Below are 56,770 nucleotides of genomic sequence, written 5' to 3' on the forward strand. Positions count from 1 at the left end.
CCGGCGGCTCCCCGGTGCCCGGTCTCCACTCCCCCTTCTGGGCACCCGACGCCGAAGCCGTGGTAGCAACCGCGTCCGAGGCGCTGGCCACCCTCGCGATGGACATCATGAAGCCGGCGGGGTGATTTTCCGCTCTCCCGCGCGCGAGGGCTTCGTGATGCCCTTGCCGAATCTCTGCGCCCCCGCTAAGGGCGCGCATTCCTGACCAGGGCAGGCCCATAGGGGTATAGCTCAGTTGGTAGAGCATCGGTCTCCAAAACCGAGGGTCGCGGGTTCAAGTCCTGCTGCCCCTGCCAGCCTTGCAAGGGAAAGGCTTGGCCGCTAGACAGCGGCGCATTCGCAAAATGGCGAACCACCGGCCGCACCCACTTTCGCTTGAAACAGCGGGGAGGGGCGGGCGGAGATTTGCCTTTTTGCCGAGACACTGGTTTTCGTCGGGGCACGACGCCCCATATGGCAATGCGAGGTCGGACCGGACAGGCCGGTTCCCGCGCACAGCCGCAAAGGAAGAAGTGATGGCAAAGACCACTCCGGGCGAATTCGTCCGTCAGGTCCGGGCAGAGGCGAACAAGATCGTCTGGCCGACCACGCGGGAAACCACGGTCACCGCGATCATGGTGCTGATCATGACCGCGATCCTCGCGACATTCTTCCTCGGCATCGACGGGCTGTTCCGCTTCGTCGTCAACTGGTTGCTGTCCCTCGCGGGCTGACAAGAACAGGAAACACAACAGACCATGGCGCGCTGGTACATCATTCACGCTTATTCGGGCTTCGAGAACAAGGTGAAGGACGCGATCCTCGCCGAGGCCGAGCGCATGGGCCTTGCCCAGCTGGTCGAGAATATCGAGGTCCCGACCGAAACGGTGGCCGAGGTCAAGCGCGGCAAGAAGGTGCAGACCGAGCGGACTTCGATGGCCGGGTATGTGCTGGCCAAGCTGACCATGACCGACGATGTCTATCACCTGATCCGCAACACCCCCAAGGTCACCGGCTTCCTGGGTGTCGCCGGCAAGCCGCAGGCGATCCGCGAATCGGAAGCGCTGCGCATGCTCAACATCAAGGATGAGGCCGCCGCCCGTCCCAAGAGCGAAATCCGCATCGATTACGACATCGGCGATCAGGTCAAGCTGCTCGACGGCCCCTTCGCCAGCTTCACCGGCATCGTCGAAGGGCTCGATTTCGAAAAGAACCGCGTCAAGGTCGGCGTCTCGATCTTCGGCCGCGCCACCCCGGTCGACATCGAATTCGACAAGGTGCAGGTGGTCAAGTGAGCTCGGGCGATCAGGCCTAAGCGCTTCGCTCGTACATCCCCAACCGTCATTGCGAGCGCAGCGAAGCAATCCAGAGCTGGCGTTAACCGCCCTGGATTGCTTCGCTGCGCTCGCAATGACGAGATGACGGGGAAAGCCCGTGCGCCTTGCATTCCTTGCACCTCCCCGCTATGCGGCCCGCTTCATCCGGCCTTGGCAGGATGATTCCGCGCGGGAGGATGGCTTCGGCCTTCCGTTCGACCGCTTAACTTGAGGCCGCGGATCGGCTCCGCTGCCGACAGAGAGAAAAGGAGGCCTTTCATGGCCAAGAAGATTACCGGCTATATCAAGCTGCAGGTGCCCGCCGGCGCCGCCAACCCGTCTCCGCCGATCGGCCCTGCGCTGGGTCAGCGCGGCGTCAACATCATGGAATTCTGCAAGGCGTTCAACGCCGCGACCGGTGAGCTCGAAAAGGGCATGCCGATCCCGACCGTGATCACCGTCTATGCCGATCGCAGCTTCTCGTTCGAGACCAAGACCCCGCCTGCCACCTTCCTGATCAAGAAGGCCGCCGGATTGAAGTCGGGCTCCAAGGAGCCGGGCAAGACCGTTGCCGGCAAGATCAAGCGTTCGCAGCTGGCGGAAATCGCCGAAGCGAAGATGAAGGATCTCAACGCCAACTCGATCGAGCAGGCGACCAAGATCATCGAAGGCAGCGCCCGCTCGATGGGCCTCGAAGTGGTGGAGGGCTGAGACCATGGCCAAGCAGACCAAGAAGGCAAAGGCACTCGCTAGCCAGTTCGACCGTGACAAGCTCTATGGCGTCACCGAAGCCATCGACGCGCTGAAGGGCGCGGCGTCGAAGAAGATGGACGAAACCATCGAGATCGCCATGAACCTCGGTGTCGATCCGCGTCATGCCGACCAGATGGTGCGCGGCGTCGTCACCCTGCCCGCCGGTACCGGCAAGGACGTCAAGGTTGCCGTGTTCGCGCGCGGCGACAAGGCTGAAGCCGCGCTCGCCGCTGGCGCCGACAAGGTCGGTGCCGAAGACCTGCTGGAAGACATGCAGGCCGGCAACCTGGATTATGGCCGCGTCATCGCGACGCCGGACATGATGGGCATCGTCGGCCGCCTCGGCAAGGTGCTCGGCCCCAAGGGCCTGATGCCGAACCCCAAGCTCGGCACTGTCACCCCCAATGTCGCTGAAGCGGTCAAGGCAGCCAAGGGCGGCCAGATCGAATTCCGCGTCGAAAAGGCCGGCATCATCCACGCTGGGCTCGGCAAGTCGAGCTTCGCCACCGACGCGCTGAAGCAGAATTTCGACGCCTTCGTCGACGCCATCGTCAAGGCCAAGCCGACCGGCGCCAAGGGCAAATATGTCCGCAAGATCAGCCTGAGCTCGACCATGGGCCCGGGCCTGAAGGTCGACACCGCCGAAGTCGCCGGCGTCGCCTGATCCCGCACGTCGGCTTGCCGACGGGAAAGCGAGAAAAGGCGCACGTCGGCTTGCCGACGGGAACGCGCAAAGAAAAAGGCCGGGGAGCAATCCCCGGCCTTTTTCTTTGCCCCTCTCCCGCAAGCAGGAGAGGGGGTACTTTCTTTAGAAATCCACCTTGGCCGAAACCGTGAAGCTGCGCCCGCGCGGGTCGGCGACACGGGGTTCCCACGAGCTGCCGGCGCCGGTGTTGCTGTCATAGGTGATGGCAAAGGGCGGATCGGTGTCGAACACGTTGCGGACGCCGAAGGTCAGCGAATAATTGTCGTTAACCCGGTAGCCGAGCGAGAAATTGTAGATGATGTAATCGTCGACGCGGATCACATCGTTCGGCGGATTGACCGTGCCGTTGGCGACACCCGGCAGCTGCTGATTGCGATAGCCGTCACGGTAGATTTGCGTGAAGGACAGCGACAGCACATCATTGTTCCAGGTGATACTGGCGTTGTGTTTCCAGCGCAGGCCGAGATCGCCGGCGAAGGTGAAGTTGCCGATCAGGCTGGGCCCATAGGGCGCGGCCGGCAGCAGCCGCTCCTTCTTCTGCACCAGATAGGTGCCGTCCATCGAGAAGCCGAGCTGGCCGCCCCACAGCGGCGCATTGGCGCGCATCGCGAATTCGATCCCCTGCGTGCGCCGCGAACCGATGTTGGCGGTCCTCAAGTCCAGCAGCGTGATGATGCCGTTGGTGCGGATCAGCCGCTCGGGGAAGAATTGCGCATTGTCGAGCAGCTGGCGGATGGTCAGCGTGCCGATGGTGTCATCGACCGCAATCGACCAGAAATCGACGCTGGCGCTGAAATGCGACGAAGGCTCGAACACCACCCCGACGCTATACTGGTCGGATGTTTCCGGGCCGAGGTTGAGATTGCCGCCATTGAGCGTCTCCGGCGTGATCGCCGCGCAGCCCGGGATCGCAGGATTGACCGTGCCCTGCGGGCAGGTGGTGGGGTCGACCAGATTGTTGCCCGGGTTGGGCGACTGGGTGACGCCGTTGAAGATCTGGTTGAACGCCGGAACGCGGAAGCCGGTGTTGTAGGATCCGCGGAAGCGCAGCCATTCGAACGGAGAGAATAGCGCCGACACTTTCGGGTTCCATGTGGTTCCGAAGCCGGTGTAATCGTCGACGCGGCCGGCCACGGTCACTTCGAAAATGTCGAAGATCGGCAGCAGCACTTCGGCATAGGCCGCGAGCACGCGGCGGCGGCGGTTGTCGAGCGCGTTCACATTGTCGAACGGCGCGTTGAAGATGTCGGGCTGCCCCAGCACTGCTGCGTCCGAGCCGTTGAAGCTGTAGGTTTCGCGCCGATAGTCGACGCCCAGCGCGACCTGGATGTCCCCGCCCGGCAGCGCGAACAGCGATCCGGACACCGAGGCGTCGGCCTGGGTCAGCTCATACTGCCCGCCGTAAAGGATGGTCCCTTCCGCCGACACCGCCGCCAGCCCGTCGAGCGCGGCCTGCGTCTGGGTCAGCGAGAAGGGGTTGAGGATGCCGCTGTTGAGCAGGCCGACGATGCCCGGCGCACTCGCCCCCGGCGCGGTTGGCGCGCGCGGGTCGATGCCACCCGAGACTGCGCCGGCGACGCCGGATGCCGTCGCCGATGCCGCCGAGGGGAAGATGCCGCGGAAATGGTAGCCGCTGCCCAGCACCGACTGCGATTCGCTGCGCGCATAGGAACCGCCGACGCGATAGTCCCAGCCGCCGAACAGCGGGCCTTCCGCCCCGATCGCGGCGCGGAAGGTGGTGGTGTTGGTGTTGAACTCGCGCGGGCCGCACACGGTGCAGCGCCAGCGATAGGCAATCGGCCGGCCATAGTTGGCCGCCACCGCCGGGAACACCGCGACGATGCGGTTGTAGATGTCGTTGTAGGTCGCCGCCGTCGTCGGATTGAGCGGATAGGCCAGCGGCAGGGTGGTGTTGTTGGCCGAATATTGGTTGTTCGAGAAGCGCTTGGCCGAATCGGCGTCCGATCCGGTGACTTCGGCGAACAGTTGATGCTCGCCCAGCTGCACGGTGCCGCGCGCATAATAGGTCAGCGTGTCGAGCGGCTGCTGCAGCGTCGCCGCGCGGCCGGTGTCCCAGGCGCAGGCAAAGGCTGCCGACGGGATCGCCCACAGCTGCTCGTTATAGGCGAGGCCGCCGTCGACCGAGTCGCACCCTGCCCCGCCCGGCAGGTCGAGCACGTTGATGCCGCCGGTGGCGCGGATGGTAGTGCCGGGCAGCACCAGCCCGTTCAGCACTGTCCCGCCGGTGGTTCCGCCGAGCAGCGTGCCGTTGGGCGAGAAAATGCCGTTGGGGTTGATCGGGAACAATGTCGCGATCGGCGTGCCGCGGGTGTCGATGGACAGGCCGCGGTCGGGTTGGTTGCCGTTGACGAAATCGCGCTGGTCGCCGCGCAGCGCATTGGCCCAGCGATAGGCGACCGCGCCCATGATGTTGAAGCCCTGCTCGTCGAGGTCGCCATAGCCGGCGATGGCGGACAGGCGGTAGATGCTGGCATCGCCTTCATCGGTGATGTCGGTGAAACCTTCCGCGCCGATGCCCTGATAATCGGTGCGGGTGATATAGTTGATCACCCCGCCGATCGCATCGGTGCCATAGATGGCGGAGGCGCCGTCCTTGAGCACTTCGATCCGCTCGATCGCGCTGAACGGGATCTGGTTGACGTCGACAGCGGATCCCTGCAGCCCGTGCGCGGCAACGCGGCGGCCGTTGAGCAGCACCAGCGTCGATGCCGACCCCTGCCCGCGCAGGTTGGCGGCGGACAGGCCGTTGGTGCCGCGCTGCGCGCCGCTGGTGACGTCCGAGTTGGACGCCAGATTGTCCGCGCCATTGCCGTTGGTCGACAGATAGCTGATGAACTGTTCGGGGCTGGAGATGCCCTCGCGCGCCAGCTCCTCGGTCGAAATGATCTGCAGCGGCAGCTGGCTGTCGTTGGGGTCGCGGCGGATGCGGCTGCCGGTAACCAGAATGTCGGCGCCATCGTCCTGCGTCTCGGCCGATTGCGGCAGCGTGGCGTTGCTGTCCTGCGCCATGGCGGCGCCCGACCAGCTGGCAACGACCGCACAAGCGGCGGCGCCCAGCATCAGCGCGCGGCGCGGAGAGACGGTAATGTGCATGGACTGCCCCCTTGTTTCTATCCGTCACCCCAGACGGCCAAGCGCGTAATAAACGACAATAACGCGCCGTTGAAAAGAGGAAGTTGTTGCCGCCGACGGCTGCGCCACAGTTCTTGCGGCAAGGCGGATGGCCACCGGCACGCGCATAAAAAAGCCGCCGCTTCCCGGATGGCAGGGGAAGCGGCGGCGTTATCGGCCGGGCGGCAAGAGGGGGATCGCCCGGCCAGTAGCGTGTGCGCTCAGGCAGCCGATGCGTTGCACCGTTCCAGAGCGGCGGCGTCGAGCGCTTCGCCATTGGCGACGAAGGCGCTGACGGCGCCGACTTCACGCACCAGGCGGGCGCACATCACGCCAGGGCGGCTGGTGCCGCGCGGCGCGGTGCAATCGGTACCTGCGCAATTCCACACCACGCCGCCCGCGATGGCGCGGGTGGCCTCGGTCGGCGCGGCGAGGGTGGCGCTGTAGAAGCCGCCCGAACGCGGCTGCGCGTCGGCAGCGGCACCGCTCAGCAGGCTGGTGGCGATGAGCAGAGCGGCGGCAAAGGAACCGAGGCGCTCGGCGGGGGAGAGACGAAGTGCGTTCATGGGGGGAGAGCCCTTTCTTCTGGATGTGCCCGCTATCGTTCGTGCCGTGCGGGATGCAGCTTATTTGCACTAATGTAGGTTGCGAATCAAGATGCAATTGATAAGTTTTGCTTCGCAACCTGTTTAGCAGAAAGCCATTGTGGTTTTGCTGCAACCGGGTGCATGATGGCAGGATGACCATGGACACATTGCGCGAACCCCTGAACGACGGCGAATGCGGCCTTCCGTCCGCGCTCGACGTGATGGGCGAACGCTGGTCGTTCATGATCCTGCGCGGCGCGCTCAACGGTCTCCATCATTTCGAGGAGTATCAGACCGAACTCGGCATCGCCCGCAACATCCTCTCCAACCGCCTGCAGCGGCTGGTGGCGCACGGCATCCTCGAACGGCGGGTGATGGAGTGCGATCGGCGCAAGATTTTCTACTGCCTCACCGAAAAGGGCACCGATCTGCTGCCGACGATGGTGGCGCTGCGCCAGTGGGGGGAGAAATGGGGATCGGGCGTGCCCTCCACCCCAGTGCTGGTCGATGAGCGCGACCTGCAGCCGATCCGGCCTGTCGCCATCCAGGCGCACGACGGGCGCACCCTGGGCAAGCATGACCTGCGCTGGATGCACGCGCATGAAGTCCGGCCGATCGGCGAGGCGACGCCGGCGCGCGCGCCCGCCACGGCGGTGCGCAGCGACAGCCGCACCCTCGCCCCGGCGGCGCACGGCTGAACCGCCGCATGCGCTTCACCGCGCCGACCCCTTCGGCCAAGCCGCAACCCTTTTTCGATGACAAGGCCCGCGCCTTCTGGACGCTGCAGACGCTGGGCTGGGTGGCCTGGTACATTTTGCGCGGCGTGTCCGGCATCGCCAACGGCCTCGAGCTGCTCTACCTCGCGCAACTGCTGATTTCCGGCATCGCCGGCTTCTCGCTGACGCTGGTGCTCGCCGTGCTCTACCGCACCTTGATGCAGCAGCGGCCGCTGGTGTTGTGGCCGCTGGCGGTCCTGTCGGTGCTGGTCGCGACCATCATCCACTCCTTTTTCGATGCCTCGATGGTGTCGCTGCTGCCGCGCAATGCCGATCAGGCGTTTTCCACCCTGCTGCTTGCGCCGCTGTATCTCAACGCGGTCACGCTTTCCGCTTGGTCGGCGCTCTATTTCGCCATCAACTATTATCTCAGGGTCGAACAGCAGGCCGATCAGCTCAAGACGCTGGAGGGGCAGGCGACCGCCAGCACGCTCGCCATGCTGCGCTACCAGATCAACCCGCACTTCCTGTTTAACACGTTGAACAGCATCTCGACATTGGTGCTGCTGAAACAGACCGAACAGGCCAACGCCATGCTGTCGCGCCTGTCGGCCTTCCTGCGCTACACTTTGGTGAACGAGCCGACCGCCGAGGTGACGCTGGCGCAGGAAGTCGACACGCTCAAACTCTATCTCGACATCGAGAAGATGCGCTTCGAGGAGCGGCTGCGGGTGCGGTTCGATGTCGACCCGCGGGTATCGGAAGCGCGCCTGCCCTCGCTGCTGCTGCAACCGCTCATCGAAAACGCCATCAAATATGCCGTGACCCCGTCGGAGGAGGGCGCGGACATCATTCTCACCGCGCACCTCGTCGGCGAAAATGTCCGTATCGTCGTGTCCGACTCCGGCGGTGGCTTGAATCCGGACATGAGTGTCCCCACCACATCGACAAGCGTCGGCCTGAACAATATCCGGGATCGGCTGACGCAAGCCTATGGTGACCGCCACCGCTTCGACGCACGCAGCGCCTCCGGCGGCGGTTTCACCGTTACCATCGTCATCCCCTTCTCTCCAGGCAGGCGCGATGCCGATGCCCCGGAGGAAGCAGCGAAAGCGCGCATGACTGCATGACCATCCGTACCATTCTCGTCGATGATGAGAGCCTGGCGATCCAGGGCCTGACCCTGCGCCTCGAACCCTTCGGCGATGTCGAGATTGTCGACACCGCCCAGAATGGCCGCGAAGCCATTCGCAAGATCAAGACCCACAAGCCCGACCTCGTCTTCCTCGACATCCAGATGCCGGGGTTCGACGGTTTTTCCGTCGTGCAGGGGCTGATGGACGTGGAACCGCCGCTGTTCATCTTCGTCACCGCCTATGCCGACCATGCGATCAAGGCGTTCGAGGCGCAGGCAGTCGACTATCTGCTGAAGCCGGTCGAGCCGCAGCGGCTCGCCGACGCGCTCGACCGGGTGCGCCGCCGCCTTGCCGAAAAGAAGGGCAGCGAGGAGGCCGAACGGCTCAAGGAGGTGCTCGCCGAGGTCGCGCCGGATGCCGCCGAGCAGGTGGCGGGCGATGACACCCCTGACATGCACAGCGCCAGCCGCTTCGAAAAGCTGATCAACATCAAGGATCGCGGGCAGATTTTCCGCGTCGATGTCGACACCATCGAACGCATCGATGCCGCCGGCGACTATATGTGCATCTACACTGCGGACAATTCGCTGATCCTGCGTGAAACCATGAAGGATCTCGAAAAGCGGCTCGATCCGCGCGTCTTCCAGCGCGTGCACCGCTCGACCATCGTCAATCTGGGGCTGGTCCGGCAGGTCAAGCCGCACACCAATGGCGAATGTTTCCTGGTGCTCGATTCGGGTGCGCAGGTGAAGGTCAGCCGGTCCTACCGCGACGTGGTGGCGCGCTTCGTTCATTAGAGAGAGCGTGTCATGGTCGATTACGCCACCCCCAACCTGCCGTCCCGCGATTTTGCGGCGAGCGAGGCCTTCTACGCCGCGCTCGGCTTCGAAACCGCCTATCGCTCCGCCGAATGGATGATTTTGGAGCGCGGCGCACTGACCGTCGAATTCTTCTCCTATCCGGATCTCGATCCCGCCAGCAGTTCGTTCAGTTGCTGCTTCCGGCTCGACGATCTCGACAGCTTCTGTGCAATCGTGCTGGCCGCCGGCGTGCCCGACACGCGCACCGGCTGGCCACGGCTGCACCCTGCCCGGCGGGAGGCGTGGGGCGGGCGCGTGGCCTATCTGATTGACCCTGACGGCACCCTGGTCCGTCTGGTGGAGAATTGACGGCCATCGCGCAGCGGATACGCGGCTGGGCGCAGCGGCTGCGCCGTGACGCCCTCGCCCTGTGGATCGCCGCGCGCAGCCCGGAAACGCCACTGGCGGCACGGCTGATCGCGCTGCTGGTCACCGCTTACGCCTTCAGTCCCATCGATCTCATTCCCGACTTCATCCCTATCCTCGGCCTGCTCGACGATCTGCTGCTGGTACCGCTCGGCCTCGCGCTTGCCATCCGGCTGATCCCTCCGCCGTTGATGGCGCGCTACCGGGCGGAGGCGGACGCCCTGGCCCATCGCCCGGCAAGCCGGGCTGCGGCGGCGCTGGTCATATTCGTCTGGCTGGCGCTGTTCGCCTGGCTGGCGTGGGAGCTGACCGCGATCGATTAGGTCGTAAACCCATAAAATGCACGTTCGAGGCGGCAAAATGGCGGAGCCGAAGGCCAGCGCAGCTGAACATATCGGGTTCAGGCGGCCGCCGCGGGTGGTGGTTCCACCTGCAAGGCCGCGTGGGCCCGAGATCGAAGCCATTTCGCCGCCCCGAAGGGGTTCGACCCATTTTGTCCATGGCTGCATCGGCAAAGCTTGAAATATCGACATATTCCTGCGCCTTGCCTCTTTGCCCTGAACAAAATGGCCTCGAACCTCGAACGCGCATTTTATGAGTTTACGACCTAGTCCCCCGGGGCTGAACTCCGCAGCACCGCCACCGTCGCCCCGCACGTGATGCGGGGCTTGGCTTGTTTGACAACGCCGCCAGACAAAGCCTTGCCCCGTGTCAGGCACGCGGCGAGGCGTGGGGGTGGGGTAACGCAGAGAACGTCGCTTCTGATCAAGCCCAGCCAGGCCAGACCACGGCACAAGACGACGCCGCTCAGCGCCGCCCTGCAAAGAAGGCGCGCAGCAGCTCCGCCGATTCGGCGGCCATGATGCCGCCATAGACCTCCGGGCGGTGATGCAGCGTCGGGTGGGAGAACAGGCGTGGCCCATGCTCGACCGCACCGCCCTTGGCATCGTCGGCGGCATAATAGAGTCGGGCGATACGCGCATGGGCTATCGCGCCCGCGCACATCGCGCACGGCTCCAGCGTCACCCACAGGTCGCAGCCGGTCAGCCGCTCGTCGCCCAGCGCCGCTGCGGCGGCGCGAATCGCCTGGATCTCCGCATGTGCGGTGGGGTCATGGCGGCGACGCGGCGCATTGGCGCCCTCGCCGATGATTCGCCCGTCCTTGACCACGACCGCGCCGACAGGCACTTCCCCGTCCGCAGCCGCCGCCCGGGCCAGCGCGAATGCGCGCGCCATATGCGGTGAGGGCGGAAATGCGGTCATGCCGGCCTCCCTATCGCAGTGCGCCGCGCTTGACGAATCCCTCTGCGCCCGCTAGGCGCGCAGCCTTTCCCGCACCGATACCAAGGGTTTTGAAGTCATGTCGCGCGTTTGCGAACTTACCGGCAAGGGTCGCCAGGTCGGCCACAATGTGTCCCACGCCAACAACAAGACCAAGCGCACGTTCTTGCCGAACCTGCACAACGTCACGTTGATCTCGGACACCATGGGCCAGTCCTACCGTCTGCGCGTGTCGACGCACGGCCTGCGCTCGGTCGAGCATAATGGCGGCCTCGACAACTGGCTGCTCAAGACCAAGGACGATCTGCTGAGCGTCAAGGCGCGTCGCCTGAAGCGCGATATCGCCAAGAAGCAGGCCACCGCCGCCTGATCGGTCCCGGCACCCCGCGGTGCCGGTCAACCCTCCCGAACGGCCCGCTCGCGTTCGACCGCGAGGCGGGCCTTTCGCTTGTCCGGGCCATGGCCTGACGCGGCAGGCGCTTACGGTCGCTCGTCAGGCTGCCACAACAGCCGCAGCAGCAGCGTGCGCTGCCAGCCGACGCGATTGTCGTCCGATACCATCCAGATGCCGATCCGCCCGTCGGGCAGCGGCTGCGGCTCGATGGCCAGCCCTTCGAAATTGTCGGCGATCTGCGGACGGACGAAGCGCGCGATGCTGCGCGCCCGCCAGCGCCCGCGCGGCCTGATCGTCGCCGGGTCGGCCACGGCCAGCGTCGATACCCAGCGCTCGCGCAGCGTCAGGTCGCGGAACAGCAGCAGCACCCGGCCGTCGGGCAGCGCCGCGGCATCGGTCACCCGTCCGCGTCCGGCGGCATCCAGCGCAAAGCGGACCGGCCGCCCGCCCTCGACCGGATCGCTGTCGAACAATAGCGCATCGGTCCCGCCGCCCGGCCCACCGCTGGTTTCCGCAAGCACCAGGAATCGCCCGTCGGCCATCCGCACCAGCGCCTCCGCGCCGCCGTTGGCGTTCCAGTTCTTCATCTCCGGCACGTCGCGCTCGGCTTCGACCCGGGTGGCGCCCGGCGTGAAGCGCACGATGCGGTGGCGCTGCTCGAACCCGCCCCAGATCGCGCCGCTGACCGGATCGCGCGTCAGCGATTCAAGGTCGCGCCCCGCCTTGCCGAGCCCCAGCCGCGAATCGAGCCACAGCGGCCACAGCCGCGACGCCGGCACGCTGCCGTCGGTCCGCAGCCGGAAGCGCTGCATGGAGGCATAGTCGGAGCCGATCAGGAACTGGCGCGGCCGCTCGATGACCATCGCGGAAAAGCCGCCGAAGCGGCTGTTGCGGGATGTAAGGTGCCAGGCCTCGACAATCTCCACCGCGCCCACGCGGCGCTGCGCCACCGTCACCGCCTCGGCCACCAGATGCTGGCTATGGTCCGGCGGGGGCGTCCAGCGCCGCTCCAGCGGCGAGGGCATCAGCGCTGCGGCGATGACAAGGATGGCAAGCAGGCGGGGGAGCATCGGCCACCGGCGATAGGCGCGTGCCGACACCCCGGCAAGCTGAACAATAGGCAACAACATCGTTCAGCAAAGCCTCAGTGGCCGACTCCTATACCAGCCTCATCAGACGGAATCGCTCCGCCGGACTTTGAGGAGAAGCGTGATGAAAAAGACGATGCTGGCAATGGCCCTTGCCGCGACCACCCTGACCGGCTTCGCTTCGGTCCCGGCGGCCGCACAATATTATGATCATGGCGATCGCTACGAGCACCGCGACGACCGCTACGACGATTATGACAGCCGTTACGACCGCCGCGACAGCCGCTACGACCGGCGCTATGATCGCCGCGCCGACCGGCGTTACGACCGCCGCTATGATCGTCGCTACGACCGTCGTTATGACCGCCGCGACGAGTATCGCTGCGACAATGGCACCGGCGGCACCATCATCGGCGCGATTGCCGGCGGTCTGCTCGGCAATGAAATCGCCGGTCGCCGTGGTGACCGCACCGCAGGCACCATCATCGGTGGCGCCGTTGGTGCTCTCGCCGGCCGTGCGATCGACCGCGCCGACAGCAACTGCCGTCGCTAACATCTTCTAGCAAGGACAGGCGCCCTCTCCCCCTCCCTCGCCTGTCCTTGCGCTAACGGGGCCGACCGGTAAGCCGGTCGGCCTCGTCCCGTTTCAGCCACGCCCCCACCCTTGTCATCTTTGGTGCGACCGCCTAGCACTTGCCCCAAGTACCGGTGCGATATCCCTCGCCCCGGAGAGCATAAGTGCAAGGCACGCAGGCGATGGCAGATCAGGGCGAACCTCGCCCGGCGCATCGGTCCGCCGCACATCCCGGTGCGCGGCCGCCACGGGCGCCCGACAGGCAGGCACAGGCCGTGCCGGCCGGTTCCGGCGTCGCATCGGTTGCGCGCTTTGCCCACCGCCCCGCCTTTGCCGCACTAGACCTTGGCACCAACAATTGCCGGCTGCTGATCGCGCGGCCCGATGGCGATGATTTCGTGATCGTCGATGCCTATTCGCGCATCGTCCGGCTGGGCGAAGGGCTGGCCGAAAGCGGCCGGTTGAGCCGGGTCGCCATGGACCGCGCGGTCGACGCGCTGTCGATATGCGCCGACAAGCTGCAGCGCCGCCGGGTGCTGCTGTCGCGCGCGGTGGCAACCGAGGCGTGCCGCCGCGCGGCCAATGGCGGCGAATTCGTGTCGCGCGTGCGCGAGGAAACCGGCATCGCGCTGGAGATGATCTCCGCAGGGGAAGAGGCCCGGCTGGCGGTGCTCGGCTGCCACCAGTTGCTCTCCCCCGGAGAGGGTCCGGCGCTGCTGTTCGACATCGGCGGCGGCTCGACCGAGCTGGTGCTTCTCGACGATCGCAACGGCACCCCGAGTATCGTCGACTGGCAGAGCATCCCGTGGGGCGTGGTCAGCCTGACCGAGTCGCACCGCCATGACAGCGCCGATCCGGTCGCGCGCGCTGGCGCCTATGCCGCGATGCGCGCGACGGTGCGCGATGCCGTCCGCCGCTTTGCCGAGCGCTGCGACCAGCACAGGACACGCTTGTGGAGCGGCCATGCCGCAGCGCCGCTGCGCCTGCTCGGCACCAGCGGCACCGTCACCACGCTCGCCAGCCTCTATCTCGATCTGCCCAGTTACGATCGCTCCAAGGTCGATGGCCTGACCGTCGCCACCGATCACATGATCGCGGTCTGCCGCCAATTGTCCGGCCTGTCGCTGGCGGAGCGGGAGGCCATGCCCTGCATCGGGCGCGAGCGCGCCGATCTGGTCGTCGCCGGCTGCGCCATGCTCGAGGAGATCGCCGAGGTCTGGCCGGCTGCCATGCTCGACGTCGCCGATCGCGGCATCCGCGAAGGCGTGTTGCGCCAGATGATGCGCGCGCACGCCGCCGGCGAAATCGCCTCACGCCAGACACGGAGGCCGCGATGAGCAGCCCGACCCGCGGCCACACCCGCGTCAAGACCGCGCGCAACCGTACCGCACAGTCGACCCGCTGGCTCGCCCGCCAGCTTAACGACCCTTATGTCAAGCGCGCCAAGGCCGAGGGATATCGCAGCCGCGCCGCGTACAAGCTGATCGAACTCGACGAGAAATATGCGCTGCTCAAGGGCGTGCGGGCGGTGGTCGACCTCGGCATCGCGCCGGGCGGCTGGAGCCAGGTGGTGCGGCGTCTGGCCCCCGCCGCCGCCATCGTCGGCATCGACCTGCTGCCCGTCGATCCGATCGAGGGCGTCACCATCCTGCAGATGGACTTCATGGACGAAGCCGCCCCCGGTCTGCTGATGCAGCACCTTGGCCGCGCGCCCGATCTGGTGATGTCGGACATGGCGGCCAACACCGTCGGCCATCCGCAGACCGACCATCTGCGCACGCTGGCGCTGGCCGAAGCGGCTGCCCAGTTCGCCATCGAAACGCTGGCACCCGGCGGCAGCTTCGTCTCCAAGGTGTTCCAGGGCGGATCGGACCGGGAGCTGCTGGTGCTGCTCAAAAAGAATTTCGCCAGCGTCAAACACGCCAAGCCGCCATCGAGCCGCAAGGGCAGCCCGGAGCTGTTCGTGGTGGCGCAAGGGAAGAAATAGCAATCACCGTCACTGCAAGAACAGCGAAACAATGACGGCAATTGGTCGGTCCTTTGCCTACCCTTCCCGCGCCTGCTCCACCGCATCGCGCAGCTGCTGGTAACCGACAGCACCGGTCAGCAGACGGTCACCGACCACCCAGCTCGGCGTGCCGTTGAAGCCGAGTTCGCGCGCCAGTGCGAGGTTGGATTGCAATTCGCGGGTGATTGCCGCGTCGCCCAGCACGGCCGATCCGGCCGCGACGCCCAGCCGCTCGGCTGCCGCCGTGCGGGCGGCGGCGTCGGGAGAGCGCGCCTCGAACAGCGCGCGGTGCATCGGCATGTACCGGCCGCGCCGCGCCGCCGCCAATGCCAGCCGCGCCGCCGGCTCGCTGTCCTCGCTGAGGATCGGCAGTTCGCGGAACACCACCTTGACCCGGCTGTCCTCGCGCAGCAGCCGCTCGATGTCGGGCATGCTGGCCTTGCAGAAGGTGCAGGAATAGTCGGTGAACACCGTCAGCACCACATCCCCGTCCGCTGCCCCGGCCCAGGCGCCCGAGAAAGGCTCCTCGATCCGGCTACGCAGGCGGCCGACCACCTCGGCCGAACGGTTGGCCTCAAGCCGAGCCATCGCCTGCGGAAGTATTTCCGGATGCTCAAGGATATAGTCGCGCACCACCTGCTCGGTGGTGGCCCGGTCGACGCCCGGCCCGGTCCAGTACAGCCCGGCGGCAAAGCCACTGCTGAGCAGAAATGCGCCGCCCAGCGCCAGCGTGGCCGGGTGACGCCACCAGGACTGGCCCGCTCCCGCGCCGCCAGGCAGCCGCCCACCCGCGCCACCACCCGTGGCGCCGGGCATCGGCGATCGATCTTCCCCCGCGCCCGCTGCATCAGCCAGCATGGCCGCTGGCGCCGCCTCCGCTGCCGGTGCCGCAGCAGCAGCCTTGCGCCGCCCACGCGGCACCGGTGCGGCTTCGCTGCCCGGCGCGGCGAACAAAGGCAGCGCCGCATCGGCGGCTGGCGTGCTCGCGGCGGACGCAGGCGTGGCCGGCGCCTCGGTTGCGGTTTCGCCGAGCAGACGGTCGAGCTGCGATTCCGGAGCGGCCGGCGCATCCGCCTGTCCGCGTGCCGCCAGCGCCTCCCGCGCCGCCTCCACCCCGTCGCGGGACAGGGCGGCGAGCTTGCGTGCGCCGCCGGCCAGCGCCGTTCCCGCCTGCTGCGTGCCGTTACCGAGCGCACGACCGGCCTGCGCCATGACCGGCGCCAGCGCGGCGCCCGTTGCGCGCGTGCCGCGCACGGTCGCATCGGCGGCACGCCGCGTCGTCCGTCCGAGCAGGCGCGCAGCGGCGGCGGTACGGCGCGGCAGCTCCAGCCGCGCCACCGCATCGCGCACGCCGCCATTCTGCAAAGCATCGCGCACGGCAGAGGTCGAGGCCGCGACGGTACGCGAAAGAGTGTCGATCATGCCCAGCGGCGCCGGCGGTTGCGTCGGCACCGGCACGGGACGCGACAGCAGTTCGTCGACGCTGCGCCGGGCGGGCCGCAGCGGCGGGGCAGGATCGTCGGCGCGCTCGACCACCGCCTTGCTCAATGTTGGCAGCGGTGCGGGGCGGGCCGCAGCGTCACGCGGCGCACCATCGCGCGGCTGGCTGCCGTTGCGCCCGCTGTTGCGCAACCACGGCTGATAATGATCCTCGCCGCCGCCGCCATGGCCTGCGGGTCCATGCTTGTCGTCCATGCGCCCCTCATGCCGACCTTGATTGCCTCCGTGCCATTATGGGACGGGCATGGTCAGCCTCTGTTGCCGCCCCGTCTACCGCGCCTGCGCTCTTCATCCAAGCGGGCGCGTGCGACCAATGCGATATCCTGAGCGCGCAGCCAGTCGGACGTGCCCTGCTGCAATCCGCCCAGCGCCATTTCGGCCGATGCCAGCGCCGGGCCGGCCTGCCCGGTCAGGATATAGCGCTCGGCAGTCGCCAGCGCCGCGCGCGGCTCGTCCCCCGCGTTCGCGTAGACGACGCCGAGCTGGTACCAGGCAAAGGGATTTTCATTGTCGCGTGATACCGCCGCGCGCAGCACCGTCTCTGCCTCGGCATAGTTGGCCGGGTCCTCGGTGGCGATCAGCGCATGCCCGAACAGCGCAGAAATCAGCGGCTGGGCCGATGTCTGCGCGACCGCCTGCCTGAGCGCGGGCAGCGCGTCCTGCGGCCGCCCGGATTCCAGCAGGATCTGCCCTTTCAGCTCGAGGAAATAGGGGTCGGCCGGGGCGGTGGCCAGCAGCGCCTCGACCTCCGCCAGCGCGCGGTCGGCATGCGCCTCGCGATGCCAGGCATAGGCGCGCGCATAGCGGGCGGGCACCGAGGTGTCGCTGGGCGGGAACTGGCGCAGCGTCTGTGCCGGCTCCTGCACATAACCCGCCAGCTTGGCCTTCACCCGCTGGAAGCGCGCTTCGAGCGCCGGATCGAGCGGCCGCTCCCATGCCGGATCGGCCGAGAGCGTATCGCGCAGGAACCGGATACGATCGCCCGACAGCGGGTGGGTGCGGCCATATTGCTGGTCGTCGTCCTGCGGGATGGCGTAGCGGAACTCCTGGTTCTGCAGCTTCATGAAGAATTCGATGAAGCCCTTGCCCGATATGCCCGATGCCGAAAGATAACGCGTTGCCGCCGCATCGGCGGTCGATTCCTGCACCCGGCTGTAGGAAAGATAGCTGCCCAGCGCTGCCTGCTGGCCAGCGCCCAAAATGCCCAGCCCCGCCTCTCCGGCTCCGGCGGCAACGGCCACCGCGCCGAGCAGCAGCGACAGCAGCGCGATGTTGGAGGCGCGGTCGGCGCCGGTGCTGTTGACGGCGTGGCCGCCCGCAACATGGCCCAGCTCGTGCGCGATCACGCCCTGCACCTGGTTGGCGGTATCCGCCGCCTCGATCAGCCCCGAATGGATATAGACGATCTGCCCCCCGGCAACAAAGGCATTGATGCTGCGATCCCCGACCATCACGATCCGCACATCCTGCGGCCGCAGCCCGGCCGCGCGGATCAGCGGATCCGACATGTCGGCAAGCAAGGCCTCGGTCTCGGCATCGCGCAGGATGGACTGGGCAGCGACCGGCTGCGTGATCAACAGCGCCGCCAGCAGCACGGCAAGCGCGCGGGCAAGGAAAGTGGCGATGCGCCGGGGGAGAGCAATCAGCATGCCCGCATCCTCATGGCCCGACCGCCTGAATGCAAGATGAAAGCGATGGGGCGAGGGCGCAGCTGCAGCGCGCCGACGGCAATCGGCGCCGGTTATGGAAGCCGCAGTGTCGACCGAGTTACCCGTCCAAGCCCGCAAACAGCAGCGTCCAGCCTGTTCCCACACGTTCGCGCATCGTCTCAGCCCGCTTGTCGGGCACTTGGGTTGTCGGCGGGCGTGCCGCGCAATTCCCGCAAGATCGCGATAAGCCGGTCGATATGCTCATCGCGCGTGCGCCAGGATGACACGCTGATGCGCGACGCAGGTTGGCCGCGCCAGATGGTGCCACCGAACCACAGCTCGCCCGATGCCGCCGCTGCCTCGCGGACGGCGAGGGTTTCCGCGTCGCTGCCGGCGCGGAATAGCACCTGGTTGAGCACGACATCGTTAAGCACAGCATAGCCAGCCGCATCCAGCGCCACACCGATCCGCTGCGCATGCGCGACGCAGTTTTCGACCAGCGCGGCGACGCCGCTGCGGCCGAGCGTGCGCAGTGCCGCCCACACCGCCACCCCGCGGGCGCGGCGCGAAAACTCCAGCGTCAGATTCTTCTGCGCCTCTGCTCCGGCGCTCGAGTAAGCGGCGTCGCTGCTCATCGCGCCCGACAGCGCCTCGGCATCGCGCACAATCGACATGGCGCAGTCATAGGGCGTGTTGAGCCATTTGTGCCCGTCGGTCGTCCAGCTATCGGCCTGGTCGATGCCCTCGGTAAGCCAGCGCAACCTGTCCGACGCGCGAGCCCACAGCCCGAACGCCCCATCGACATGCACCCAGGCCCCGGCAGCCTTGGCGCGCGGGATGATCTCGGCAAAGGGATCGAACGCGCCGGTATTCACCTCTCCCGCCTGCAGGCACAGGATAGTGTGTGCATCGAGCGGCGGCAGGTTTGCAGGGTCGATCCGGCCGTTGGCATCGGTCCGCGCGATCACCAGATTGTCGGTGCCGAAGCCGAGCACGCGCAGCGCCTTGACCATGGTGACATGCGCGACATCGGATACGATGGCGCGGATCGGCGGCGCGCCCGCCAGCCCCTTGCGGTCGAAATCCCAGCCCGCCTGCGCCAGCAGCCGGCGCCGCGCGGCAGTGATGCAGGTCAGGCCGCAGGCGCTGGCAGAGGTGCCGAAGCCGACCGCGCTTTCGGCTGGCAACCGCAGGATGTCGAGCAGCCATCGCCCCGCGACCTTCTCGATCGCGGAGGCGCCTGGCGCGCCAAGCGGGGTGCTGGCACTCTGATCCCACGCCAGCACCATCCGCTCGGCGGCTGCGGCAACCGGCAAGCTCGCACCGACGACGAAGCCGAAATAGCGCGGCCCGTTGCCAGCGACTGCCGCCGGCGAGCCGATCTCGTCCAGCATCGCCAATGTCTCGGCGGAGGGACGGCCCGTGTCGGTCAGGTCCTCGTCAAACGCAGCGAGCGCAGCGATGGCGTCCCCATCCGGAAAGACGCGCCGCGTTGCATTGCCGGCGACAAAGCGCCGGGCGCGGGCGTCGGCATCGGCGAGAAGATCGATTTCGGTCATGCCGACATGCATAATCCGCCCACTCCGGGCGCGGCCAGCGAATTGTCCTCGACAGGGATGTGAGCAGACTTCACAATCCTGCCATGTCCATCCCCAACCTCCAGACACTGCGCGCGCTCGAAGCGGCTGCCCGTCACGGCAGCTATTCGCGCGCCGCCGCAGAACTCGGCGTCACCCATGGCGCCATCAGCCATCGCCTGCGTGGGTTGGAGCAAACGCTCGGTCACGCGCTGTTCACGCGCGACGGCAATGGCATGCGCCCTACGACCGAAGCGCTTCGCTTGCTTGGTCCGGTGCGCGAGGCGCTCGACCTGCTGGCCTCCGCCTTCCCCGATCCCGCCCGATCCCCACAGATTCTCAAGGTCAGCCTGCTGCCCAGCATGGCGTCGCGCTGGCTGATCCCGCGCATCGGGCAATTTCGCATGGCCAATCCCGGCATCGATCTCAGAATCGACGCACGGCTGGAATTTGCGCCGCTCACCGCAGGGGGCGTCGATTGCGCCATCCGTTACGGCTCGGGCAACTGGCCCGACGCGCAGGTCAGCCACCTTGCCGATGAGACGCTGTTCCCGGTCTGCACCGCCGATTATCGCGACGGCACGGGGCTGGCGCAGCCCACCGATCTGCGACGCGCCAGGCTGCTGCGGCATGACCGGCAGGCGTGGCGACCATGGCTTAGCGCTGCCGGCTTGGACGGGCCGGAGCCGGACGGCGGCGCGCTATTCTCCGATACCAACCTGATGCTTGATGCCGCGACTGCGGGCGAGGGCGTCGCACTCGCCCGCAGTCGCATCGTCGCTGCCGATCTCGCCAGTGGCCGCCTCGTCCGGCTGTTCGACATCGCGGTGCCAGACCGGTTCGGCTACCACTTCGTCCGCCCCCGCCGCAGCGATCCCGCCCGTCGCGCGACAGTCGACCGTTTCGCCCGTTGGGTGGAAGATCAGATGCGCCAGGCATGACGCGTTAGAGCAATCGGACCGCACCCAAACAAAAGCCCCGCCGGATCGCTCCGGCGGGGCTTTGCTGTTCGGCGCTGTGCAGCGTCGGCGGGGTCAGGCGCCGAAGGTGCGTTGCCACCAGCCGCTCTTGCGCGGCGCGGATTCCGCCGGCTCGTTCGCCGGCGCATCGACTGCTGACGCATCCGCCATCGCCGGTTCGGCAGTGTCGGGCGCGTCTGCGCTGTCGGCCTCGGCTGCGCTATCGGCGCTGGCCGTTTCGACCAGCTCGGGCTCGGCCGCCGCCTTGCGGGCGCGACTGGCGCGCTTGGGCTTGGCCGGCGGCGCTTCCGCTGCCGGCTCGACCACGGCCTCGCCGTCCGGTTCGGCAGCCTCGGCCGCTTCGGCGCTGTCGGCCTTCTTGCTGCGCTTGCGCTTGGGCTTGGCCTCCTCGGCGGGCGCTTCGGCCTCGGCAGGGGCAGCGGCAGGCGCGGCTTCGGCCTTGGCCGATGCCTTGCGGCGGCGCGACGGCTTGGCCTCGACCGGGCTGTCGTCGGCAACGGGCTCGCTGGCCGCAGGCTGGGCTTCGGCTACGTCGTCGCCGCCCTCGCTCGCTTCGCCCTCGCCCTGCTCGCGGACCATGTCCTGCGCGTCCTCGCTGACGCCGCTGCGGCGATTGCGGCCACCGCGACGACCGCGACGGCGGCGGCGACCGCCTTCGCCTTCGTCGCCGCTGCGCGGCTGGGCCTCGGCGCGATCGCTGTCGGCGTCCACCGCTTCGCTCTCCGCGTCGGTTGCGCCGTCGCTGTCCTCGCCCGCGTCTGTATCGCTGGCGGCGCGTGGCGCGCCCTCGCTGCGCTCTTCGCCATCACGGCGGCCGCGGCGACGGCGATTGCGGCGCCGCTTCCGGTCCCCTTCGCCGCGCGGGCCGCGATCGGCGCCGCGTTCCTCTTCGTCGCCGGCATCCTCTTCCTCGATCTCCGGCAGATTGGCGTCATCGTCGTCGATGATTGTTTCGTAGCGCGGGCGGTTGGCGGGCGGCGGGCCGCTCGCCTCGACGCTCATCCGCGCGCCTTCCATCTGGCCGTCGGACTGGACCTCGATTGCCACGCCATAGCGGGTTTCGATCTCGCCGATCTCGCGCCGCTTGTTGTTGAGCACATAGAAGGCCGCTTCCTGGCTGGCGCGCAGCACCAGCCGCGAACCGCGCCCGCGTGCCGCTTCTTCCTCGAGCATCCGCAAGGCGCTGAGCCCTGCCGACGAGGCGGTGCGGACCAGCCCGGTGCCCTCGCAATGCGGGCAGGCGCGGGTCGATGCTTCGAGCACGCCGGTGCGCAGCCGCTGGCGGCTCATCTCCATCAGGCCGAAGCCCGAAATCCGGCCGACCTGGATGCGCGCCCGGTCGTTCTTGAGCGCATCTTTCATCGCCCGCTCGACCTTGCGGACATTGCTGCCCATTTCCATGTCGATGAAGTCGATTACCACCAGCCCGGCCATGTCGCGCAGCCGCAACTGGCGCGCGATTTCATACGCGGCCTCGAGGTTGGTGTTGAGTGCGGTCTGCTCGATATTATGTTCGCGCGTCGACCGGCCCGAGTTGATGTCGATCGACACCAGTGCCTCGGTCGGGTTGATGACCAGATAGCCGCCGGACTTCAGGCCGACCACCGGCTGGTACATGGCGCCGAGCTGGTCCTCCACGCCATAGCGCTGGAACAGCGAGACCGGGTCCGAATATTGCTTCACCCGCCGGGCATGGCTGGGCATCAGCAGCTTCATGAAATCCTTGGCGGCGCGATAGCCTTCTTCGCCTTCGACCGAGACATCCTCGATATCGCTGTTGTAGATGTCGCGGATCGCGCGCTTGATCAGGTCGCTGTCCGAATGGATCAGCGCCGGCGCGGCGCTCGACAGCGTCTTTTCGCGGATTTCGTCCCACAGCCGCGCCAGATAGTCGAAATCGCGCTTGATCTCGGTCTTGGTGCGCTCAAGCCCTGCGGTGCGGACAATGCAGCCCATGCTCGGCGGCAAGTTGAGTTCGTCGATGACGCTCTTCAGCCGCTTGCGGTCCGCACCGTTCGAAATCTTGCGGCTGATGCCGCCGCCGTGGCTGCTGTTGGGCATCAGCACGCAATAGCGGCCGGCCAGGCTCAGATAGGTGGTCAGCGCCGCGCCCTTGGTGCCGCGCTCTTCCTTGACCACCTGCACCAGCATCACCTGCCGGCGCTTGATGACGTCCTGGATCTTGTAGCGACGGTGCAGCGAGCGGCGGAAATCGGCCGCGCCATTGTCGTCGCGGTCGCTGCGCTCGCGGCCACCGCCGCCGGGGCGGCCCCGGCCACGGCCGCGCCGGCCATTGCGATCGCGCCGTCCGCGGCCATCGCCATTGGTACCGCCCTCGTCGTCGCGGCCGCTCTCGGCATCGCGCCCGGCGTCGTCGCCGTCCTCGTCGCTGTCGTCGTCGCTGTCGTTGGCACCGTCTTCGGCGCCCTCGTCGTCATGCTCGTCATCGTCCTCGCCGAGCGACGCCGGAGCGGCCATCTCGTCGATCTCGCCGTCGAGCGTGTCCAGATCCTCGTCGGCGCGCATCGCTGCCTCGGCAGCGGCATGCTCGGCCTCTTCGCGGAGCAGCGCGTCGCGGTCTTCCTTCGGGATCTGGTAATAGTCGGGGTGGATTTCGCTGAACGCCAGGAACCCGTGGCGATTGCCGCCATATTCGATGAACGCCGCCTGCAGCGACGGTTCGACCCGGGTGACCTTGGCCAGATAGATATTGCCCTTGAGCTGCTTGTGCTCTGCGGACTCGAAATCAAACTCCTCGATGCGGTTTCCCTTGATGACGGCGACCCGGGTTTCCTCCCGGTGCCGCGCGTCGATCAACATGCGCGTGGTCATTTATGATACTCCGGACACAGCGGCGGGCGCGCGATGCGCTGGCGGCTGCGATGATGGCAGGGGACCGGCGCGCACGTACCAGAGACGGCGCGCTGACGGCCGTGAAGGCCTGGGTCCCGCAGGTGGGCGAAATGTCAATGCCCGTGCGCCACGCGAAAGCGCCCCACGCGCCGGCCCGGATGGGGCGGTCGCAGAGGGCAAGCGTGGTCGTCATGCGGCATTCAACCTGGTCAGGACTGGCCCGACGCATTGAAAATGCAGGAAAAGGCCAGTCGCACTATGTCGACGACCGGAGAAGCGCGCCCGAGAAGGCCGTCGGCTCCGGACCGGTCGCCATCCTGCTAGCACCCGCAACCGAGCGGGGCAACATGCCATTTCGGCACGCCCCCCGCCGGCAGCCGGAGTCCTCGTCCGCCGAGGGTCGGGACGGTGGATGGTAAGCGATCATGCCTTCCGTAGCGTTAACCGGCTTCCTTGAGCCGCGCTTTGCAGGCCTGCTGCTAGCTGGGGCATCGTCCGGCCATGCTGGTGCGGACAGACGGGGTTCTGCAATGACCATCTGGACCAAAGCCCGGCAGCCGCGCCATAAGGCGACCATGCTGCATCTGCTGTTCGCTTTTCTTGCCAGCCTGTGGGTCGCTCCGGCGCAGGCCGGCTCGCTCGAGGCGGCAACGCTTGGCGATGGTGAATTGGCCCTGCGCTTTGCCGGCCCGGTGGGCGAGGCAGAGGTAATCGCGCTCGACGCGCCGCACCGCATTGCCATCGACATCGCCGGGGCAGAGCCCGGCAGCGTCTCGGTGGCCTCCAACCAGCTTGTCGCCCGCATCCGTCAGGGCCGCATCGCCGGCGGCGCGCTGCGCATCGTGCTCGATCTCGCCCGGCCGGTCGGCATCCGCGCGATCGATCGCACCGCCGACGGTCGGGCGATGACCATCGCCATGGAAGAAACCACCCCCGGCGCCTTTGCCGAGGCGGTGCGCGCCGGGCGGCGCAGCTTTGCCGCGCTGACCGATGACGCGCCGACGATGGCGTGGGCGCGGCGCGAGGCGCGGCGCTACCAGGTGTCGGTGCCGATCGGCCCGCCGCGCTCCGGCCTGCCGCTGCCCGCGGTGCGCGGGCCTGCGGATACATCGCTGCCGCTGGTGGTGATCGATGCCGGCCATGGCGGCCATGATCCGGGCGCCATCTCGCCCGATGGCCGCCATCGCGAGGAGGATGTCACCCTCGCCATCGCCCGCGCCATCCGCGACGATCTGGTCGCCACCGGCCGTGTGCGCGTGGCACTGACGCGTGATCGCGACGAATATCTGGTGCTGGAAGAACGCTATGGGCTCGCCCGCCGGCTGCGCGCCGACCTGTTCATCTCGATCCACGCCGATGCCGCGGAAAATCACAGCGCCACCGGTGCCTCCATCTACACCCTGTCCGAAGGCGCGTCGGACCGCGAGGCCCGGCGGCTGGCGGCGCGGGAAAACAGCGCCAACACCATCAACGGCGTCGATCTCGGCACCCAGGCCAGCGCGGTGCGGACCATCCTGCTCGATCTCACCCAGCGCGAGACGATGAACCGCTCGGCCGATTTCGCCCGCACGCTGCAGCGCGCCGCCGGCAGCGACATACCCTTCCGCTCGGAAGGGCTGCGTCACGCCGGTTTCGTTGTGCTCAAGGCGCCGGACATGCCCTCGGTGCTGCTGGAAACCGGCTTCATCAGCAATCCGGAGGATGCCGCGCGCATCGCCAGCCCCGCGGGCCAGCGCGCCATCGCCCGCGGCATCCGCCAGGGCGTGCTCGCCCACTTCGCCCGCCAGACCCTGCGCAACGAACGCGTCGAAGCGGGTGGCGGATCGCCGGTGGCGCGCCGCTGAGCGCCCGCCGCCGGGCGGGCAGGCGCGGCGCAGCTTGCCCTCTTACCAGCGTCGCAAAACATGCTAGAGCGTCGGCGCCATGGCCGATACCGATGCCCCCGCTGCCCCGTCCCTGCGCCTGCGCCTGACCCGCGAAGCCGGCGGCTATCTTGCCGCCGCGCGCGCCTGGTGGCTGCAGCAATGGCCCAAGCGCTGGTTCCGCCGCCTGACCTATGCCGGCGGCGCGCTGTTCCTTGCGCTGTTCCTGTTGTGGGCGTTCGTCGCGCGCGGCCTGCCGGACGCGGATACGCTGCTCGAATATCAGCCGCCGCTGCCCAGCATCGTGCGCGACGTCTCTGGCATGCCCACCCACAGTTTCGCGCGCGAACGGCGGGTGCAGCTCGACTATGACGAGTTTCCGCCGCTGCTGGTGCGGTCCTTCCTGGCCGCCGAGGATCGCACCTTCTTCCAGCACAGCGGCATCGATTATCCGGGCTTCTTCGGCGCGATCGCGGACTATGTCTCCAAGATCGGCACCGGCCAGCGCGCGCGTGGCGGGTCGACGATCACCCAGCAGGTCGCCAAGAACATCCTGCTCGGCGACGAATATTCGATCACGCGCAAGCTCAAGGAAATGCTGCTGGCGACGCGCATCGAAGGCGTGCTGTCCAAGGAACAGATCCTCGAACTCTACCTCAACGAGATTCCGCTGGGCCGCCAGTCCTTCGGCGTGCAGGCGGCGTCGCGCGCCTATTTCAACAAGGATGTGGCGGATCTGGCGCTGCATGAGATGGCGTTCCTCGCCACCCTGCCCAAGGCGCCGGAAACCTACGGCCGCCCGCAGAATGCCCGCGCCGCGCTCAACCGCCGTGCCTATGTGCTGCGGGAAATGCTGCGGGCCGGCTGGATTACCGAACAGCAGCGCGCCGCCGCCAATGCCATGCCGCTCGGCCTCGCGCCCACCCGCGGGTCGCAATTCGCCGACGTCGGCGGCTATTACATGGAAGAGGTCCGCCGCGAGCTGATCGACCGTTTCGGCGAGAATGCCGATGCCGGCCCGCACAGCGTCTATGGCGGCGGGCTGTGGATCCGGACCGCCTACAACCCCGAACTGCAGCAGGTCGCGGAGGCCGCGATGCGCCGGGCGATGCTGCGCTATCATGGCAATCGCGGATGGAGCGGCCCGCTTGCCACCATCCCCGTCGACGATGAATGGGCCAGCCGCCTGCGCTCGTCCTTCATCACCATCGATTATGACAATTGGCGCGTCGCAGCGGTACTGTCGAAGGCGGACGGTACCGCGCGCATCGGCTTTGCCAACGGCGACACCGGCACCCTGCCCGCAGGCTTTGCGGCGATGGCCGCGCTGGGCGGCGGCACGGCCTTCGCCGCGATGAAGCCGGGGGACATCATCCTCGTCAAGCAGGTGGCGGGCAGCAGCTATGCCCTGCGCACCATCCCCGGCATTTCGGGCGGGTTCGTCGCGCAGAGCCCGTCGTCGGGCCGGGTATTCGCGATGCAGGGCGGGTTCGATTCCAACCTCGCCAGCTTCAACCGCGCGACCCAGGCACAGCGCCAGCCAGGCTCGACGATCAAGCCGTTCGTCTATGCGACCGCGCTCGACAATGGCATGACTCCGGCGACGATCATCGTCGATGGCAATTTCTGCGTCGATGACCAGACCTCCGCCGGCGGGCGCAAATGCTTCCGCAATTCGGGCGGCGGCGCTGCCGGGCCGCGCACGCTGCGCTGGGGGCTGGAACAATCGCGCAACCTGATGACGGTGCGCGCCGCATCGCAGGCGGGCATGCCCAATGTCGTGCGCACCTTCCGCCAGATGGGCATCGGCGATTATCGCCCCTATCTCGCCTTCGCGCTCGGCGCGGGGGAGACCACCGTCTCCAAGATCACCAACGCCTATGCGATGCTGGTCAACCAGGGCCGCGAACTGAGGCCGCACCTCATCGACTATGTGCAGGACCGCAACGGGCGGGTCATCTACCCTGAACGCTGGCGCCCGTGCGAGGGCTGCAACCAGGCCGATTGGGATGGCCGGCCGATGCCGCGCTTCCGCCAGACCGGCCGGCAACTGATGGATCCGGTCACCGCCTACCAGACCGTGCACATGCTCGAAGGCGTCATCCAGCGCGGCACCGCCACCATCCTGCGCGATCTCAACCGGCCGCTGTTCGGCAAGACCGGCACCACCAGCGGCCCGACCGACGTGTGGTTCGTCGGCGGCACGCCGACCTGGGTGGCCGGCGTCTATCTGGGTTACGATCAACCGCGCCGGCTGGGCGGGGCGGCGTTCGGCGGAACCCTCGCCGCGCCGGTGTTCAAGGAATTCGCACGTGTCGCGGTGCGCGGCGAGCCGCCCCTGCCGTTCATCGCGCCCGAAGGCGTCCACCTCGTCCGCATCGACCGCGCCAGTGGCCGCCGCGTCTATGGCGGCTGGCCCGGCACCGACAATGAGGGCAGCATCATCTGGGAAGCCTTCAAGGCCGAGACCGAGCCACGCCGCAGCGTGCGCAGCGATGAACTGCCCGCCGAACGCGCCACCACCCGCCAGCGGTCGAGCGATCAGGTCAGCCGCGATCGCAGCGCCCCCTCGCAGGGCGATTTCGTCGAGCGCCAGGGCGGCGGCGGGATTTACTAGCGGCGCCGCCGCGCCTATCTGCCCGCCACCCCCTGTCGTCAGAGCTCTGGAGTTTCCCCATGCGCGCCGAAGCGCAAACCCATGTCGACCGCATCAAGGCAGCGACCGCGCTGCTCCGCCGTTTTCTCGATTGGGATGCGGCGCTGGTCCGGCTCGACGAACTCAACGCCCGCGTCGAGGATCCGGCGCTTTGGAACGACCCCAAGGCCGCGCAGGAAGTGATGCGCGAGCGGCGCCGTCTCGACGAGGCGATTTCCGCGACCCGCGCGATCGAGAGCGAAATGGCCGGCACGGTCGAGCTGATCGACCTTGCCGACATGGAGGGCGATGAGGAGCTGGCGAGCGAAGGCGTCGCCAGCCTCGCCGCACTGGCCGAGCGCGCCGATGCGGACAAGGTCAAGGCGCTGCTCGCCGGGGAAGCCGACGGCAACGATACCTATCTGGAAGTGCATGCCGGCGCCGGCGGTACCGAGAGCCAGGACTGGGCCGAGATGCTGCTGCGCATGTACCAGCGCTGGGCCGAACGGCGCGGCATGAAGGTCGAGCTGATCGAGCATCAGGCCGGCGAGCAGGCAGGCATCAAGTCCGCCACTTTGCTGATCAAGGGCGAGAACGCCTATGGCTATGCCAAGACCGAGACCGGGGTCCACCGGCTGGTCCGCATCAGCCCCTATGACAGCTCGGCGCGCCGCCACACCAGCTTCTCCAGCGTCGGTGTCTATCCGGTGATCGACGACAATATCGTCGTCGACATCAACGAAGGCGACCTCAAGATCGACACCTACCGCGCTTCCGGTGCGGGCGGGCAGCACGTCAACACCACCGACTCCGCGGTGCGCATCACCCACATCCCCACCGGCATCATCGTCGCCTGCCAGAACCAGCGCAGCCAGCACAAGAACAAGGCCGAGGCGATGAGCATGCTCAAGGCCCGCATCTACGAGGCCGAGCTGCGCAAGCGCGAGGAAGCGGCGTCGGCGGAACATGCCGCCAAGACCGATATCGGCTGGGGCCACCAGATCCGCTCCTACGTCCTCCAGCCCTATCAGATGGTCAAGGACCTGCGCACCGGCGTCACCAGCCCGACCCCGCAGGATGTGCTCGACGGCGCGCTCGACCCGTTCATGGCGGCCGCGCTCGCACAGCGGGTGACCGGCGAGAAGGTCGATGTCGAGGACGTCGACTGATCAGGCCGCGTGCTCACGAAACCGCGCACCCTGTGCCTGTCGAAGGGCTGTCCTTTTCTTCCCCGCCGTTGCAAAGGGCAGGGCAGTCCTCCAACACGCTCAGGACGGTCGGCTGAGGGAATTTCGATGGTCGCACGTATCGCGCTTCTGGCTTGCACCCTCGCCCTGCTTCCGGCGTGCGACCTCCTGCCGTCTGCCGACCGGGCGGAGCGTTCGGGCGAATTTCCCGCCGCCAACCGCCCCGTCGCCCCCACCGTCTCGACCCGCTGGTCGGACGAGGACACGCGCGACCGGCTGGGCGAGGCGGACGATGTCATGAACCGTGCCGGCATCAAGCCGGGCATGAGCGTTGCGGATATCGGCGCCGGCGACGGCTATTACACCATCCGCCTGTCCGAGCGCGTCGGCGAGGGCGGACGGGTGCTGGCGCAGGACATCATGCCCGCCGCCATCGACCGGCTCGGCCTGCGCGTGCGCAGCGAGCGGCTCGACAATGTCTCGGTCCAGCTCGGCGGCGCGGCCGATCCGCGCCTGCCCGCCAACAGCTTCGACCGGGTGATGATGGTGCACATGTACCATGAGATCGAGGAGCCTTACGCCTTCCTCTGGCACCTGTGGCCAGCGCTGCGCGGCGACGGGCAGGTGATCGTGGTCGACGGCAACCGCCCCATCGAACAGCATGGCACGCCGCTGCCGCTGCTGATCTGCGAGTTCCAGGCGGTCGGCTACCGCCCGCTCGAGTTCGTCGAAAAGCCCAACGCCGGCGGCTATTTCGCCCGCTTCGTCCGCGCCCGCACCCGCCCTGCCCCGGGCGACATCCGCGTCTGCGACGGCGTCGACTGAACCGAGCCGCCTCCGGACCCGGTAATCGGACACCGCCGTGCCGAGCGTGCCGAAGCACGCCGCTCCGGCGAACCGCCCTTCGCCAGGCTCAGGGCTGCGGGTTCATTGCACGCCGATGTCCCGCTCTAGACCGAGCGCAGCGCCTGCGCCGGGCGCAGGTTCATCAGCGGGATCGATCCGATCAGGCCGATGCCCAGCGTCAGCGCCGCGCCGCCCAGCAGCGTCGATCCGACCACGATCCAGTCGGGCGCCCAGGTGAAGTCGAACAGCTGGGTGATGACGAACCAGCCCGCCAGCCCGCCCAGCGCCAGCGCGAGGGCAGACAGCAGCGCCGCCAGCAGCGCATATTCGAGCGCCTGCGCACCCAGCACCTGCCAGCGCGTCGCCCCCAGCGTCTTCATGATCACGCTGTCATAGCCGCGCGCCGCCCGCGATGCGGCAATCGCGCCGACCAGCACGGCGATGCCGGCAAGGATGGTCACCGATGCCGCCGCCAGGATCGCGCTCGCCATCTGGTCGAGCAGGCCGCTGACCTGTGCCACCACCTCGCCCACCGGGATGATGCTGATCGACGGGAAGGCGGTCAGCAGCGCCCGCGACAGCGACGGCGCGACCACGCCCGGGTCGCTGATCGTCGCCGCCACCGTATGCGGCGCGTTGGCAAAGGTGCTGGGGGTGAACACCATGATGTAGTTGAACCCCATCGTCTCCCAGTCGACCCGCCGCAGCGAGGCGATCCGCGCCTCGATCTCGCGCCCCAGCACGCTGACCGTCAGTGTATCACCTACGCCCACGCCCATGATGTCGGCGGCTTCCTGGTCTAGGCTGACCAGCGGCGGTCCGGCATAATCCTGCGGCCACCATTGTCCTGACAGCAGCGTGCTGCCCTCGGGCAGGTTGGCGGAGTAGGTCACCCCGCGCTCGCCGCGCAGGAACCAGGCGCCGTCGGGCAGCTCGGCCAGGTCCGCCACCCGCTGCCCGCCAAAGGCGACGATGGTGCCGCGCAGCGCCGCCACGATGTTGAGCTCCGCGCGCGGCGCCTGCTCCCCGACGATCTCGCGGAAGCGCGTCTGCCCCGCGACCGGAATGTCGAGCACGAACTGGTCGGGCGCCTCGCGCGGCACGGTGCGCGCGATTTCCGCCGACAGGCTGGTCTGGATCGCGGCGAGGGTGACGAACAGGGTCAAAGCCAGACCCAGCGCGATGACGAGTGCGGGCGTCTGCGCGCCCGGGCGATAGAGGTTGGCGATGGCGAGCCGCAACAGCGGGCGGCGCGGCCGCGGGATGCGCCTCGCGCCCCAGCGCACCGCCGCGCCGATGCCCAGCAGCAGCAGCAGCACCGCGCCGACGGCGGCCAGCACCGCGCCTGAAAAGATCGGCTCGCGCGCCGTGCCCACCGCCAGCGCGACAATCGCCGCGCCGGAAAGGCCGACCAGCGCCAGCGTCCGCCGGTCGATGCGCTTGATCCCCTCCACGCCCGAACGGAAGATCGCCGCCGCCGGCTCGGTGCGCGCGCGCGCCAGCGGCGGCAGCGTGAACACCATGGCGATCAGCAAGCCGTAGATGGCGGCGCTGGCGAGCGGCAGCGGGTGCAACGCAAAGCCCGGCTGTACCGGCAGCGCATCGCCGATGGCCATGACCAGCAGCGGCGGCAGCGCTGCGCCGACGGTGAGGCCGGCCGCGATTGCCGCGCCGGTCACTGCCGCGACCTGCAACAGATAGATGCGCATGATGTCGCCGCTCGACGCCCCCAGCACCTTCAACGTCGCAATCGGCCCGCGCTTGGCCCCCAGATAGGAGGAGACGCCGTTGGCGACACCGATGCCGGCGACCACCAGCGCGGTCAGGCCGATCAGCGCGAGGAACTGGCCCATGCGCTCGATGAAACGGTTGGCCGATGGCGCCGCACGCTCACGGCTGCGCACTTCGACGCCGCTGTCCTTGTAGAGCCGCGACAGTGACTCGGTGCGGCCTTCTACATCGCTGCCGTCGGTCAGGCGCACGCGATATTTGGACGTGTAGAGGCTGCCCGGCTGCAACAGGCCGGAGCGGCGCACGCCCTCGACGCTGGTCAGCGCCACCGGCCCCAGCGTGAAGCCTTCGCTGACCCGGTCGGGTTCGGTGCCGATGATGCCGGCAATGCGGTAGCTGGCAGTGCCGAAGCGGACCTCGTCGCCCAGTTTGAGGCCCAGCCGGTCGACCAGCGCCTGCCCGACCAGCAATTCGTCCGCCTTCAGCGTCTCGACGCGGCGGCCATCGGCCAGCGTCAGCGCGCCATACAGCGGATAGGCATCGTCGACCCCCTTGAGTTCGCTCAGCACCGCGCTCGGCCCGTCGCCGCTTGGCGGGCGCACCGCCTGCGCCATCGCGCGCATCCGGATGGTCGAACTCACCCGACCCAGCTCGGCAAAGCCGGCGCGTTCGCCCAGCGTCGCCTCGCGCTGGGACACGGTGAATTCCATGTCGCCGCCCAGCAGCACCTGCCCGCGCGCGCTCAGCTCGCCGGTGATCGATGCCGTCAGGCTGCCGATGGCGGCCAGCGTGCCGACCCCCAGGAACAGGCAGACGAACAGGAGACGCAGGCCGCGAAAGCTGGCGGACAGGTCACGGCGGGCTATCGCCCATGCACGAGCCCAGGAGAGCGACGTCATGCCGCACCCCGCACTTGGTCATCGGCCCCGCGACGGCGGGGTATGGCGCTGGCCGAGGCGCGCATCACCCGACCATCCGATCGGCGACGATCAGCCCGTCGCGCATCTCGACGATCCGGTCGCAATGCTCGGCCAGCGCGGGGTCGTGGGTGATGATCACCAGCGTCGCATCGCGCGCCGCGCGGCGGGCGAACAGCAGTTCGATGATCGTCTCGCCGGTCGCGCCGTCGAGATTGCCGGTCGGCTCGTCGGCAAAGATGATGTCCGGGCCCGGCGCGACCGCCCGGGCAATCGCCACGCGCTGCTGCTCGCCGCCCGACAATTGCGTCGGATAATGGTCGAGCCGGTGGCCGAGGCCGACCGCACGCAATTCCTCCACCGCCACCGTGAAGGCGTCGCCGCGCCCCGCGAGTTCGAGCGGCACCGCCACATTCTCGAGTGCGCTCATCGTCGGCAGCAGATGGAAGCTCTGCAGGATGATGCCGATCCGCCCGCGCCGCGCCACCGCCAGCGCATCCTCGCTCATCGCGCCGAAATCGGTGCCCGCCACCTGCACGTCGCCGCCGCTGGCACGCTCGAGCCCCGACAGGACCGCCATCAGCGACGATTTGCCCGACCCGGAGGCGCCGAGAATGGCAAGGCTCTGTCCGGCCGGGATTTCGAGGTCGATCCCCTTCAATATCTCGACCGGCGCATCGCTGCTGCCCAGCGTGAGGGTGACATTGCGCGCGCGGATCGCAATATTGGGGGCGATGATCGATCCGTGCATGAAGGAAGCGTCTCCCGTGAAATCGAGCGTGATGAAGATGATGGCCGCCGCCGGGGCCGTGCTGCTGGTCTCAGCCTGTGCAGATGGGGGCGGTGATTCGGCGGACAAGGGGGCGGCTGCAGCGGCCGATGCGAAAGGCTCGCTGCGTGTTGCAGCAACAGCACAGGTCGACCCGGCCGCGCCGCTGATCGTCGCCTTCGGCGACAGCCTCTACGCCGGCTACGGGCTCGATGCGGGGGAGGGTTTCGCGCCCGAACTGCAGCGCCAGCTCGCCGCGCGCGGGGTCGAGGCGACGGTGTTCAACGCCGGCGTGTCGGGCGACACCAGCACCGCCGGGCGCGAGCGCCTCGCCTTCACGCTCGATGGCCTGCCCAAGCCGCCGGCGCTGGTCATCGTCGGGCTTGGCGGCAACGATCTGCTGCGCGGCATCGACCCTGCGCTGACGCGCAGCAATCTCGACGCCATCCTGGCCGAACTCAAACGCCGCGACATTCCGGTGATGCTCACCGGCATGCGCGCGCCGCCCAATCTGGGGCCGGACTATGTCCGCGATTTCGAGAGCATCTACCCCGATCTTGCCCGGCAATATGGTGCGTCGCTCTATCCCTTCTTCTTCGAAGGCATTTATGGCGACAGCCGCCTGTTCCTGCCCGACGGCATCCACCCCACAGCGCAGGGCATCGACCGGGTCGTCGAGCGCATCGCGCCGCAGGTGGCGGAGGCGCTGCCCAACGCGCAGTGACCCCTTAAGTTGCGGACATAGCTGAAAGGCCCATGCGCAATATAATGTTGCGCAATGCCGCAGCGCCGCTAGGTTCCGGGCTTCCAACGATCAGGGCCGGGTCGCCGGCCACATAAGGGGAAGACATGGCCACTGCACCGCAGCGCACGTTCATCCAGCGGATGTTCGCGCGCAAATCGATCGCGCAGGTCCAGCGCGAGACCGAAGCCAGCGAACTCAAGCGTTCGCTCGGCAAATGGAATCTTCTGCTGCTCGGCGTCGGCTGCATCATCGGCGCGGGGATTTTCGTCCGCACCGGCAGCGCCGCGGCATTGCACGCCGGCCCGGCGGTGATGCTGTCGTTCGTCGTCGCCGGCATCGTCTGTGCCTTTGCCGGGCTCTGCTACGCCGAACTCTCGTCGACCCTGCCGGTCTCCGGCTCGGCCTATACCTATGGCTACACCACGCTCGGCGAATTCGTCGCCTGGACCATGGGTGTCCTCCTGCTCCTCGAATATGGCATTGCCGCGTCGGTGGTCGCGGTCGGGTGGAGCGGCTATGTCGTCAGCCTGCTCGCGGATTTCGGCATCCACATACCCGCTGCGCTGACCGGCCCGACCGGGCATGTGCTGATGCGCGATGGCGCGCCGGTGCTGATCGACGGGCAGACCGTGGTCACCATCTTCAATCTGCCCGCCTTCCTCATCTGCGTCGCCCTGTCGCTGCTGCTGGTGCTCGGCGTGTCGGAATCGGCCAAGGTCAACAACATCATCGTCGCGATCAAGGTCAGCGTGCTCGTCGCCTTCATCGTTGTCGGCGGGTTGATCGTGCTGGCCAACCTGCCCGAACTGGTGGCGACCAACTGGACGCCGTTCATCCCGGAAAACACCGGTCCCGGAGAATTCGGCGTCGATGGCATCATGCGCGCCGCGTCGATCGTCTTCTTCGCCTATATCGGCTTCGAAGCGGTCTCGACTGCCGGACAGGAAGCCAAGGATCCCAAGCGGGACATGCCCTTCGGCATCCTCGGCAGCCTCATCGTCTGCACCGTCATCTACATGCTGGTCGCCGCGATCATGACGCTGCTGGTGCCCTACACCTCGCTCAACGTGCCCGATCCGGTGGCGGTCGTCGTCGATGCCTTCGGGGCGCAGTGGGGCTGGCTCGCCAAGACCATCAAGGTCGGCGCGATCATCGGCCTGACCTCGGTGGTGCTGGTGCTGATGTACGGGCAGACCCGCATCTTCTACACCATGGCGCGCGACGGCCTGCTGCCGCGCATCTTCTCCACCGTCCACCCCAAGTACAAGACGCCGTGGATCAACACGCTGCTGGTCGGCCTGCTCACCGCGTCGGCGGCGGGCTTCCTCGACATCAACCTGTTGGGAGACGCGACCTCGGTGGGGACGCTGGCGGCCTTCGCCATCGTCTGCCTGTCGGTGATCTATCTGCGCCGCACCGCGCCGGAACTGCCGCGCGGGTTCAAGGTACCGCTCTATCCGGTCATTCCGGTGCTCGGCATCCTCTCCTGCGGCTATCTGATCACCACCGTCCCGGTGAACGTGCTGCTGTTGTTCCTGGTCTATCTCGGCATCGGCCTGGTGATCTATTTCTTCTACGGCATCCACTTCTCCAACCTGCAGACGGGTCGGGACCAGGAGGATGCCCCGGACATGGCGGAATTCCCCGGCCCGGTGGTGGACGATCACAAGGGCTGAGGCTTCGGTCCGGCAACAACCGGCAAAGGGCGGGGAGCAATCCCCGCCCTTTTCATTTGCCCTTAGCGAACAGGCCCGCCCCTCTGCGGCCTCCGCGCCTCTGCGCGAACCCTCTCTATCTTCCGATCCCGCCCGCGCCCTAGCTCCGCGGCACCGGCATCCGTGGCGGGTTGGGCCGGGTGAACAGCCGCCCCCGCTCCCCCCACAGCACGAACGCCAGCGCCAGCACCCCGCACACCAGATAGCCCTGCGCCAGCGGCAGCGTCGTCCCGTCGTACATCTGGCCGATGCCCGCGCCGATCGCGGCGGAAAGCAGGGTGCGCGCCGCATTCTGGAACGACGAGGCCGTCCCCGCGATATGCCCGAACGGCTCCATCGCGATGCTGGAGAAGTTCGCGCCGATGAAGCCGATCATCCCCATGTTGACGCCGACCACGATCAGGAACATCGCCAGCGTCTCGCCCGTCTCCGCCAGCCACCACTGCACGATCGAGCAGGCGATGAACGCGCACAGCGCAGTCTGGGAAACGCGCCGCGCGCCGAAGCGCAGCACCAGCCGCGCATTGCTGTAATTCGCCACCGCAATCCCCGCCGCCACGCTGGCAAAGGCATAGGTGAAGATGTCCGCACGGCCGAAGGTGCCGCTGATGATCTGCTGGCTGGAATTGAGGAAACCGAAATTCGCCCCCACCGCGATCGAGCTGCCCAGCATATAGGCCAGCGCCTGCCGGTGCGTCGCCACCGCGCCCCAGTTGCGCGCGAGGGTGCCGACGCGGATCGGCTGCGCATCGGCGGGGTCGAGCGTTTCGGGCAGGCGCACCCACACCCATGCCGCCATCGCTGCGGCCATGCCGGCGAGCAGCAGGAAAATCCACCGCCACGGCGCCACCCACAGCACCGCCTGCCCCACGGTGGGCGCGACAATCGGCACCACCATGAAGATCAGGAAGATCATGCTCATCAGCCGCGCCATATCGTCGCCCGATGTCCGGTCGCGCACCACCGCCGTCGCCACCACGCCCATCGCCGCGCCGAACAGGCCATGCAGCAGCCGCATCGCCAGCATCACCTGCCACCCCCAGGCGAGGCCGCAGAGCAGCGCCGTCAGCCCATAGCCGGCGAGGCTCCACAGGATGACGCCGCGCCGCCCGAACCGGTCCGCCAGCGGCCCATGCAGCAGAGACCCGGCCCCCAGCCCGACGAAATAGAAGGTGATGATCAACTGCTGCGCATTGGCATCCGGCGCCCCCAGCGCGGCGGCGATATCCGGCAACGCCGGCAACATGGCATCGATGGCAAGCGCATTGAGCGCCATCATCAAGGCCATCATCGCCACAAACTCCCGCTGCCCCAAAGGCGCACGGACGCGGGGGGGCGAGGGTTGGGGAGAGGATGACGGGGAGGACATGGCGGGTGCAGTGCCATGGAACGGGGGTGCGGGGGAAGGGGAAAGCTAGCGCAGCTCAGAACGCCTTAATCGTTGTATTGGACCAAGCTGATCTATGCGCGTCCCGATTTGTGCGATTTTCAGATCTAAGTCTGACACGTCAGAAAAGCGTAATGTCGTTAGACCTTGCATGTCAGTGGGCAGACCAACGCCTTTGCCCTCTAATACGACCACTCGCTGGCGCTCCAATGCGCCGGCAAACAGTCCAAATTCTAGAAGAACATTGTCGCGTGCTGCGCGCTGTGCTTTGCTATTTCTCCACCATTTCTTTGCATTCTTCCAAACGAGATCGTCTGGCGTTGCTATGATAACTGCAAAATCGACAGATTGTGCTTGATCTAACAGGCTGTCCAACGTGAAATCAGATGGTGCAAATATATTGGGGTCCGACCAAGATCGGATTTGTCGATTGTCTGAATTCAAACCCTTAGATACGAGATCGACAATAGGTTTGGCGGCACCTGACGAAGCTATAAAGATTACTGGTATATCATTCGGCTTCTGAAATTGGCTATCCCGTCCGCGAAGTCGTTCGGATAATTCGCGCGCCATACCTCTCCAGAGTGAGGGAAAACGGTCCCCGATAGCGCGAATTTTTGATCCAGAAACTTTGATGACAGTTGCACCATTGTCACCGGCAATGACGTCCGCTGATCGCCCCGATCCCGGATCAAAAAGGGCCATCTCACCAACGTGGCAACCATGCGATCTGATCGCATGACGTTGTCGATTTGTCTCTACGTAAGCCGATCCGCGTATAATGAAGAACACGTCGTCTTCGTAGGTTCCCTGTTCGATAAAGCGCCTATTCGGCGGCAACTCGATCGACTCACCTGCTGCTTCAAGCGCAGCTGCCAACTCAACATCGCATTGAATCGATCTCTGCTCAGTGAGGAGCTGAATTCGTAGATCGCGTGATGTCTCAGCAGTTAGATCAGTCAATCTCTAGTCTCCTCGCCGCAGTGGACACACACTCATGCTCTCACAACAGCGTTCGTTTTTGATCGAGTCCCAGAACTCCACCGATTGCTTTTGCTTCAACCGCTCCAACGCCACAAGTTTATGTACAATTGCTCGATTGGGACAGGCCCGCCTTAAGATTGGATGCTTCCGTCGCAGGCACCCTCTTGGGCACGGCGCCCGTCCATTTACCAGTCTGCTTCCATCTTTTGACAGTCTCGGAAGCGATCTAGCTAGCCAGCCAGAGCGGTCAACGTGAGCAGAGCGGACCTCAGTAAGAAGGGCAGGGTAATCAACCACAAGCGCTTCCATTTTCTGCTGGGTTATTCCAGCGTCACCGTGATCCCATTCTCTGTCGCGACGCCAGTTTCGTGTATAATCTACTTCGATCTGTAGTTTTAAGTGTTCCTGTAAAATGGTCCACCATCGTTCAGCGGTTTCGGTATTCTGCACATTTGGCACTTCGCCTAACCCAAGACAAAAGTAGCCACCATAATTGATATGGCGTTGAGGACAGAAGGTAGGCCAACGATGCTGTGGATGCTCCCTTGCTTGAAGCTTTCCCTTGTCGGATACGCTGATTTCAAGAGGGATTGCGGGCCACGATCCACCATTCGGTCGTTGGATCGTCGCTGTGCCAATGATCTTGTTGCCCTTGCGCTTAATCGAGACCCATTGGGGCGCGGCGTCGGCAAGATACGGAATTTGCCTATCTGATGACACAATGCGCTCTTGATGGCTCAGAGCTAGCGGCGGCCGAAGCAACACCATGGGCCCGGGCGGAATCTACTCCGTCACCGACTACAGCAGGTGAACCGCTGAACATCAAGTCATACACATCAATGTCTAGGCCTTCGATCTTTCGATCAGTGAACGAGCGCTTGATATAAAGTGGCAGGACATCAAATGCAGCCTCTCCAATTGCCAGTTGGTTGCCAGTCGCCGCGCTTTGCTCCGCTTCTGATGTTATTGTGGCTGAGCTGCTAGCCACTCGCACGCTTCCATCTCCACGGCGACCGATCCGACTAACAGGCGTGATGCCAGCCTCAATGCCAATTGCGATGCCCAAAGCATCGATATTCGGCAGCGTTTCCTTTATCAGATTGAAGCTGGAACGCATCGCGGCCCCGCACTGCACGGCTTCAATCGATGAGCGCTGGAGATCAATGTTTCCTGGCTGGCCGACCGCGAGCAATCCATGAATACAATCGCCGATGTATCGGACTTTCCGAGATCCAAAGTCATGCCTTAAGACATTATGCAACTCACCTCGAATGACGTGAATTGCACGTATGGCAGGCCCGACCTGCCCAGTTTGCATCGCGTTTTCGATATAGGCCGTGTAGCCGGACACATCACCAAATATACTAACCAGTGGCATTCTGATCGATTTACTAGGCGATAGCGCCCCGAAATCGATTGTCTTCAAAGGCGGAGTATGCTCGTGAAAAGTAAAGGCAGATTGCCCCCCAGCGTACTCGCGAAACTCTCGCAAATCGGTCCGCCATTCTTTGATCAGACGATCGTAGGTACCAACTCCTTCGCCAAACACTCCGACAAGCTCAGGGTGACGTGCGGTTGCGATGGTCGAGGCACGAAGACGGGTCCCAGCGTCAATGCCAAATGACCGCTCCTCGGCTAAAGTTGGGTATGTTCCCAAGCCAATGACTGCGCGAGCCCGGTTAGAAAGGAAAATACCATCCCCATCCCCTTCAGCCAGCTTAGCCGCATAATTCGCAGCATTTCCTAGAAAAAGTGGCTCTTGCTCGTGCCCAGAACCGCTGTTGATCGCCACACACTTGCCGGTGTCGATGCCAATCTTGAGTCTTGCTTGGTAGCCGCCGTTTGCTATGTCCCGAGCCGCCACGGAAGCAAACTCAATCAGTCTCTGTGCAAGTTCAATGGCTTTGGCCACTCGAGCATGCTCGTCGTTCACTGGATCGACGATCACACAATGCATTCGACCGCCGTGATAGTCAATACGCACTGCGCCAAAGTCTTCAATTATCCGGTCGCTTGCAGCATAGTGAAGATGCAGAAAATTTAACCCTCTTTTATGTCCCTGTTCAGTTTCCTGTCTTCCCTCAAGGCGAAATTCATCATAATTGGCAAGACGCGCATAGACGTGAACGCCATCAACAACGATGGCTTCATTTCTAGAGATATTATGTAGACTAGGCCTAAAATCAGCAGAAGCCCGCATCCCCCTGCGCGCCTCATCGATCAACATCGGTACCAGTTCAGAAGACAAGTCCAATGTTCGCACCGATGGCACCGACTGGATCAAGCGATCAATTCGTTGCTCAGCGCGTTCCCTATTCCAAGCCATGGTATTGCCCTCACGCTCATTAGACGAACATGTAGGGAACACTTTTTTGTGATTCAAGTGTCACCAAATGACATGCAAATATATAAAAATGACATGCCAGTAAAATGGAAAATTTTTCAATGAGTTAGCGCTGATGCTCACTTTGTCAAAGGCAGATCGATGTTTGCGTTTCGCGCGCTCCGAGCAATCTTGCAAATTGTGCCCCTGCGGACGAGGCCACCGCCCCCGCCGCGCAAACCCTCCGCGCCTCCGCGCCTCTGCGTGAACCCTTCCCCCCTCTCCCGCCGCGCCCCCGCCCGAACGCGGGAGTCGCCGCTGCCGCCAAACCCCTTCGACAAACGCCCCGCGCCGCGCCATAGCACCCCCATGCTCCCCCGCGCCCTCCCCTCCACGCTCGCCTCCGCCCTCGCCCTCTCCGCCCTGCTGATCCCCGCCGCCGCCCTCGCGCAGCCGGCGGACAGCCGCCCGGCGCCCGACGCGGCGGAAACGCCGTCCGAATCGGCCACCTCCGGCGACGACATCATCGTCACCGCGCTGCCCCCGCCCCCCGCCGCCGCCGCCTATGGCCCGGTCACGATCAGCGGCGACCGCCTCTCCGCCACCGCATCGGGCCGCATCGAGGAGGCGCTGGCGCGCATTCCCGGCTTCCAGCAGTTCCGCCGGTCGGACAGCCGCTCGGCCAATCCCAGCGCGCAGGGCATCACGCTGCGCAGCCTGGGCGGCAATGCCTCGTCGCGCACGCTGCTCACGCTCGATGGCGTGCCGCAGGCGGATGCCTTTTTCGGCTTCATCCCCTTCACCGCGCTGCCGGCGGAAAGCATCGCCAGCGCCACCGTCACCCGCGGATCGGGCATCGGCCCGTTCGGCTCCGGCGCGGTGGCGGGGACGATCGAGCTGACCTCGCGCGCGCCCTCTGCCCGCCCGCCGCTCTCCGCCGCGCTGACCTATGGCAGCGATGACGCGCTGGAGGGCAGCATTGCCGCCGCCTTTCCGCTGGGTGCAGGCCATGTCGCGCTCGACGTGCGGCATGACCGGGGGGATGGGTTCTTCACCACGCCGCTGGCGCAGCGCGTCGCCGCCACCGTGCCCGCGCGCTATCGTGGCACGCAGGCGGCGCTCTCCGCCGCCGTGCCGCTGGGCGACGGGGTGACGCTGCACCCGCGCCTCTCCGCCTTCCGCGATGACCGCACCTTGCGCTTTGCCGGGGCGACATCGGGCGCGGAAGGGGTCGATGCCTCGCTGCGCCTGCTGCGCACGGGCGCGGGGCGCGGCGGCTGGGGGGTGGAGGCGCTCGGCTGGGTGCAGGCGCGCGATTTCGATTCGGTCGTGGTCAGCGCCACCAGCTTCCGCCCGACGCTCGACCAGCGCGCCACGCCGACCACCGGTTGGGGCGGCAAGCTGGAGCTGCGCGCGCCGGGCAGCGTGGGCCGGCTGCTGCGCTTCGGTGTCGATGTGCGCGGGGCGGAGGGGCGCGCCGATGAGGATGCGCTGGCCGCCTCGGGCGCGCGCACCCTCACCCGCCGCGCCGGCGGCCGCACGCTGACGCTGGGCGGCTTTGTCGAAGGCGATCTGCTGTTCGGGGATGTCTCGCTCACCGGCGGGGCGCGCATCGACCACTGGCGGCTCAGCGACGGCTTCGCGCAGGAAATCCGCCCCAACGGCACGCTGCAGCGCGATGACCGTTTTGTGGGCCGCAGCGATACGCTCGGCTCGTTCCGCGCCGCCGCCGCCTGGTCGCCGGTCGCGCCGGTGACGCTGCGCGCCTCCGCCTACACCGGCTTCCGCCTGCCGACGCTCAACGAACTCTATCGCGGTTTCACCGTCTTCCCCGTCGTCACCCGCGCCAATGCCGCGCTGCGGCCGGAGCGGATCCGCGGGGGGGAGGCAGGCGTCGAGCTGCGGCCGGCGGATGGCCTGACCCTCGGCCTCACCGCTTTCGACAACCGGCTGGAAGACGCGATCGCCAATGTCACCATCGGCACCAACCTGCGCGAGCGACGCAATGTCGATGCCATCCGCGCGCGCGGCCTGGAGGGCAGCCTGGCCTGGGCATCCGGCCCGTGGCGGCTCGATGCGGGCTGGGCCTACAGCGACGCCAGCGTCCGCGCGCCGGGGACCAGCCTCGATGGCCTGCGCCCGGCGCAGACACCAAGACATTCCGGTTCCGTAACGATTTCCTGGCAGCAAGCAGACTGGCTCCTGCAACTGTCCACGCGTTACATAGGTCAGGTGTTTGAGGATGATCGCAACCTCGACCCCATCCCCGCCGCCACCACCATCGACGCGCTGGTCCGCGCCCCGCTCGGCGCGGGCTTCACCCTCGTGCTGCGGGCCGAGAATCTGGCGGACGAAGACATCGTCACCCGCAACAGCGGCGGCAGCATCGATCTCGGCGCGCCACGTACCCTGTGGGTGGGGCTGCGCTGGGCAGGGTGATTGCGTCCGGCATGATTTTGCGACACATCGTGATCAAAGATGTCGCCAAATTGCCGGGGAGCACTCATGGACACCGCCACCTACACCCGCGTCGCGCGCTGGCTGCACTGGATCATCGGCCTGCTGATCATCGGCAACCTGATCGGCGGCCTCGCCCATGATATCGCTCCGGCGCTGATCATGCCGCTGCACAAGTCGACGGGGCTGCTGATCCTGGCGCTCAGCATCGTGCGGCTTGGCTGGCGGCTGACGCATCGTCCACCCGCCTTCCCCGCCAACATGGCCGGGTGGGAGCGCACGCTGGGCAGCGTCACCCACTGGATCTTCTACGCGCTGATGATCCTGATCCCGCTGAGCGGCTGGATCATGTCCTCGGCGGGGGACCGCCCGCTCGATTTCTATGGCCTGTTCCCGGTGATGAAGTTCGACGTCGTCAAGGAATCGGCGCTGTGGGAAGTCGCGCACGAAGGGCATGAGCTGCTTGCCTATGCGATGATCGGCCTGCTGGTGCTCCACATCGCCGCCGCGCTGCGCCACCACTTCGTGCTCAAGGATGGCGTGCTGGCGCGAATGCTCGGCTGACGCCGCGACGGCGGTCAGGCCAGCGACCCTTCGGCGCGCCAGTCGCTGCTGGCAGGCGCGATCCCGTCACGCACTTCGACGATACGCCGGGCAGATGGCGCGGAAATATTGGGCGGCAGCGCGTCGATCGGGAACCAGGCCGCCTCGGCAATCTCGTGACCGTCGGCCCGCGGCGCCGCAGCGTCATCAGCTGCCTCGCCGACATAAACGTGGATATGGTTGCGCGCACCGCGTGCCGTTTCCAGAAAGCGACCGTGCAGCCGCATCGGACCGCGCACGGCGATGCCGCATTCCTCCATCACCTCGCGGGCCGCCGCCGCGGCCGGGTCCTCACTCAGCCGGAAACCGCCGCCCGGCAGCATGAACAGCGCGTGCATGGCATAGGCATGCCGCACCAGCAGCACCTCCCGCCGCGCATTGATGACAACCGCCTTGGTCCCATAGACATGCGGCCGTCGGACGCGCCACCAGACCAGCCGGACATGATGCGCCACCGTGTACAGCGCGGACCGCAGGCTCATGGCGCGCCGAGCGCGCGCTGCATCATCACGATATCCAGCCAGCGACCGAATTTATGGCCCACCGCCTCCAGCCGCCCGGCGTCACGGAAGCCATGCGCCCGGTGCAGCGCGACCGAGGCCGGCTCACCCCCGCCGATTACTGCGATCATCTGCACATAACCCCGCGCTCCCGCGGCATCGATGACCGCGGCGAGCAGTGCCGTGCCGACGCCGCGGCGGACATATCCCGGATCGATGTAGATGCTGTCTTCGCACGTCCCGGCATAGGCGGCGCGGTCGCGGAACGGGGCGGCATAGGCATAGCCGACGACGGCACCATCCACCTCGGCCACCAGAAACGGGCAGCCCTTGCCGGCGAGGTCGGCCAGCTTCGCGGCCATATGGGCCTCATCCGGCGGATCGACGTCGAATGTGGCGGTGCCGTGCAGGACATGATGGGCGTAAATGGCGGCGATCCGTGCTGCATCGGTGGGCGCGGCGGCCCGGATCGCCGGCGCCGTCATACGTCGAGATTGGCCACGTTGAGGGCATTGTCCTGGATGAACTCGCGGCGCGGCTCGACTTCATCGCCCATCAGGCGGGTGAAGACATCGTCGGTGACGTCCGCGGTCTCGAGCTCCACCTGCAGCAGCGAGCGGTTGGCGGGATCGAGCGTGGTTTCCCACAACTGCTCGGCATTCATCTCGCCCAGACCCTTGTAGCGGCTGATCGCCAGACCCTTGCGGCCGAAGGCGAGGATGGCGTCGAGCAGGTCGGACGGGCGGGCGATGACATCGCTCGGTCCGCGCTTGGCCGGCTTTTTGGCCGCGGCGGCGTCAGCCTCGGCTTCCTCCTCCTCGGTGTCCGGTTCCGCCGCGAGGCTGCCGGCGCCGACCAGCTTGCCGGGCGACGCATAGTCGGAAACCACTTCGGCCAGCAGCGTGCTGAGCTTGCGGGCCTCGGCAGACGCGGCAAAGCCCGGCTCGATGACATGATGATCGGTCACCCCGCGCCAGCGGCGCTGGACGTGGAAACCGCCCTCTACGCTGACGTCGACGGTCCAGACACCGCCATCGCCCTGCGCCTTTTCGACAGCGTTCAGCCACAGCGCCGCCCGTGACGCCGCAGTGGCGCGACCTGCATCGTCGAGATCCGATGCGAAGGCGCCGTTGATGGCCAGCGCTTCGACCAGTGCCGGGTCATAGCGGCGCGGCACATAGGTCATCAACGCACGCAGGCGGCGGGCATGGTCGACCAGCGCGCGCAGGTCTCCGCCGGTGCGGGCACCAACCGCGCTGTCGAACCGCAGCGCATCGATGCCGGCATCGACCAGATACTGGTCGAGCGCGGCATCGTCCTTGAGATAGACTTCCGACCGGCCCTTGGCGACTTTGTAGAGCGGCGGCTGGGCGATGTAGAGATAGCCGCCTTCTATGATCTGCGGCATCTGACGATAGAAGAAAGTCAGAAGCAGTGTACGTATGTGCGCGCCATCGACGTCGGCGTCGGTCATGATGATGATCTTGTGGTAGCGCAGCTTCTCGATGTTGAATTCGTCGCGGATGCCCGCGCCAAGTGCTTGGATTAGCGTGCCTACTTCCTTGGATCCGATGATCCTGTCGAAGCGCGCCCGCTCGACGTTGAGGATCTTGCCCTTGAGCGGCAGGATCGCCTGATAATGGCTGTCGCGACCCTGCTTGGCGGAGCCGCCTGCGCTGTCGCCTTCGACCAGAAACAGTTCGGACTTGGCCGGATCGCGCTCGGCACAGTCGTGGAGCTTGCCGGGCAGGCTGGCGATGTCCATTGCGCCCTTGCGCCGGGTGAGCTCGCGCGCCTTCTTCGCGGCCTCGCGCGCGGCTGCGGCGTCGATCACCTTCTGCACGATCTGCTTGGCGAGCGCGGGATTTTCTTCCAGCCACTGGTCGAGCTTGTCCGACATCAGACTCTCGAGCGGCTGGCGGACCTCGCTGCTGACCAGCTTGTCCTTGGTCTGGCTCGAAAATTTGGGATCGGGCAGCTTGACCGAGACAATCGCGGTCAGGCCTTCGCGCATGTCCTCACCCGACAGCGACACCTTCTCCTTCTTCAGCGCGCCCGACCGTTCGGCGTAATTGTTGAGCGTGCGGGTCAGCGCGGCGCGGAAGGCGGCGAGATGCGTGCCGCCGTCGCGCTGCGGGATGTTGTTGGTGAAGGCGAGGACATTCTCGTAATAGCTGTCGTTCCATTCGAGCGCGACATCGATGCCGACGCCGTCGCGCACCGCGCTGATCGCCACCGGATCGGGCAGCAGCGCGGTCTTGGTGCGGTCGAGCCATTTGACGAAGGCCGCGATGCCGCCTTCGTAGAACATTTCGAATTCGCGGCGTTCCTCATGCCGTGCGTCGGCGAGGATTATGCGCACGCCCGAATTGAGGAACGCCAGCTCGCGGTAGCGATGCTCGAGCTTGTCGAAGTCGAACTCGGTGACATTCTTGAACGTCTCGGTCGAGGCAAGGAAGGTAACGCGGGTGCCGCGCTTGGGCGTGCCATCGGCCACCATCGGCGCCGGCCCGCGCTCGACCAGCGGCGCCTCGGCATCGCCGTTGCGGAACCGCATCCAATATTCGCGGCCGTTGCGCCACACCGTCAGCTCGAGCCATTCGCTGAGCGCATTGACCACCGAAACGCCGACGCCGTGCAGCCCGCCCGACACCTTGTAGGCATTGCCTTCGGTGGTGTTCTCGAACTTCCCGCCGGCGTGCAGCTGGGTCATGATCACTTCCGCCGCAGACACGCCCTCTTCGGCATGCATGTCGACGGGGATGCCGCGGCCATTGTCTTCGACCGAGACCGAACCATCGGCATTGAGCACGATCAGCACATGGTCGGCATGGCCGGCGAGCGCCTCGTCGATCGAATTGTCCGACACCTCGAACACCATGTGGTGCAGGCCGGAGCCATCGTCGGTATCGCCGATATACATGCCCGGCCGCTTGCGGACCGCATCGAGGCCCTTGAGGACCTTGATCGAGTCTGCGCCATAGGCGTTGGGATTGGGGGTGTCGTGACTGTCGCTCTGGGGGATATCCTGCATGGCAAGTCTATAGGGTCAGCCCGCCTGAAACCCAAGAAAAATCCGGCGGCCGCCCGCAGCCGGACCCCGGCCTGTCACCGCCAGTACAGGACTGCCCGCTCGGCGACGAACACCAGCAAAGTCAGCGTCAATCCCACGACGAAGGTCCGGTAGGCGAGTGCGAGATAACGATATTTCCGCTGCGCCAGCACCGTGCCATTCTGGTGGATGTCGCGCAGCATCGCCTCCAACAGGTCATCTTCCGCGATCAGCTTGTGCTTTGCGGCTTCGACGAACGCATCTTCGTCCATCCGGCTGAAATTGCCGAAGAACAGGAGGTTGCTGCCTGGTTCGAGCGGCTGCTGGTGGGTGACGCGCGGCAGCACCGCGGTTACCGCCAGCACGGCCGAGACAAAGGCGAACAGCGCCAGTACCCACAATGCCGCCGGCATGGTGGCGCGCCCTGCCTGGCCGATCGACACGGTGAACACCACGAAGGTCGCGCCCATCAGGATCGATGCCTTCTGGTCGGCCATCTGGCTGAGCTGCATGGTGACCTGCTGCAGCGTTCGGACAAGGTGGATGCCGTTGGGGGAGTAGGTCGGCGGAGACGCATGCGCTTGTACAGATGCATTTTCACCGAACGACTGGACCATATTCCCCTCCCTGCTGCCCCGGCGCCATGGTGCGCGCTCGATCCCGCCTGTGCAACCCGCGCCGCGCGGCGCGCATTTGCCTGCGACTTGCTTAGGCCCGAATATCGCCGCAATAGGTGCCTAACCGCTCACCGCATCACGCCCGCGTGCCGGGCATCACGGGAATAGATTTCATGTCCGACCGCACCGCCACTGCACAGGCGATCCACACCCTGATCGAACCGTTCAACAAAAAGGGTGTCGCGCTGACCGATGCCACCACCTTTGCCGGCGATCTGGAGTGGGACAGCCTGACGGTGATGGATTTCGTCGCGGCGGTCGAAGATGAGTTCGACATCGTCATCACCATGAACATGCAGGCCGAGATCGAGACCGTCGGCCAGCTGATCGACGCAGTGGACAAGCTGAAGGCCTGAACTAGCTCCGTAGCCCGCGAGCCTGTCGAAGGGCGCTTGTCTGCCTTGGCGCAAGACGCCCTTCGCCAAGCTCAAGGCTACGGTATTGGGATTTGAGATGACCGACCTTTTCTCGAAATTCGATCCCATCATCGAACAGCGCGCGGCGCTGCTCGAAACCGGGGTGACCGATCCGTTCAATCTGGTGATGCAGGAAGTGAAATCGCCGACCGTTGCCATCTGCAACGGGCGCGAGACCATCCTGCTCGGCACCTATAATTACATGGGCATGACCTTCGATCCTGACGTGATCGAGGCGGGCAAGCAGGCCTTCGACGATTTCGGTGCCGGCACCACCGGCAGCCGCGTGCTCAACGGCACCTTCCGCGATCATCGCGATGTCGAGGCGGCGCTGCGCGAATTCTATGCGATGGACCATGCCATGGTCTTTTCGACCGGCTACCAGGCCAATCTCGGCATCATCAGCACCATCGCCGGCAAGGGCGATTACATCATCCTCGACATCGACAGCCATGCCAGCATCTGGGACGGCTGCAGCATGGGCAATGCCGAGGTCGTGCCGTTCAAGCACAACGACGTCGAGGCCTTGGAAAAGCGGCTGAAGCGCCTGCCCGCCGAGGCCGGCAAGCTGGTGGTGCTGGAGGGCGTCTATTCGATGATGGGCGATGTCGCACCGCTCAAGGAGATGGTCCGCGTCTCCAAGGAAGCCGGCGCGATGGTGCTGGTCGACGAGGCACATTCGATGGGCTTCATCGGCGAGCTTGGCCGCGGCGTCGCCGAGGAGCAGGGCGTCATCGATGACGTCGATTTCATCATCGGCACCTTCTCCAAGAGCGTCGGCACGGTTGGCGGTTTCTGCGTTTCCAACCACCCCAAATTCGAGGTGCTGCGCCTCGTCTGCCGCCCCTATGTGTTCACCGCCGCCTTGCCGCCGAGCGTGATGGCGTCGAGCGCGGCGTCGATCCGCAAGCTGATGCGCGGCAGCAACAAGCGCGCACATCTGTGGGAAAACAGCCGTCGGCTGCACGGCGGGCTCAAGGCACTGGGCTTCAGCCTCGGCACCGAGACGCCGCAGAGCGCGATCATCGCCGTGATCATGCCCGATCTGGAAAAGGGCGCGATGATGTGGGAGGCGCTGCTGGAGAACGGCCTCTACGTCAATCTCGCCCGCCCGCCCGCGACCCCGGCCGGCATGACCCTGCTGCGCTGTTCGCTTTGCGCGGAGCATAGCGCCGAGCAGGTCGAGGACATCCTCGGCCGGTTCGAGCGCGCGGGCAAGGCCGTCGGCATCATCTGATCGCGGCCGGATGGCGCGTTTGCGGGGCGCTTTGGCCCGTCGCGCGAGCGGCGCGGCTTGCACTTCTGTAACAAAAGTTTCATGGGGGCGCGCGGGGTGGCGTGTGCGGCCTGATGGCGCGCTTCGGAGAGACCATGACGACACCCCCTGTCCAGCGCATTCAGCGTAATCTGCTCGCCGCCGGCGAACGCCGCCTGCTTACCTGGCTGTCCGGACGCATGCCGCTGTCGGTAACGCCCGACCGTCTCACCACGCTCGGCTTTCTCGGCGCCGTCGGCGTCGGTGCCGGCTTTGCCCTCAGCAGCTTCGACCGCAACTGGCTGTGGGTTGCCGTGGTCAGCCTGTTCATCAACTGGTTCGGGGATTCGCTGGATGGCAGCCTCGCCCGTTTCCGCAAGATCGAGCGGCCCAACTTCGGCTATTTCATCGATCACAGCAGCGACGCGCTGGGCAATCTGTTCATCATCGGCGGCATCGGCCTCAGCCCCTATGTGCGGCTGGATATCGGGCTCTATGCGCTGGCGGCCTATCTGCTGCTGTCGATCCACACCTTCCTCGCTGCCAAGGTGACCGGCGAATTCAACCTGACCTATCTGTCGGGCGGGCCGACCGAGCTGCGCATCATGCTGATCGCCATGGCCATCTGCATGTATGTCTGGGGCGTCGACTATCTTGGCACCTCGGCCTTCACCGGCTTCGACGTCTTCGCTTTCGGTATCGCCACGGTGCTGCTGGCGCTGTTCGTCGTCCAGACGGTGGTGACAGGGCGCAAGCTGCGCGCGCTGGGGCGGTAACGGCCCATAGACCAGCCTTGGCAAAGCCGGGACCGGGATGGCATAGCCACCGGCGATGGATGTGCTGACCTCCCTGCTGCTTTCCGCTGTGGCCATGACCGTCATCGTCGGCGTGCGCTATCTCGCTACGTCCGGGCTGTTTGCGGCGATCACCGCCCGGGTGCGGCCGGGCCTTTATGCCGGCATGGCGCCGCAGATCCGGCGCGAAATCTGGTGGAGCATTGCCAGCGCCGCCATCTACGGCATCCCCGCCGGCGTGGTCGCCTGGGGCTGGCAGCAGCGTGGCTGGACGCGCATTTACACCGACTGGGCGGATTACCCGCTGTGGTATGCGCCGCTGTCCGTGCTGCTCTATCTCGCCGCGCACGACACATGGTTCTACTGGACCCATCGCTTGATGCACCGGCCCTGGTGGTTCAAGCGCATGCACGCGGTGCACCATGACAGCCGCCCGCCGACCGCCTGGGCCGCCATGGCCTTCCACCCCTGGGAGGCGCTGACCGGTGCGCTGGTCATCCCCGCGCTGGTGTTCGCCATCCCCATCCATGTCGCCATGCTGGGGACGGTACTTGCCATCATGACGATTATGGGCGTAACGAACCACATGGGGTGGGAATTGTTTCCGCGCTGGCTGGTTAACGGCCGGGCAGGGAAACATCTGATAACGGCAAGCCATCACCAGCGTCATCATGCGGAGTATCGCTGCAACTATGGCTTATATTTCAGATTCTGGGATCGGCTCTGCGGCACGGACCGCGGGCTTGGCAGTTTTGGTAGCACTGGCGCTGGCCGGGCCGCTGCACGCGACTGATCCGGCCGGCACCTCGCTCGAGCTGACTTTCGACAATGCCCGCAACACGCGCGGCATGATCCGCGTCTGCCTGACCGCCAACCGCCGGCATTTCCCCGACTGTTCGGGCGACAGTGCGGCGCGCACCCTGTCGGTACCGGCGAGCCAGGCGAGCGTCCGGTTCGACGGGCTGGTGCCGGGCACCTATGCCGTATCGCTGATCCACGACGAGAATGGCAACGGGCGGATGGACATGGCGCTGGTGGTGCCGCGCGAAGGCTTCGGCTTTTCCCGCAATCCGCGCATCGGCATGGGCCCGCCGCGCTTCGATGCTGCCGCCTTCACCATCGGCACCCAGCCGGTGCAGCAGCAGGTGCGCATCCGCTACATGCTGTGAGCCCCGCCACAGCGGCGATTGTCCTTCGCGAATAGCATGTTACCCTGAACAGCGGCATCGCTTCGAGGGGGGCAGGCATGCGGGGACCAACGGCAATCTTTCTGGCGGCAGCCGCGCTTGCTGCCGCACCGGCGCAGGCGCAGAAGACCGGCACGGCATCGCCCGCCGCCCGGCCCGCTGCCGCGCCGGCCGCCGACGCTCTGCCCGCCGACCCCGACGCCCGCTGGGCCGCGCTGATCGCCGCGGCAGAGCAGGACTATTATCGCGATGACAGCGACGCCATGGGCCGCGCCGCCGCAGAGGCGCTGGCACTGGCCGAGGCCCGCTATCCGGCGGGCGACGTCCGCATCGCCCGCTCGCTGATCCAGATGGGGAGCTGGCACATCATCGGCACCCGCCACAGCGAGGGCGAGGCGGTCTTGCGTCGCGCGCTGGCTATCCTCGATGCAGCCGGACAACGCGACAGCATCGACGGGGCGATGGCGCTGTCCTATCTCGGCGAAATCCGCATGCAGCAGGGCGCCTATGCCGAGGCGGAGGCCATGTTCGCCGAGGGCCTTGCCATCGCCCGCCGTCGCGCCGGCGATGGCCACGCAGAGACCGCCCGTCTCGTCTACATCTATACGATGCTTCTGCAATGGATGAAGCGCCCCGGCGAGGCCGAGCCGATGGTCGAGCGCGCGCTGGCGGCCGGCCGCGCGCAGCTCGGGCGCGATCATCATAATATGCTGCTGCTGGAGGAGGCGCTGGCCGCGCTGATGCTGATCACCGACCGCGACGAGCAGTCGCTGGCGATCTATCAGGACATCGTCGCGCGCGCAGGTCGTGCGCTCGGCCCCGAGCATCGCACCACATTGGGCCTCACCGCCAACATGGCGACCATATTGGTCGACATGGGCCGTTACGGCGAGGCCGAGCCGGTGATGCGCCGCGCCATCGAGGCGCGCAGCCGGCGCCTTGGCGCGGACAATGGCGAGGTGCTGGGCAACCGCATCGCGCTGGCCGACCTGCTCTCCGCGCGCGGCGACTATGCCGAGGCCGAGGAAATCGGCACCGAGGTGCTGGCCACCGTCGAGCGGCGGTATGGCAGCAACCATCCGCTGTCCGTCGCCGCGCTGGAACTGCTCGCCCGGATGACGCTGGTGCGCGGCGACACGGCCGAGGCACTGTCGCTGCAGCAGCGCGCGTTGGCGGTCCGCCGCGCAGTCGAAGGGCCCGATTCGACCACGACCCTCGTGTCCGAGATCAACCTCGCCGACATGCTGCTCGCCAACGGTGCCTACGCCGAAGCCGAGCCCCTCTACCGGCGCTATGTCGCCGCAATGGCGGCCAGGCTAGGCCCGGACAGCGCCGCCGCGCTGGCTGGGGAGGCGCGGCTGGTCGAGCTGCTTCATGCCAGCGCCGACCATTCACGCAGCATGGCGGCGGCAGCCGCGCTGCTGCCACGCATGGCCGCAGTCGATGGCGCGGACCATCCGCTGACCATCCGGGTGCAGTTCATGCTTGGCTGGGCGCAATGGGGGGCCGGCAACAAGGAGGAGGCGCATGCGACCCTGAGCGACGCGCTGGCCCGTGCGATCGCGGCACTGGGCCGCACGCACCCCACGACAACGCAAATGGCAGCGAGCCTTGCCCATCTGCGACTCGAACTGCCGGAGCGGCGGGCGCAGGCAATCGAACCGGCGGTGATCGTTGCCGATGCGCTGCGCAGCCGCCAGCGGCGCGACGCCGGATCGAGCGACACGCGCCGGCAGACAATCGCGGCGCTGTATCGCGCGTCCGACAGCGCCAATCTGACGCTGGTCGCCGATGCCCTGTGGGCGGCGCGGACCCGCGAAAATGGCGAGCGGACGGTGCTGCGCGCTTTCGAGGCGCTGCAGATCGCGACTGCGGGTGGTACCGATCAGGCGGTGCTGCGTACTGCAGCGCGACAGACGGCTGCCGCACGTGGCCCCGAACTCGCCGCGCTGGTGGAGCGGCGGGAGGCCGGCGAAGCGGCCTGGCAGCGCGCCAATACGGCGCTGACGGCCGCTCTGGTCGGCGCGGGCGAGGATGCGGACGCGTTGCGCGTACAACGGCGCGCAGAATTGCAGTCGGTCGAGCGCGACCTGCAGCGCATCGATGCCGATCTCAGAACCCGTTTTCCCGACTATTTCTCGCTGATCCGGCCCGAAGCGATCAGCCAGCAGGCGACCCAGTCGATGCTGGGGCCCGACGAGGCGGTGCTGATGATCGTGCCGACCGACTATGGCACGCACGTGATGGCGCTCAACAGCACCGCGGGCACCTGGGTGCGCGCCGACATCACTGCCTCCCAGGTCGACTGGAGCGTGCGCCGGCTGCTGTTCGATCTCGGCGCGCCGGTCGATGTCAGCATGAGCGAAGCGGCCGCGTGGCAGGAGGAAGGCGGGCGCGGCTACCCCTTCTCCCGCCGCAATGCCTGGATCCTCTACACCCACCTGATCCAGCCGGTGCAGAGCATATTGGAAGGCAAGCGCCATGTCTTCGTCGTCACCAGCGGGTCCCTGACCAGCCTGCCGCTGGGCGTGCTGGTGACCGAGGAGCCGACCGGTGCCGATGGCGACCCGGCGAGCCTGCGCGCGACCCACTGGCTGGCAGACCAGTACGCGCTGATCCGCATGCCGACGTTGCAATCGCTGCAGTTGCAGCGCCGGCTGCTGGCCGAAACGGCTGGAACCACGCAGGTCAGCGGCTTTTCCGGCTTCGGCGATCCGCTGCTCGACGGGCAGGCCGCCACCCGGGGTGGCGGGCGCGGCGCAACCCGCAGTGCCGCGACGCGGATGGGCGATGTCTTTGCCGCAAGCGCAGCGAGCGCGACCGGAACGGTGCCGCTCGCCAATATCGCCCAGCTCAAGCGGCTGGCGCGACTGCCCGGCACCGCGACCGAACTCGCCAACATGCGCAGTGCCTTGGGCGCGCCCGCCCGGTCGGTACGGCTCGGCGCGGCCGCGACCGAAAGCGCGATCCGCTCTGCCGACCTCAGCCAGACACGCATCCTTGCGCTCGCCACCCATGGACTGATGGCGGGCGAGATCGACGGTGCGGTCGAGCCGGGGCTGGTGTTCACCCCGCCTCGGGAGGCGTCGCCCGACGATGACGGCCTGCTGACTGCATCGGAAATCGCCGGCCTCAGGCTCAACGCCGAATGGGTGATCCTGTCCGCCTGCAACACCGCCGCCGGAGACGGCAGCGAGGGCGCGCCCGGCCTGTCCGGACTGGCGCAGGCCTTCTTCTTTGCCGGCGCGCGCACCCTGCTCGCCTCGCACTGGCCGGTGCGGGACGATGTGGCGGCGCGGCTGACCGTGCGGACAATCGAAATCCAGCGCGACACACCCGGCCTGAGCCGCGCCGAGGCATTCCAGCGAGCGATGCAGGAAATTCGCAACGATGCCAGCCACGACACCACGATCGATACCTGGGCGCACCCCAATGCCTGGGCACCGTTCACGCTGATCGGTGACGGGGCACAATAAGGCGCATGGCTGCGAAGCGGCATTGACGTTGCTTGCGGCTTGGGCTCTTATGTAGCGATTGCTACACAAGCGCAGGAGCCGATCATGGATGCAGACGATTCTCCGCTGGCCATCGCCACCCGCTTCCTCAAGCTGATGGAGCCGCTCGATTATGACAATGCGGTCAAGCTGATTGCGCCCGATTGCGCCTATACCAATCCGCCGCCCATCGGCACCGTCACCGGTCCGGCCGGCGTGCGCGCGGTGCTCGAGCCCTTTTTCGCGCCGACGCTGGAGAATGAGTTCCGCATCCTGCGCGCCGCGGTGAATGGCAATGTCGTCATGTTCGAACGGCTCGACCGCCACCGGCTGGCCGACAAATGGGTCGAGCTGCCGGTGACCGGGGTCTTTGTCGTCGAGGACGGGCTGATCACCTACTGGCGCGATTATTTCGACGCTGCGACGATCATGGGGCAATGGCCGCAGCCGGGGTAGGCCCCACGTCCCGATTTAACCCGACCAGAACAGACTCTAGTCGCTCGCATCCTCGCCCTGCGGCCGCGGCGCGTCCGCGACCTGGCGGTAGAGGCTGCGGACCAGCGCGACATTGACGATGGCCAGCAGGCCGAACAGCCCGCACGCCGCGCCGGTGACCAGCGCCACCATGCGCCATTCGGCCGGCCCGGCGCGCACCGCCAGCATCGCGACGAGGCAAAGCGCCAGCAGCGCCCAGCCGATGCGGCGGGCGCGTTCGATCAGCGGCGGTTCGGCCTGACGGGGCGGTTGGTCCATGCGCCGGGCCATAGCAGCGGCATGGCCGCTGACCCAGCTTTTACGGAAACCTTTACGCCAACGTGACGTTATGGTCGTTCCCTTGCCTGAAAGGACCGGCCCCTTGCGCCTGCGCACTGCCCTGCTGCTCACCCTGTTGCTGACCGCTGCCCCCTTCCCCGCGCTCGCGCAGGATGCGGAGGCAACTATCGACGATCAGGCGACGCCCACCGTGTTCGATGGCGACCATCTCATCATCGGTATCGGCGGGGCCTATCTTCCCTCGTACGAGGGCTCGGACGATTATCTGTTCACCGCTGCGCCGCTGTTGCGCGGTAGCTGGGGCGGGCTGGATTTCGAGAGCCGCGGCACCGGCCTTGCCGTCGGTGTCATCCCCAATCCCAACGACAGCAGCGTCAATCTGCTGCTCGGCCCCGCGCTGCGCCTCAACCTCGATCGCACCAGCCGCATCAAGGACCCGGTGGTGCGCGCGCTGGGCGAAAAGGACGTCGCGGTCGAGGCCGGCGGCTTTGCCGGCATCGCCTTCGACGGCGTGCTCAACCCCTATGACACGGTCACCGCCCGCGTCGACGTGCTGACCGACGTCAGCGGCGAGCATGACGGCACCACCATCACCCCGTCGATCGGCTATGCCACCCCGCTGAGCACGGCGATCTATGCCTTCGTCTCGCTGGAAGCGACACATGCGTCGGGCAATTACACCGACAGCTATTTCGGCGTGACCCCGGCTGGCGCGCTGGCCAGCGGCCTGCCCGCCTACACCGCCACCGGCGGCTGGAAGAATTGGGCGACCACCGTCGGCCTCAACTATGATCTGTCGGGCGACATGCGCGACGGCGGGCTGGGCCTGTTCGTCGGCGGCAGCTATTCGCGACTGCTCAACGATGCTGCGGATAGCCCGATCGTCCGCCTGCGCGGCGACCGGGACCAATGGTTTGCCGCAGCGGGGCTGACCTACGCCTTTTGAGCCCGGCGCCTCCGGACAATCCCGGCTTTTGACCGGAATCAATTCTCCCCCTTGCGCTT

At 66.7% G+C, this 56,770-nt stretch carries 50 protein-coding genes and 1 tRNA gene (1 of these 51 running past the window's edge); 32 read left to right on the top strand and 19 right to left on the bottom strand.

From position 1 onward, the window contains the following. The 6 genes from AC0QC4_RS02205 to rplA form a co-directional block, all read left to right on the top strand. A protein-coding gene (locus AC0QC4_RS02205) for an amidohydrolase (protein WP_483658080.1) crosses the window boundary here: on the top strand, positions 1-125 show its end. The gene continues 1,192 nt to the left of window position 1, outside the view; the window shows 125 of its 1,317 coding nt (coding positions 1,193-1,317); the start codon falls outside the window, past its left edge; its stop codon occupies positions 123-125. Between the two features lie 95 nt (positions 126-220). Continuing rightward, positions 221-296, top strand: a tRNA-Trp gene (locus AC0QC4_RS02210). A 219-nt stretch (positions 297-515) separates the two neighbouring features. Further along, positions 516-713 (top strand): preprotein translocase subunit SecE, encoded by a 198-nt coding sequence (gene secE / locus AC0QC4_RS02215; protein WP_483658081.1) that lies wholly within the window; start codon positions 516-518, stop codon positions 711-713. Between the two features lie 24 nt (positions 714-737). Beyond that, entirely contained in the window at positions 738-1,274 is a 537-nt protein-coding gene (nusG, locus tag AC0QC4_RS02220; RefSeq protein WP_483658082.1) for a transcription termination/antitermination protein NusG, read from the top strand. 300 nt (positions 1,275-1,574) lie between these two features. Continuing rightward, complete coding sequence (gene rplK / locus AC0QC4_RS02225; RefSeq protein WP_483658083.1) at positions 1,575-2,006, top strand: 50S ribosomal protein L11; 432 nt, start codon at positions 1,575-1,577, stop codon at positions 2,004-2,006. Between the two features lie 4 nt (positions 2,007-2,010). Beyond that, entirely contained in the window at positions 2,011-2,712 is a 702-nt protein-coding gene (gene rplA / locus AC0QC4_RS02230; RefSeq protein ID WP_483658084.1) for a 50S ribosomal protein L1, read from the top strand. A gap of 144 nt (positions 2,713-2,856) precedes the next feature. Here rplA and AC0QC4_RS02235 read toward each other — a convergent pair whose 3' ends face one another. Together AC0QC4_RS02235 and AC0QC4_RS02240 are read right to left on the bottom strand one after the other, a co-directional pair. Further along, positions 2,857-5,868, bottom strand: coding sequence for a TonB-dependent receptor domain-containing protein (locus AC0QC4_RS02235; protein WP_483658085.1), 3,012 nt, complete (start codon positions 5,866-5,868; stop codon positions 2,857-2,859). Positions 5,869-6,107: 239 nt separating this feature from the next. Continuing rightward, positions 6,108-6,452 (bottom strand): CC_3452 family protein, encoded by a 345-nt coding sequence (locus AC0QC4_RS02240; protein WP_483658086.1) that lies wholly within the window; start codon positions 6,450-6,452, stop codon positions 6,108-6,110. A gap of 179 nt (positions 6,453-6,631) precedes the next feature. Here AC0QC4_RS02240 and AC0QC4_RS02245 point away from each other — a divergent pair, with 179 nt between their 5' ends. The 5 genes from AC0QC4_RS02245 to AC0QC4_RS02265 are packed head-to-tail and all read left to right on the top strand — an operon-like array spanning position 6,632 to position 9,874. Further along, on the top strand, positions 6,632-7,171 hold the full coding sequence (locus tag AC0QC4_RS02245) for a winged helix-turn-helix transcriptional regulator (RefSeq protein WP_483658637.1): 540 nt from the start codon (positions 6,632-6,634) through the stop codon (positions 7,169-7,171). Between the two features lie 8 nt (positions 7,172-7,179). Further along, on the top strand, positions 7,180-8,319 hold the full coding sequence (locus tag AC0QC4_RS02250) for a sensor histidine kinase (protein ID WP_483658087.1): 1,140 nt from the start codon (positions 7,180-7,182) through the stop codon (positions 8,317-8,319). After that, a complete protein-coding gene (locus tag AC0QC4_RS02255) occupies positions 8,316-9,122 on the top strand; it encodes a LytR/AlgR family response regulator transcription factor (protein WP_483658088.1) in 807 nt (268 codons plus the stop codon). The genes AC0QC4_RS02250 and AC0QC4_RS02255 overlap by 4 nt, the downstream gene beginning before the upstream one ends. A 12-nt stretch (positions 9,123-9,134) precedes the next feature. Beyond that, a complete protein-coding gene (locus AC0QC4_RS02260) occupies positions 9,135-9,494 on the top strand; it encodes a bleomycin resistance protein (protein WP_483658089.1) in 360 nt (119 codons plus the stop codon). 5 nt (positions 9,495-9,499) lie between these two features. Continuing rightward, on the top strand, positions 9,500-9,874 hold the full coding sequence (locus AC0QC4_RS02265; protein ID WP_483658638.1) for a YkvA family protein: 375 nt from the start codon (positions 9,500-9,502) through the stop codon (positions 9,872-9,874). Between the two features lie 484 nt (positions 9,875-10,358). On the opposite strand, the gene tadA is transcribed toward AC0QC4_RS02265, so the two are convergent. Next, positions 10,359-10,814: a tRNA adenosine(34) deaminase TadA gene (tadA, locus tag AC0QC4_RS02270; RefSeq protein ID WP_483658090.1), complete on the bottom strand. Its 456-nt coding sequence runs from the start codon at positions 10,812-10,814 to the stop codon at positions 10,359-10,361. Positions 10,815-10,911: 97 nt separating this feature from the next. On the opposite strand from tadA, the gene rpmB reads away from it, so the two are divergent. Beyond that, on the top strand, positions 10,912-11,202 hold the full coding sequence (rpmB, locus tag AC0QC4_RS02275) for a 50S ribosomal protein L28 (RefSeq protein ID WP_483658091.1): 291 nt from the start codon (positions 10,912-10,914) through the stop codon (positions 11,200-11,202). 110 nt (positions 11,203-11,312) lie between these two features. On the opposite strand, the gene AC0QC4_RS02280 is transcribed toward rpmB, so the two are convergent. Continuing rightward, entirely contained in the window at positions 11,313-12,356 is a 1,044-nt protein-coding gene (locus AC0QC4_RS02280; protein WP_483658092.1) for an esterase-like activity of phytase family protein, read from the bottom strand. 82 nt (positions 12,357-12,438) lie between these two features. On the opposite strand from AC0QC4_RS02280, the gene AC0QC4_RS02285 reads away from it, so the two are divergent. The 3 genes from AC0QC4_RS02285 (at position 12,439) to AC0QC4_RS02295 (ending at position 14,875) form a co-directional block, all read left to right on the top strand. After that, entirely contained in the window at positions 12,439-12,867 is a 429-nt protein-coding gene (locus AC0QC4_RS02285; RefSeq protein ID WP_483658093.1) for a glycine zipper 2TM domain-containing protein, read from the top strand. A 203-nt stretch (positions 12,868-13,070) separates the two neighbouring features. After that, on the top strand, positions 13,071-14,225 hold the full coding sequence (locus AC0QC4_RS02290) for a Ppx/GppA phosphatase family protein (protein ID WP_483658094.1): 1,155 nt from the start codon (positions 13,071-13,073) through the stop codon (positions 14,223-14,225). Beyond that, positions 14,222-14,875: an RlmE family RNA methyltransferase gene (locus AC0QC4_RS02295; RefSeq protein ID WP_483658095.1), complete on the top strand. Its 654-nt coding sequence runs from the start codon at positions 14,222-14,224 to the stop codon at positions 14,873-14,875. Before AC0QC4_RS02290 ends, AC0QC4_RS02295 begins: the two co-directional genes overlap by 4 nt. Positions 14,876-14,932: 57 nt before the next feature. Here AC0QC4_RS02295 and AC0QC4_RS02300 read toward each other — a convergent pair whose 3' ends face one another. From AC0QC4_RS02300 to AC0QC4_RS02310, 3 genes are all read right to left on the bottom strand, one after another. After that, a complete protein-coding gene (locus AC0QC4_RS02300; protein WP_483658096.1) occupies positions 14,933-16,591 on the bottom strand; it encodes a DsbA family protein in 1,659 nt (552 codons plus the stop codon). 53 nt (positions 16,592-16,644) lie between these two features. Beyond that, positions 16,645-18,045 carry a M48 family metalloprotease gene (locus AC0QC4_RS02305; protein ID WP_483658097.1) on the bottom strand — a complete coding sequence of 467 codons (1,401 nt, stop codon included), beginning with the start codon at positions 18,043-18,045 and terminating at the stop codon, positions 16,645-16,647. 179 nt (positions 18,046-18,224) lie between these two features. Next, a complete protein-coding gene (locus AC0QC4_RS02310; RefSeq protein WP_483658098.1) occupies positions 18,225-19,604 on the bottom strand; it encodes a pyridoxal phosphate-dependent decarboxylase family protein in 1,380 nt (459 codons plus the stop codon). Positions 19,605-19,687: 83 nt separating this feature from the next. Here AC0QC4_RS02310 and AC0QC4_RS02315 point away from each other — a divergent pair, with 83 nt between their 5' ends. After that, positions 19,688-20,563, top strand: a complete 876-nt coding sequence (locus AC0QC4_RS02315; protein WP_483658099.1) for a LysR substrate-binding domain-containing protein — start codon at positions 19,688-19,690, stop codon at positions 20,561-20,563. A 93-nt stretch (positions 20,564-20,656) separates the two neighbouring features. Here AC0QC4_RS02315 and AC0QC4_RS02320 read toward each other — a convergent pair whose 3' ends face one another. Next, positions 20,657-23,434 carry an Rne/Rng family ribonuclease gene (locus AC0QC4_RS02320; protein ID WP_483658100.1) on the bottom strand — a complete coding sequence of 926 codons (2,778 nt, stop codon included), beginning with the start codon at positions 23,432-23,434 and terminating at the stop codon, positions 20,657-20,659. Between the two features lie 551 nt (positions 23,435-23,985). Between AC0QC4_RS02320 and AC0QC4_RS02325 the strand changes: the two genes are divergently transcribed. The 4 genes from AC0QC4_RS02325 to AC0QC4_RS02340 all read left to right on the top strand — a co-directional run bounded on the left by AC0QC4_RS02325 (position 23,986) and on the right by AC0QC4_RS02340 (position 29,964). Then, positions 23,986-25,299, top strand: a complete 1,314-nt coding sequence (locus AC0QC4_RS02325; RefSeq protein WP_483658101.1) for an N-acetylmuramoyl-L-alanine amidase — start codon at positions 23,986-23,988, stop codon at positions 25,297-25,299. Between the two features lie 79 nt (positions 25,300-25,378). Further along, positions 25,379-27,934: a penicillin-binding protein 1A gene (locus AC0QC4_RS02330; protein ID WP_483658102.1), complete on the top strand. Its 2,556-nt coding sequence runs from the start codon at positions 25,379-25,381 to the stop codon at positions 27,932-27,934. A 59-nt stretch (positions 27,935-27,993) separates the two neighbouring features. After that, entirely contained in the window at positions 27,994-29,121 is a 1,128-nt protein-coding gene (prfB, locus tag AC0QC4_RS02335; protein WP_483658103.1) for a peptide chain release factor 2, read from the top strand. 126 nt (positions 29,122-29,247) lie between these two features. After that, positions 29,248-29,964 carry a class I SAM-dependent methyltransferase gene (locus AC0QC4_RS02340; protein ID WP_483658104.1) on the top strand — a complete coding sequence of 239 codons (717 nt, stop codon included), beginning with the start codon at positions 29,248-29,250 and terminating at the stop codon, positions 29,962-29,964. 125 nt (positions 29,965-30,089) lie between these two features. Here AC0QC4_RS02340 and AC0QC4_RS02345 read toward each other — a convergent pair whose 3' ends face one another. Next, positions 30,090-32,615, bottom strand: coding sequence for an ABC transporter permease (locus AC0QC4_RS02345; RefSeq protein WP_483658105.1), 2,526 nt, complete (start codon positions 32,613-32,615; stop codon positions 30,090-30,092). Positions 32,616-32,679: 64 nt separating this feature from the next. Further along, positions 32,680-33,384 carry an ABC transporter ATP-binding protein gene (locus AC0QC4_RS02350; protein WP_483658106.1) on the bottom strand — a complete coding sequence of 235 codons (705 nt, stop codon included), beginning with the start codon at positions 33,382-33,384 and terminating at the stop codon, positions 32,680-32,682. A gap of 31 nt (positions 33,385-33,415) precedes the next feature. Between AC0QC4_RS02350 and AC0QC4_RS02355 the strand changes: the two genes are divergently transcribed. Beyond that, positions 33,416-34,126: an arylesterase gene (locus AC0QC4_RS02355; RefSeq protein WP_483658639.1), complete on the top strand. Its 711-nt coding sequence runs from the start codon at positions 33,416-33,418 to the stop codon at positions 34,124-34,126. A 125-nt stretch (positions 34,127-34,251) separates the two neighbouring features. Then, positions 34,252-35,823: an amino acid permease gene (locus AC0QC4_RS02360; protein WP_483658107.1), complete on the top strand. Its 1,572-nt coding sequence runs from the start codon at positions 34,252-34,254 to the stop codon at positions 35,821-35,823. Between the two features lie 139 nt (positions 35,824-35,962). On the opposite strand, the gene AC0QC4_RS02365 is transcribed toward AC0QC4_RS02360, so the two are convergent. The 4 genes from AC0QC4_RS02365 to AC0QC4_RS02380 form a co-directional block, all read right to left on the bottom strand. After that, entirely contained in the window at positions 35,963-37,153 is a 1,191-nt protein-coding gene (locus AC0QC4_RS02365) for a multidrug effflux MFS transporter (protein WP_483658108.1), read from the bottom strand. A gap of 123 nt (positions 37,154-37,276) precedes the next feature. Then, entirely contained in the window at positions 37,277-38,212 is a 936-nt protein-coding gene (locus tag AC0QC4_RS02370) for a TIR domain-containing protein (protein ID WP_483658109.1), read from the bottom strand. A gap of 3 nt (positions 38,213-38,215) precedes the next feature. Further along, positions 38,216-39,001 (bottom strand): E2 domain-containing protein, encoded by a 786-nt coding sequence (locus AC0QC4_RS02375; protein WP_483658110.1) that lies wholly within the window; start codon positions 38,999-39,001, stop codon positions 38,216-38,218. After that, a complete protein-coding gene (locus AC0QC4_RS02380) occupies positions 38,940-40,481 on the bottom strand; it encodes an adenylate/guanylate cyclase domain-containing protein (protein ID WP_483658111.1) in 1,542 nt (513 codons plus the stop codon). The genes AC0QC4_RS02375 and AC0QC4_RS02380 overlap by 62 nt, the downstream gene beginning before the upstream one ends. Positions 40,482-40,925: 444 nt before the next feature. Here AC0QC4_RS02380 and AC0QC4_RS02385 point away from each other — a divergent pair, with 444 nt between their 5' ends. Together AC0QC4_RS02385 and AC0QC4_RS02390 are read left to right on the top strand one after the other, a co-directional pair. After that, positions 40,926-42,995: a TonB-dependent receptor gene (locus tag AC0QC4_RS02385; RefSeq protein WP_483658112.1), complete on the top strand. Its 2,070-nt coding sequence runs from the start codon at positions 40,926-40,928 to the stop codon at positions 42,993-42,995. Positions 42,996-43,061: 66 nt separating this feature from the next. After that, complete coding sequence (locus AC0QC4_RS02390) at positions 43,062-43,577, top strand: cytochrome b (RefSeq protein WP_483658113.1); 516 nt, start codon at positions 43,062-43,064, stop codon at positions 43,575-43,577. A gap of 14 nt (positions 43,578-43,591) precedes the next feature. Here AC0QC4_RS02390 and AC0QC4_RS02395 read toward each other — a convergent pair whose 3' ends face one another. The 4 genes from AC0QC4_RS02395 to AC0QC4_RS02410 all read right to left on the bottom strand — a co-directional run bounded on the left by AC0QC4_RS02395 (position 43,592) and on the right by AC0QC4_RS02410 (position 47,785). Continuing rightward, positions 43,592-44,098 (bottom strand): NUDIX domain-containing protein, encoded by a 507-nt coding sequence (locus AC0QC4_RS02395; protein WP_483658114.1) that lies wholly within the window; start codon positions 44,096-44,098, stop codon positions 43,592-43,594. Then, on the bottom strand, positions 44,095-44,601 hold the full coding sequence (locus AC0QC4_RS02400; RefSeq protein ID WP_483658115.1) for an N-acetyltransferase family protein: 507 nt from the start codon (positions 44,599-44,601) through the stop codon (positions 44,095-44,097). The genes AC0QC4_RS02395 and AC0QC4_RS02400 overlap by 4 nt, the downstream gene beginning before the upstream one ends. Further along, positions 44,598-47,150: a DNA topoisomerase (ATP-hydrolyzing) subunit B gene (gene gyrB / locus AC0QC4_RS02405; protein WP_483658116.1), complete on the bottom strand. Its 2,553-nt coding sequence runs from the start codon at positions 47,148-47,150 to the stop codon at positions 44,598-44,600. Before gyrB ends, AC0QC4_RS02400 begins: the two co-directional genes overlap by 4 nt. 74 nt (positions 47,151-47,224) lie before the next feature. Continuing rightward, entirely contained in the window at positions 47,225-47,785 is a 561-nt protein-coding gene (locus tag AC0QC4_RS02410) for a Pycsar system effector family protein (protein ID WP_483658117.1), read from the bottom strand. A 173-nt stretch (positions 47,786-47,958) separates the two neighbouring features. Between AC0QC4_RS02410 and AC0QC4_RS02415 the strand changes: the two genes are divergently transcribed. The 7 genes from AC0QC4_RS02415 to AC0QC4_RS02445 all read left to right on the top strand — a co-directional run bounded on the left by AC0QC4_RS02415 (position 47,959) and on the right by AC0QC4_RS02445 (position 55,447). Further along, entirely contained in the window at positions 47,959-48,201 is a 243-nt protein-coding gene (locus AC0QC4_RS02415) for an acyl carrier protein (RefSeq protein ID WP_483658118.1), read from the top strand. 97 nt (positions 48,202-48,298) lie between these two features. Beyond that, positions 48,299-49,498, top strand: coding sequence for a serine palmitoyltransferase (gene spt / locus AC0QC4_RS02420; RefSeq protein WP_483658119.1), 1,200 nt, complete (start codon positions 48,299-48,301; stop codon positions 49,496-49,498). A gap of 134 nt (positions 49,499-49,632) precedes the next feature. Then, positions 49,633-50,292: a CDP-alcohol phosphatidyltransferase family protein gene (locus tag AC0QC4_RS02425; protein WP_483658120.1), complete on the top strand. Its 660-nt coding sequence runs from the start codon at positions 49,633-49,635 to the stop codon at positions 50,290-50,292. A 55-nt stretch (positions 50,293-50,347) separates the two neighbouring features. Beyond that, positions 50,348-51,103 carry a sterol desaturase family protein gene (locus AC0QC4_RS02430; RefSeq protein ID WP_483658121.1) on the top strand — a complete coding sequence of 252 codons (756 nt, stop codon included), beginning with the start codon at positions 50,348-50,350 and terminating at the stop codon, positions 51,101-51,103. Beyond that, positions 51,054-51,479 (top strand): DUF2141 domain-containing protein, encoded by a 426-nt coding sequence (locus tag AC0QC4_RS02435; protein ID WP_483658122.1) that lies wholly within the window; start codon positions 51,054-51,056, stop codon positions 51,477-51,479. Before AC0QC4_RS02430 ends, AC0QC4_RS02435 begins: the two co-directional genes overlap by 50 nt. 77 nt (positions 51,480-51,556) lie before the next feature. Further along, complete coding sequence (locus AC0QC4_RS02440) at positions 51,557-54,973, top strand: CHAT domain-containing protein (protein ID WP_483658123.1); 3,417 nt, start codon at positions 51,557-51,559, stop codon at positions 54,971-54,973. Between the two features lie 84 nt (positions 54,974-55,057). Then, the gene (locus AC0QC4_RS02445) at positions 55,058-55,447 is read left to right on the top strand and encodes a limonene-1,2-epoxide hydrolase family protein (RefSeq protein ID WP_483658124.1); all 390 of its coding nucleotides are present in this window, start codon (positions 55,058-55,060) and stop codon (positions 55,445-55,447) included. A gap of 36 nt (positions 55,448-55,483) precedes the next feature. Here AC0QC4_RS02445 and AC0QC4_RS02450 read toward each other — a convergent pair whose 3' ends face one another. Continuing rightward, positions 55,484-55,744, bottom strand: a complete 261-nt coding sequence (locus AC0QC4_RS02450; protein ID WP_483658125.1) for a hypothetical protein — start codon at positions 55,742-55,744, stop codon at positions 55,484-55,486. Positions 55,745-55,847: 103 nt separating this feature from the next. On the opposite strand from AC0QC4_RS02450, the gene AC0QC4_RS02455 reads away from it, so the two are divergent. After that, positions 55,848-56,711 (top strand): MipA/OmpV family protein, encoded by an 864-nt coding sequence (locus AC0QC4_RS02455; RefSeq protein ID WP_483658126.1) that lies wholly within the window; start codon positions 55,848-55,850, stop codon positions 56,709-56,711. The last annotated feature ends 59 nt before the right edge of the window (positions 56,712-56,770 follow it).

This window comes from Sphingomonas sp. jy18, assembly GCF_056931895.1.

Bases quoted from the DNA above. Each gene is read 5' to 3' on its own strand.
- secE (WP_483658081.1), top strand. From the start codon at position 516: ATGGCAAAGACCACTCCGGGCGAATTCGTCCGTCAGGTCCGGGCAGAG.
- nusG (WP_483658082.1), top strand. From the start codon at position 738: ATGGCGCGCTGGTACATCATTCACGCTTATTCGGGCTTCGAGAACAAG.
- rplK (WP_483658083.1), top strand. From the start codon at position 1,575: ATGGCCAAGAAGATTACCGGCTATATCAAGCTGCAGGTGCCCGCCGGC.
- rplA (WP_483658084.1), top strand. From the start codon at position 2,011: ATGGCCAAGCAGACCAAGAAGGCAAAGGCACTCGCTAGCCAGTTCGAC.
- AC0QC4_RS02235 (WP_483658085.1), bottom strand. From the start codon at position 5,868: ATGCACATTACCGTCTCTCCGCGCCGCGCGCTGATGCTGGGCGCCGCC.
- AC0QC4_RS02240 (WP_483658086.1), bottom strand. From the start codon at position 6,452: ATGAACGCACTTCGTCTCTCCCCCGCCGAGCGCCTCGGTTCCTTTGCC.
- AC0QC4_RS02245 (WP_483658637.1), top strand. From the start codon at position 6,632: ATGGACACATTGCGCGAACCCCTGAACGACGGCGAATGCGGCCTTCCG.
- AC0QC4_RS02250 (WP_483658087.1), top strand. From the start codon at position 7,180: ATGCGCTTCACCGCGCCGACCCCTTCGGCCAAGCCGCAACCCTTTTTC.
- AC0QC4_RS02255 (WP_483658088.1), top strand. From the start codon at position 8,316: ATGACCATCCGTACCATTCTCGTCGATGATGAGAGCCTGGCGATCCAG.
- AC0QC4_RS02260 (WP_483658089.1), top strand. From the start codon at position 9,135: ATGGTCGATTACGCCACCCCCAACCTGCCGTCCCGCGATTTTGCGGCG.
- tadA (WP_483658090.1), bottom strand. From the start codon at position 10,814: ATGACCGCATTTCCGCCCTCACCGCATATGGCGCGCGCATTCGCGCTG.
- rpmB (WP_483658091.1), top strand. From the start codon at position 10,912: ATGTCGCGCGTTTGCGAACTTACCGGCAAGGGTCGCCAGGTCGGCCAC.
- AC0QC4_RS02280 (WP_483658092.1), bottom strand. From the start codon at position 12,356: ATGTTGTTGCCTATTGTTCAGCTTGCCGGGGTGTCGGCACGCGCCTAT.
- AC0QC4_RS02285 (WP_483658093.1), top strand. From the start codon at position 12,439: ATGAAAAAGACGATGCTGGCAATGGCCCTTGCCGCGACCACCCTGACC.
- AC0QC4_RS02290 (WP_483658094.1), top strand. From the start codon at position 13,071: ATGGCAGATCAGGGCGAACCTCGCCCGGCGCATCGGTCCGCCGCACAT.
- AC0QC4_RS02295 (WP_483658095.1), top strand. From the start codon at position 14,222: ATGAGCAGCCCGACCCGCGGCCACACCCGCGTCAAGACCGCGCGCAAC.
- AC0QC4_RS02300 (WP_483658096.1), bottom strand. From the start codon at position 16,591: ATGGACGACAAGCATGGACCCGCAGGCCATGGCGGCGGCGGCGAGGAT.
- AC0QC4_RS02305 (WP_483658097.1), bottom strand. From the start codon at position 18,045: ATGCTGATTGCTCTCCCCCGGCGCATCGCCACTTTCCTTGCCCGCGCG.
- AC0QC4_RS02310 (WP_483658098.1), bottom strand. From the start codon at position 19,604: ATGACCGAAATCGATCTTCTCGCCGATGCCGACGCCCGCGCCCGGCGC.
- AC0QC4_RS02315 (WP_483658099.1), top strand. From the start codon at position 19,688: ATGTCCATCCCCAACCTCCAGACACTGCGCGCGCTCGAAGCGGCTGCC.
- AC0QC4_RS02320 (WP_483658100.1), bottom strand. From the start codon at position 23,434: ATGACCACGCGCATGTTGATCGACGCGCGGCACCGGGAGGAAACCCGG.
- AC0QC4_RS02325 (WP_483658101.1), top strand. From the start codon at position 23,986: ATGACCATCTGGACCAAAGCCCGGCAGCCGCGCCATAAGGCGACCATG.
- AC0QC4_RS02330 (WP_483658102.1), top strand. From the start codon at position 25,379: ATGGCCGATACCGATGCCCCCGCTGCCCCGTCCCTGCGCCTGCGCCTG.
- prfB (WP_483658103.1), top strand. From the start codon at position 27,994: ATGCGCGCCGAAGCGCAAACCCATGTCGACCGCATCAAGGCAGCGACC.
- AC0QC4_RS02340 (WP_483658104.1), top strand. From the start codon at position 29,248: ATGGTCGCACGTATCGCGCTTCTGGCTTGCACCCTCGCCCTGCTTCCG.
- AC0QC4_RS02345 (WP_483658105.1), bottom strand. From the start codon at position 32,615: ATGACGTCGCTCTCCTGGGCTCGTGCATGGGCGATAGCCCGCCGTGAC.
- AC0QC4_RS02350 (WP_483658106.1), bottom strand. From the start codon at position 33,384: ATGCACGGATCGATCATCGCCCCCAATATTGCGATCCGCGCGCGCAAT.
- AC0QC4_RS02355 (WP_483658639.1), top strand. From the start codon at position 33,416: ATGAAGATGATGGCCGCCGCCGGGGCCGTGCTGCTGGTCTCAGCCTGT.
- AC0QC4_RS02360 (WP_483658107.1), top strand. From the start codon at position 34,252: ATGGCCACTGCACCGCAGCGCACGTTCATCCAGCGGATGTTCGCGCGC.
- AC0QC4_RS02365 (WP_483658108.1), bottom strand. From the start codon at position 37,153: ATGATGGCCTTGATGATGGCGCTCAATGCGCTTGCCATCGATGCCATG.
- AC0QC4_RS02375 (WP_483658110.1), bottom strand. From the start codon at position 39,001: ATGGTGTTGCTTCGGCCGCCGCTAGCTCTGAGCCATCAAGAGCGCATT.
- AC0QC4_RS02385 (WP_483658112.1), top strand. From the start codon at position 40,926: ATGCTCCCCCGCGCCCTCCCCTCCACGCTCGCCTCCGCCCTCGCCCTC.
- AC0QC4_RS02390 (WP_483658113.1), top strand. From the start codon at position 43,062: ATGGACACCGCCACCTACACCCGCGTCGCGCGCTGGCTGCACTGGATC.
- AC0QC4_RS02395 (WP_483658114.1), bottom strand. From the start codon at position 44,098: ATGAGCCTGCGGTCCGCGCTGTACACGGTGGCGCATCATGTCCGGCTG.
- AC0QC4_RS02400 (WP_483658115.1), bottom strand. From the start codon at position 44,601: ATGACGGCGCCGGCGATCCGGGCCGCCGCGCCCACCGATGCAGCACGG.
- gyrB (WP_483658116.1), bottom strand. From the start codon at position 47,150: ATGCAGGATATCCCCCAGAGCGACAGTCACGACACCCCCAATCCCAAC.
- AC0QC4_RS02410 (WP_483658117.1), bottom strand. From the start codon at position 47,785: ATGGTCCAGTCGTTCGGTGAAAATGCATCTGTACAAGCGCATGCGTCT.
- AC0QC4_RS02415 (WP_483658118.1), top strand. From the start codon at position 47,959: ATGTCCGACCGCACCGCCACTGCACAGGCGATCCACACCCTGATCGAA.
- spt (WP_483658119.1), top strand. From the start codon at position 48,299: ATGACCGACCTTTTCTCGAAATTCGATCCCATCATCGAACAGCGCGCG.
- AC0QC4_RS02425 (WP_483658120.1), top strand. From the start codon at position 49,633: ATGACGACACCCCCTGTCCAGCGCATTCAGCGTAATCTGCTCGCCGCC.
- AC0QC4_RS02430 (WP_483658121.1), top strand. From the start codon at position 50,348: ATGGATGTGCTGACCTCCCTGCTGCTTTCCGCTGTGGCCATGACCGTC.
- AC0QC4_RS02440 (WP_483658123.1), top strand. From the start codon at position 51,557: ATGCGGGGACCAACGGCAATCTTTCTGGCGGCAGCCGCGCTTGCTGCC.
- AC0QC4_RS02445 (WP_483658124.1), top strand. From the start codon at position 55,058: ATGGATGCAGACGATTCTCCGCTGGCCATCGCCACCCGCTTCCTCAAG.
- AC0QC4_RS02450 (WP_483658125.1), bottom strand. From the start codon at position 55,744: ATGGACCAACCGCCCCGTCAGGCCGAACCGCCGCTGATCGAACGCGCC.